Source organism: Corynebacterium pyruviciproducens ATCC BAA-1742, from assembly GCF_000411375.1.
Taxonomy (GTDB): Bacteria; Actinomycetota; Actinomycetes; order Mycobacteriales; family Mycobacteriaceae; genus Corynebacterium; species Corynebacterium pyruviciproducens.
Genome location: NZ_KE150446.1, coordinates 274,865 through 332,535, shown reverse-complemented (window position 1 = coordinate 332,535; position 57,671 = coordinate 274,865). Strand labels below are relative to the sequence as shown.

The window sequence follows — 57,671 nt, the reverse complement described above, 5'->3', positions numbered from 1 at the left end:
GGTGAGGCCTCCGGAGTGGATGAGGCATCGCAAGATGTAGTGGTTGAGGTTTTTAAAATCCTAGGGCGATGCCGCGGAGGTGTTCGAGGCGTCCGTTGATCGCTTCGACTGGCCCGTTGGAGACCCCTCGGTCGAAAAACGCGAGTATGTCACGACGCCGCTTATGAAGGCTGCGTCCTAGTTGGGCTATCTCCTTATGTGCCTTGCCTTTCATGACACGCAGTTGGTCGATCAGGTGGCTCATGGCCTTTTTGGCTTGGCATCGGTTTTTCATCTCGTAAGCGTCGATGATACGTTGATACACCAGGTAGGCCTGGTGTAGTGGCTGGTAGTCCTCATCAAAAGCCCATAGGTAATCCAGGCGTGCCTTTTGCTCTTCGGTCAATAGGCTATCCCTGGTCAGCATTGTTTTGCGGTTTTTATACAACGGATCCTCACGACGACCTCGTCTACCTGTGGTTTCTAGTTGTAGTCTTAGGCGACATTTTGTTACCTTGTCGCCTGCCAAACGCGAGCACATGGAACGGATCCATCACACGAGTTGCTTTCGGTACTGCCTCTTCAGCAGCACTGGCGTAGCCGGCACATCCATCCATGGACACAACCTCAATACGATCCCTGAAGCTTTGGTCACGCTGGTGTAACCAGGACTGTAACGCTTGTGAGGACCGCCCTTTGACCACATCCAACAACCGCGCCGGCTTGTTGGTCATGTCCACAATCACAGTGACGAACCCATCACCGTGGGCTTTGCGGTTGTGTGACCACTTGTGCTCATCAACCCCAATGACACGCACACCTGCTAGATGGTCCGGATCGTGATAGATCAACTCATGGGCTTGATCTAAGGCCAGCTGGCAACAAATCCCACCCGATATGTAACGCTTTCGCTACCGCACGCACTGACATCCGGTCTATGGCTAACCGCTGCACAATCCAGCGGGTCACCCGCCCCGTGGTTTTCTCACCATCAAAAGCACAATCCAACCCAGCCTGGAAAATCTTGCGTTCACACGCCTGATTAACATACAGGTACCGGGGCAGGCGGACTCTACGCCTCGTTGGGAAACCCACCACCGGCAGGTCTTAAAGCTCACGGATCAGATGATCACGCTTAACCCCAGGTTGCGTGCATGCCGGGCACTCGTTGATCGGATCGACAGCCACCGCATCGATAATGGTCACATCCCCGCCATCGGTGGCATTGGTGATCATCAAACCCAACTCAGCGGTGCGGCAAATGGTATCAGCGATCAGGTTTCCACTAGGATTCACGATAAGGGTCCTTGCTTGGTCAGATTTTGGATTAGACACCTAACATCTCTACCAATCAAGGACCCCCACATCTAGTGCCACGCCCAACACACCCCAACCACACCCACGCACTCCAAAACCGGAACAGCCGTCAAACCACACACTCGTGCTAGGTGACGAGTGTACGAAGAGCAGGATGTTCGTAGAGCCCGGGCGTCGACCGAGAATTTTTGTGGGGAGAACCGGGGCGCGGCACGGCGATTATTGCGCAGGCTCAAAGGCACCTCGAGTCACCCGCTGTGCACGATGTGTGTGATGCGTGGGGTGCCAGTTACCTGCTACGGACGGCGGCAGGTGACAAACCGCGGCTTGCCGGCAAAATCGGCGAGCGGACGCACATCAGTAAAACCGGCGGCGGTGAGCGCCCCGCACACGGTGGCCTGTGTAGAGTCATCGTGCTCAACGCCAAAGTACCCACCGTGGCGGAGAAGTGCGAACGCGGTGCGGGCGAGCTGAGGGATGAAGCTCATGCCGTCTTCCCCCGCGAAGACGGCCTCGTGCGGGTCCGCCCGTACCTCGGGATCCACCTCGGCGGTCTCAGGCACATACGGCGGGTTAGAAACAACCACGTCCAGCCCGCGCCCCTCCGGGTCTAGCGCGCTGACGCACACTGGGGTATCGAGCACATCCCCTACCCACAATCGGCCCACCCCGTTGAGGCGCGCATAGCGGGCAGCCTCGCGAGACTTTTCCGCGGCTACCACCCGTGCCTGTGGGCGGTAATGAGAAATGTAGGCGGCGATAGCGCCAGAACCAGTGCACAGGTCAGCGTAGCTGCCCCCGGCATTCACACTGCACTGTACGGCCCAATCAGCCAGCAGCTCGGTCTCCGGGCGAGGGATGAACACCCCCGGCCCCACGGTGAGGGTGAGCGGACCGAACGGGGCCTCACCCAAAATCCACTGGAGGGGCTCCCGCGTCGCACGGCGGTGAACGAGCTCCCAGAACCCCTCAGGAACCTCGTCGTGGAAGAACAACGTTCCCACGTCCGTGTGCAACAGGTGCGCGGCGATGAGCCGGGAATCAACAAGCGGAGACGCGCAACCGGCGGCTGACAATTCGTCAGCCGCCTGCCGCAACGCCTGGGAGAGTTTAATCCTCCGCCTCCAGGCGGGCTTGCCGGTCCGCGTCCTGAAGGGCAGTGAGAAGCGCGTCCATATCACCGTCGAGCACGCTGTCCAGGTTGTTCGCCTTGTAGCCAATGCGGTGATCGGTGATGCGGTTTTCCGGCCAGTTATAGGTACGGATGCGCTCCGAGCGGTCCATGGTGCGCACCTGCGCGTGACGCCCCTCGGCAGCCTCAGCCTCGGCCTTTTCCTCCTCCATCTGCTGGAGGCGGGCCTGCAACACCTGCATGGCACGGGCCTTGTTCTGAATCTGCGAGCGCTCCTTTTGGCACGTCACTACGATGCCCGTGGGCAGGTGGGTGAGGCGAACCGCGGAGTCGGTAGTGTTCACGCCCTGACCGCCCTTGCCGGAGGAACGGTACACATCGACGCGGATGTCTTTCTCGTCGATCTCTACCTCGCCCACCTCGTCGGGCTCGGGGTAAACGAGCACGCCGGCGGCGGATGTCTGGATGCGACCGTTGGACTCGGTGACGGGGATGCGCTGCACGCGGTGGACGCCGCCTTCGAACTTGAACACGCTCCACGCACCGTCCTGGGACGGCATCTTGGAACGGATCGACAGCGTCATGTCCTTCACGCCGCCGAGATCGGACTCGGACTCGTCAAGCACCTCGGTGATGAAACCGTGCTTTTCCGCGTAGCGCTGGTACATGCGCACAAGCTCGCCGGCGAAAAGCGCTGCTTCCTCGCCACCAGCACCGGCCTTGATCTCCATGACCATGTCATCGGGATCGTGGGGGTCGCGCGGCGCGAGCATGTCCGCGAGCTTCTCCTCCAGCTCCACTACCTTGGGCTCGAGTCGCCCGACCTCGCTGGCGAAGGCGGAATCCTCGTACGCGAGTTCTTTCGCGTCCGCCAGGTCAGCCCTCGCCTGCTCAAGTTCGGTGTTGAGTTTCACGATGGGCTGCAGCTGGCTGTACCGCTTGCCGGCCTTGCGCACGTTATCCGGGTCGTTGGCAAACTCGGGGTCCGCCATCTGGGCCTCGAGGCCCTGGTATTCAGCAAGGATGTCATCTACTGCAGAGACGTGGCTCGCCATTTAGATGTAATCCTCCTCCGTCTCACCCGCAACCATCGGTGCAGAGGTCGCCAGGGTACGCATGAACTCGCGGTTCGACTTCGTCTTCTTCAGCTGCTTGATCAGCAGGTCAATAGCAGCCTGGGAGTCGAGGGCACTCATGATGCGGCGCAGCTTGTGCACCAGCTTGGCCTCCTCCGGCGCCAGCAGGAGATCATCCTTGCGGGTTCCTGACGGGTTGATGTCCACAGCCGGGAACACGCGGCGCTCGGCGATCTTGCGGTCGAGCTTGAGCTCGGCGTTGCCGGTGCCCTTGAACTCCTCAAAGATCACGGTGTCGCCTGCGGAGCCCGTCTCCACCATCGCGGTGGCGATGATGGTGAGCGAGCCACCGTTTTCGATGTTGCGTGCAGCACCCAGGAACCGCTTCGGCGGGTAGAGAGCGTTGGAGTCCACACCACCGGAGAGGATGCGACCGGAGGCTGGCGAGGAGTTGTTGTACGCACGGCCGAGGCGAGTAATGGAGTCAAGCAAAACGACAACATCGCTGCCCAGCTCCACCAGACGCTTCGCACGCTCGATGGCGAGCTCCGCCACGGCGGTGTGCTCTGACGGCGGACGGTCAAAGGTCGAGGCGATAACCTCACCGTTGACGCTGCGCTGCATATCCGTAACTTCCTCGGGCCGCTCGTCCACGAGCACAACCATGAGGTGGCACTCCGGGTTGTTGGTGGAAATGGCGTTGGCCACGGTTTTGAGCACCGTCGTCTTACCGGCCTTCGGTGGGGAGACGATGAGGGCACGTTGCCCCTTACCAATTGGCATCACCAGGTCGATGACGCGTGTGGTGAGAATGTTCGGTTCCGTCTCGAGGCGCAGGCGCTGGTTCGGGTACAGCGGGGTGAGCTTGGAAAATTCGGGACGCTGCTTAGCGTTTTCTGGCGGCAACATGTTGATGGAATCCACGCGCTGAAGCGCGTTGTTCTTCTGGCGTCCGCGGTTGTTGTTGCGACCCCGGACACGGTTATTGCCGTGGTTGTTGTCCTGGTTTCCACCCTCGTGCGGTGCGCGGATCGCGCCCTGGATGTAATCGCCGCGGCGCATGCCAAACTTGCGGATCATCTGCTGCGGGACGAACACGTCCTGGTTACCGGCCTGGTAACCGGTGGTGCGGACGAAAGCGATGTTGGAGTCAATGATGTCCAAAATGCCGGCGATCTGCTGCATCTGCTGCTGCTCTTCAGCGTTGTCACCGCGCTGATCCCCACGCTGCTCGCCACGCTCGCCGTTGCCCCGGTCTCCCCTGTCACTGCGGTCACTGCGGTCACCGCGGTCGCGACGCCCGCGTCCACCGCGACGGTTGTTGTCGCGGTCTGACCTGTCGCCACGGTCGCGTCGGTTGTTCCTCGGCTGTCGCTCGTCCTCGTGGTTATCTTCGGCACCGTCGGAACTGACGTGGTCATGCCCGCGGGACTCCGCGTCCTGGTGGTTGGCACCGTCCGAGCCATGATCATCGTTGCGGCCGCGCCGGTGGTTCATCTTCTGGCGCACGCGGCGGGCACGACGAGCCTGGGAACGTGACTGGTGACCGGACTCGTGGCCGTTATTGTCGCCACTTGCCTTGTCGTCTTGTCCGTCGGTGGCACCGCCATCGTTCGACGCTTCTTCGCGCGGCTTCTGATCGTGCTCTGCGCTCGGAATCTCCTCGGTGATAGTGGACTCGGCACCATCGGCTTGGGGTTTGCTGCGCCTTGTTGCCCGGCGCGGCTTAGAAGTTTCTCGCTGTGGAGTTGATCCCCCTGCTAGCTCTGCGGTGAGGCGCTCGACGAGCGCTTGCTTACGGAGCCCAGATACCCCTTTGATGCCTTTTTCCTGGGCGATCTGCTTGAGCTCTGAGAGCTTCAAACTCGACAGATCCTGATTGTCCGTCATAGACACATATTCCTTTCGTACCGCGTTTCGAAGGCGGTAGTGTGAGGCAATTTCTTGAAAGAAGTTCCACCGTGAGAATCCGCTGGGAAAACCACTGCGGGAACGACAAAACGTGGAATACTGCGGGAGGAAGTGAGACCCCGCATCTGTTTCGCGAACCATCTTAACTCATAAGCACATTACACAGCAACATTAGGTGACGATAGATGGCACTTTTTGTGCCGGCGAGAAGCCGTCAGAGGTGGGCGGAATAACTAAAAGGTCATTGCTGGCCCACAGTGGGTTAAAGTTTGTGCTATGCGCGCCACTATGCAAGACGTCCCGTTAAATGTCGCACGGATTCTCGAATACGGAACAACGATCCATGGGGATACCGCCGTATTTTCGTGGAACCGGGGGGAGCTCGAGCGGACGACCTTCGCCGCGCTGGGCAAGCGGGCGGCCGCCTTCGCCCATGCGCTGGAGGACGAGCTGGGCATCACTGGCGACCAGAGGGTGGGCACACTCATGTATAACTGCCCGGAGCACCTCGAGGTTCTTTTTGCTGCAGCATGCAAGGGCGCCGTTTTCCAGCCACTGAACAAGCAGTTGCAGGGCGACCAGATCGCTCACATCATTAATCACGCCGGAGATGAGGTCATCGTTGCGGACCCGCGCCTGGTTGACATCCTGATCCCCGTTCTGCCCCACTGCCCCGTGGTCCGCGCCGTGGTCGTCATCGGTGACGGGGACATCTCCGAGGTGATGGACAGCCTGCCTGCCTCCGTTACGGTATACTCCTACGAGGAGCTTATCGACGCCCGTCCGACCCACTACGACTGGCCTGTGCTGGACGAACGCACCGCGGCTGCTCTGTGCTACTCGACGGGCACCTCGGACGGCCCGCCGAAAGGCGTGGCGTATTCGCACCGCTCGATTTACCTACATTCCCTTTCGCTTCGCACCCAGGATTCGTTTGCGGTTTCTCATGGCACACCGTTTTTGTGCTGCGTTCCCATCTACCACGTGTTGAGCTGGGGTGTTCCTATCGCTGCGTTCATGTCGGGTGCGCCGCTGGTACTCCCTGGCCAAGATGTCTCTCCCGCCCGGCTGGCGGAGATCATCGCGGAGGCGCACCCCCGGGTTGCTACCGGCGTGCCCACCCTGTGGATTTCGCTCATGGTTCACTACCTCCACCATCCACCTGCCCGCATGAGCCTGACAGAGATCATCGCTGGTGGCTCCCCCGTTCCCCCCTCGTTAACCCAGATGTGGGAGGAAAAATACGGTGTGGATGTGATCCAGATGTGGGGCATGACGGAAACCTCCCCGGTAGGCACCGTCGCCCGTCCGCCATCGGGTGTCTCCGGGCAGCAGCGCTGGGCTTATCGCATTTCGCAGGGGCGCTTCCCCGCTACCGTCCAGTACCGCGTTGTCACCGACGGCGTGGAGGTTTCCCGCACCGATCGCAACCACGGCGAGATTCAGGTGCGTGGCCCGTGGGTGACCGGCTCGTACTACCACTCGAATAATGTCTTAGAGTTCCGCGGCAAACCGTTCACTGATGCGGAGGACCAGTTCACCGAAGACGGCTGGCTGCGAACCGGAGACGTAGGGAGGGTGACCAAGGACGGCTTCCTCACCATCGAGGATCGCGCACGCGATGTCATCCGCTCCGGTGGCGAGTGGATTTACTCGGTGCAGTTGGAAAACCTCGTCATGGCGCATCCGGATGTTATCGAGTGCGCGGTCATCGGCTACCCCGACAAGAAGTGGGGCGAGCGGCCCCTCGCAGTCACCGTGTTGCACCAGGGCGTGCCACCGACAAAGGAAACTGCCGAGAAGCTCCGCGCCTCCATGCGGGAGACGTTACCCAACTGGATGCTGCCTGAGTACTGGACGTTTGTGGATTCTGTGGACAAAACAAGCGTGGGCAAATTTGACAAGAAGGATCTGCGTAAGCACCGTGCGGAGAACCTCTTCACCATCATCAAGCTCAAGGGACCGGGCGAGCACTAAGTTCGCAAACATCGGCGCAAATAAGTGCTGACTCACCCCCCCCTTGAGGCTAATGGTGACTAGTACAAACCACCCCATGTCATGCCACAAAAACCCAGTCAAAGACAGCGTTGTCTACCCCGTGCCAAATTGACGGGGATTATGGGATAAAATCTTAGCCATAGTGTCGGTTGACTGGCTCACCCACGGCCCGCTTTCCGCCCGATGTACACGCAGCTCTCACCTATCGCGCCTCCGGTTAGACTGCTTCCGCTACCACGGCGTAGAAAGCCAGATCATGCCCCGCCAACGTACCCCCCCGTGCTATCGCAGCAACCGGGCTTATTGCGTTGAGCTGCCTTACGGCCTGCAGCTCACGGGACGGATCGAGCGCGGCCTCGGCCGATGCCACTAATCAGGGGCTCTTTACCGGCCGGGCGATCGCTGCGGATATTCAACCACTCGATGTGCAGGTTCACCGTGGCGGGCGCGGTGAACACGGTGAGGATTCCCAATGCGCGTTTACCCATGCTCTGGCGCTTGGCGTGGATACCCTTGGCGTGGATGTCACGCTGAGCCGGGATGGCGTCCCCATGGTGTGGCACGATCTCACCATTAAGGACAACAAGTGTGTGGATACCGGCCCCACCGTCGCCGGCGATCCACAGTTCCCCTACGTGGGAAAGCCCGTTCATGACCTCACCTACGCCCAATTGCGTACGCTTGATTGCTCACTCCCGCAGGAAAATTTCCCCCACGCACATCATGAGCACAGTTCCTTCATCCTCCAGCTGGACGAGGTTTTTGAGCTCGCCAAGCTGCGCCCCGAGGTACGTTTCAACATAGAAATTAGAACGGATCCGACTCGCCCGGATGAATCTGCCTCCACGGAGAACACCGTCAACACCGTGGTGCAGACGGTCCATGAGCACGACCTGCGCAGTCGGGTCTCCATCACGTCGCTTGATTGGCAAGCTCTGCCGATGGTGAAGAAGGCTGATAGCTCCATTCTCACCATTGCCTCGTACACCGATGGCACGTTTACTCCCGGTTCCCCGTGGTTGGGCAACATCAGCTACACTGCGGCTGCCGGCGATCCGCTGGAGGCAGCAGACGCCCTCGGCGTGGATGGGATCTCTCCCCGCTACAGCCAGTCAGCATCCACTGTCGACGGCAAAACCACGCATGTCGATGTAACACCTGATTACGTCAAGCGGGCGCATGAAAAGTACCTGCTTGTCATCCCGTGGACGATCAACGATCCAGCAGTGATGCAGCAGCTTATCTTCGCCGGGGTGGATGGGATCATCACCGATTACCCCACCCGTCTCATGGATGTCCTCGCGGGTGACACAGCGCCCATCCCCGATCGTGTTGTAAGCCCGTCCCCACTCGGCTAACCCAAGCTGGTCACCACCGGTGGTGGTCAAGCCGTCCACTCCTCCACAGGGAGAATATTCGGCGGTTGGTCGGCGTTATTAGCTACTGCAGGGTATTTCGACTAGTTTAGAGGGGACATGTCAACACAAACGTTATTGGCCGACCGCTTTGGACGCGTGGCCCGCGACCTCCGGGTCTCGCTGACCGACCGTTGCAACCTTCGGTGCACCTACTGCATGCCTGCGCAGGGCATGGAGTGGATTCCCACCGAGGAGACGCTGACCGATGACGAGACCATCCGGCTCATTCGCATCGCCGTAGAAAAACTGGGGATTCGGCAGGTCCGCTTCACCGGCGGCGAGCCGCTACTACGGAAATCTTTGCCCGAGATCATCGCCGCGACCAAAGCCCTGTCGCCCGCTCCCTCCACGGCCATCACCACCAATGGTGTGAGCCTGCACCGGCATGCGAAGAAGCTGAAGGAGGCCGGGCTGGATCGGGTGAATATTTCGCTCGACTCACTGGATAACGAGACGTATTCTCGCCTCACCCGGCGTGACAGGCTCGCTGATGTTCTCACCTCGATCCGGGTTTCCGGCGAGGTAGGGCTCACCCCGGTCAAGGTGAACACCGTGGTGATGCCAGGTGTGAACGAGGACGACATCATTCCGCTTGCCGAGTACTGCCTCAAGCACAAAGCGCAGCTTCGCTTCATTGAGCAGATGCCCCTTGGCCCGCCGGAGACATGGCACCGTGCGACGATGGTGACGGCTGAGCACATTCTCGACACCCTGCGTACACGCTTTTCGCTGGAGCCGGCCGAGGCCCCTCGAGGCTCGGCGCCGGCGGCGCTGTGGCATGCTACGGACGGCAGCCTCGACGGGTACATCGGCGTCATCGCCGCGGTCACCCATCCGTTCTGTGGTGACTGCGATCGGACCCGCCTGACAACCGACGGTGCGGTGCGCAATTGCCTGTTCGCCCGCGAGGAAACGTCCCTTCGGGATCTCATGCGAAGCGGTGCCAGCGACGATGAGCTCGCCACGGCGTGGCAGGAGTGCATGTCAGTAAAGAAGGCCGGCCACGGCATTGACAGCCCGCTGTTCATCCAGCCGGATCGAACGATGAGCGCTATTGGAGGATAAACCTGTGACTACTATTCGTTACTTTGCGGCTGCCGCCGATGCGGTGGGCTTCCCCGAGGAAAAAGTTACATCGGAGACCTTCACCACGGTCAAGGATGTGCGCGACTACGCTCTCTCCGCCCACCCCCATGCAGCTAACGTACTCGACCAGTGCGCCATCTTTGCCAATAACACACAGGTCACCGATTTTTCCATGCCTGCTGAGAAGGCTGAGTCCGTCGATTTCCTGCCGCCTTTCGCAGGCGGCTAAGCCCGTTCCTAATCATCGCAATCCCCGGAGCCCCACCCGTGCCTTTTTCAATCGACAGCAGCACGTAGGCACCTCTTCCCCCGTCATTTAGCGTCGGGACCGTCGTGAAGCGTCGGGACCGTAACTAGCAGACGGGGGCAAGGCCCGCTTGGGAAGCAGCGGAATTGAGCGCATTGCACGTGTCTCGTTGTGCGGTGGCTGCCTGCTCGGTGGCCACACGTTGCGCCTCAGCAAATTGAGCTTGCACGTTACGGGTTGCTTGATCTGCCTGTGTCGCAACCTGCTGGTGAATTCGGTCCGTTTTCCTCGACACATTGAGGAGAGCTTGCTCTGGGGATACTAGGTCAGCGCTCATGGTGGGTAACTGTGACGACTGGCTCGGCTGCGGATCGTTGTGAACAGCCGTGAGAACGTCGTCGGTGAGCGTATCTGCCGTGCCATAAGTGTGGGCTGCCACCGTGAATCCTGGTGCCAGCGAAACCGAGGCATTGATTGTGCGGTTATCTGACCACCCAAACTTGGTGCCCCACACACCGGGGAAGACGCGAGGTGCCGTAGTTCTGTGCGTACCCATCCCGTGCGATCGGTGCCGCTTCTCGCATCCCATTCATGATCGGAGTGGCCACCGGATCGTACTGAATAGCCGACGTGAACCGCGCCACGTCCTCGGTAGATGTTGTCATGCCTCCCCAATAGCCCGAATAGTGAGTCTCGTGCAGGTTCCACTCTCCGATGATCGCAGGGATGGCCTGCCTGTACTTGCGATCCAAATAGGTAGCGGTGGAATCCTCGCTGTACCGAATCATGTTTTCCACCCGCGCCTGATCTTCCGGCGCGCCGTGGTACAGCACCCAATACCCGAGGTACAGCTTCGCCAGAGACAGCGCCGGGCGGGATTCGGCGCCGTTGAGGGTAGAAAACGCCACACCCGAATCAAGCCGTACCGTAATCTGCGTTCGCGATGGAACCGCCCCGGGGTCCAGGCTTACCGCGCTCGCCGTGGGGAGGACGGAGAGCGCCATCAACGCAGTTGATGCCAGGGTGAGAAAGAATCATCGCACAGGAAAACTATAGGCACACATCCCCCGCTAAGGTGCTAGGCGCAGTTACTCCACTCGTAGGTTCCGTCCGGGAAGAACTGTTGCTTCCAAATTGGAAGGCGCGCCTTAATTTCGTCGACAAGCTCGGTGAGAGCGTCGAACGAGTCGTGACGGTGAGACGAACTGACAGCCGCACCCAGCGCAGTGTCACCGATAGCGAGGTCCCCGGTGCGGTGCTCGACGGCGATGCCGTGCAGCGCATACTTCTCCCCAATCTCCGCACAGACCTCGGCGATGATCTTCTCTGCGGAAGGATGCGCCGAGTACGTCAGCTTTGTCACCACATGCCCGTGGTCATGATTACGCACACGACCATCGAAAGTAGCAATAGCGCCGGCCTCGTCACAGGCCACCTTTCCAGCGAGCGCGGAGACATCGATGGAATCGTTACGGATGCGAGAGTAAATCATTTGGGCCAGTATAGTGGGCGATGTGTTAATCCCCATGAGCGAATACCAGTCCATCATCCACAAACTGACAAAACCACTGGATAAACGGGTAACTCTTCCAGTGTCGGAGGCAGTCGGGCTTGTCCTGGCGGACGATGTTGAGGCAAAGCTGCCCATTCCGCGCTTTACCAACTCGGCGATGGATGGATTCCTCGTACGCACAGACGACGGCACCGCCCGACGCACGGTGGTGGGAGATGTTCCGGCCGGCGCAACCGCGCTTCCTGTAGGCCCGGGCGAGGCAGTCCGCATCATGACTGGCGCACCCACCGGCGACGATGAGGGAACAGCCGTCGTGCCCGTGGAGGACACCAACCTCAAGCCCGGCCCGCAGGCTCTCCCCTCCACCATCGAGGTCTACGTTGCACCCAAGCCCCGGGCACACGTCCGCCCGAGGGCTGACGACGTGGCAGTGGGCGACGTGGTGGTCGCTGCGGGAACGATGGTGGACGCATCCGCACTGGCGGCGATCATCTCCGTCGGCGTATCCGAGGTGACGTGCTACCCCCGCCCCGTCGTGGGTGTCATCTCCTCCGGAGACGAGCTCGCAAGCATTGAGGACCTGGGCGAGGGGCAAATTCCTGACTCCAACGGGCCGATGCTCGAGGCGCTCGCCCGCGAGCAACACTGCGATGTCATCCGTGCCCACCACTCCAGTGACCGGCCCGAAGACTTCATTTCCATCCTTGATTCACTGACCGAATCGTGCGACCTCGTGGTCACCAGCGGTGGGGTCTCCGCCGGTGCTTTCGACGTGGTGAAGGAAGCCACCCAGGACTCCATCGGCTTTTACAAGGTCGCCCAGCAGCCGGGTAAGCCCCAAGGCTGCGGCCTATGGAAGGGCACGCCGATCGTGTGCCTGCCCGGCAACCCCGTCAGCGCCTGGGTGAGCTTCCACCTTTACGTGCGCGATGTCATCTGCTCACTCACAGGCCGTGACTACGCGCTGGTCAAGGTTCCCATGTCCATCGATGGCCCACTGGACCCCATCGAAGAGCGCACGCGCATGTTCCCCGTCAAGGTCCAGGGCGACAGAGTGGTTTCAAAGGGCGCAGGCTCACACAAGATCGGCTCACTTGTGGGGATGAACGGACTCGCCATCGTTCCCCCAGGACACACCGGCCACAACGCGCAGGTAATGATCCTTTAACCGGCAGGAGGCCTTCCGCCGCTCTGAGCCACCAGAAGAAAGAAGTACCACGATGAAATTGACGCACCTCAACAACGCCGGTGAGGCCTACATGGTCGATGTCACCGAAAAAAAGCCCACCGTCCGCAGCGCCACCGCGCAGGGAGAAGTGTACTGCTCCCAAGAGATCATCACCGCGCTGCGCGACGGCACCGTGCCCAAGGGCGATGTTCTCGCAGTCGCCCGCATCGCGGGAATCTCCGCGGCCAAGAAGGTCCCCCAGCTACTCCCCCTCGCCCATACCATCGGTATCCACGGCGCCGCCGTCGACCTGGAGATCCGCGATGATCACGTGTTTATTGAGGCCACTGTCCGGACGGCGGACCGTACTGGGGTGGAGATGGAGGCGCTAACGGCCGTATCCGTCACCGCGCTTGCCATCATCGACATGGTCAAGGGCGTGGACCGCTCCGCCTACATCCGCTCGTGCAAGATCACCAAGAAGTCCGGCGGCCGCTCCGGCACGTGGGTGCGCGAGGACACGAAGTGACCTCTGGGCCGACGATCCACGTGGATCCAGCGAACATCACCGTCGTTGTTCTCGCGGGTGGTCGCGCCACGCGGATGGGTGGGGTGGACAAGGCGTGCGTTGACGCGGGCGGTCACCGGCTCATCGACCGGGTACTCTCCTCCGTGGCGGGTTTCCCTGTGGTTGTAGTCAGCTCCCGCAACCCGACGATTGATGATCCGGACGTTCGCCTTGTTGCCGAGGATCCGCCTTTTTCCGGGCCCGTACCGGCGATCGCGCGCGGGGTGGCCGAGGTGGAGACGGAGTTCACCTTCATCACTACAGTTGATGCTCCCCGTGCGGCCGAATTCCTCCCCCAACTTGCACAGGCGCTTGGTGCCGGCCGAACGACTGACGATGCGGATCACAGCAGCACTCCCCCTTACGATGTGGCTGTCATCCGCTCTTCAGAGGGGTTCCTCGAGCCCCTCATCGCGCTGTGGCGCACGGCCGCTTTGCGCCTCGCCGCCCGCGGGGACGGCGCTGCTAAGCGCATCTACGATGGCGTGCACTACGCCGAGGTGGCAGGAGACGGGCGCGAGAAGGATTTTGACACGTTGGAGGCGGTTGCCTCCGAGTTTGGGAAGTAGCTTCCACCACTATCCTCGAACCGGCGCGTTTTTTTGGCAGGCCGCAGGGTGCGCTGCGACCCGGCCACTAGACCAGTGGATGGTGGCTAAGTAGCCGGAGCGCGAAATGTTAGGGACACGTAGTCTGGCCTTACCGCTGGGCGCGCTCTCGCTGGTGTGAATGGAGGACGAACGAGTCCTTAACAAACCTAATTATTCTGGTGCGCCTCGCCGTCGTACCCGTCGAGTTGCTCGATGAGGTGAGGGATCAGGGGAAGAACGACAGACAGGGCATCCTTTACGCCCCCGCGAGAACCCGGCGCGTTGATAAAAATCGCCTTTCCTCCCACGCCGACGATGCCGCGTGACAGCCCGGACAGCTCAGTTTTCTTGAGGCCCTCCAGCACGATTTGCGTCTCGATGCCGGATAACTCCTTCTCGATGAAGGGGCGGGTGGCCTCGGGGGTGACATCGCGGGCGGACACTCCCGTTCCTCCCGTGGTGAAAATGACCCGAGCCCCTTGAGAGATCGCATCGGTTAGCGCGTTGGAGACGCTTTCGATCCCGTCCGGAATGACAATTGCGTCACCGCAATCGAATCCGGCATCCCGGAACGTGTTCACCGCTACGGGGCCGGACTTATCTTCCCTTTCGCCACTGTAGCTCCGGTCACTGACCGTAATTACTACCGCTTTAATAGACATATTCCTACTTCCTACTCTCTGACTGTCACGCTGCCGGTATTGCACGATCACTGCAGTTATTCGAGGTAAACACAGACGTTCGCCTTAAAGCTTAGGCGTACCTACGTTTACGCGACCATTAAAAATGGTAATTCTCTATCGACGAATAATTTTTGTTACAGTAAGTACATACAAGGGTTGTCCGTTACTTGAAACAAAATAAGTAAACTCAGTTATACGGAATATAACGCCTTTAGTTTGTAGCTTACATCACATATTGGAAAGAAGTTTCTTCTCTCATAGCTTCAGAAACGACAGGAAACGGAAGAGTATTAACCGGGTGGGACCCAGAGAATCCAGAGAAATGGGATTCCTCCATCGCCTGGCGCACGCTCATTATCTCGACCATCTCACTCACCATCGGTTTTTGCGTGTGGTACCTGGTTTCCGCCATCGCGCCCAAACTGAATGAAATCGGTTTCAGCCTCACCGCGAGTCAGCTGTACTGGCTCGCCGCCGTGCCCGGCCTATCCGGCGGCGTCGTCCGACTCATTTACATGTTCCTTCCACCCATCATTGGCACACGCAAGATGGTCGGATTCACCTCGCTGCTCTTTGTCATCCCGATGCTCGGCTGGTTTTTCGCGGTCCAGGATCCCACCACTCCCTATTGGTGGCTCATTTGCCTCGCTCTCATGACAGGTATCGGCGGTGGCTGCTTCTCGGGATACATGCCGTCGACGGGATACTTCTTCCCCAAGTCCAAGTCTGGTACGGCACTCGGCCTCCAGGCCGGCCTCGGCAACTTCGGTGTTTCCCTCATCCAGTTCCTCGCCCCGTGGGTCATGGGTTTCAGTTTGTTCGGTCTCGGGATGATCGCACCTCAGACAACCTCTGACGGTGGCCAGCTGTGGGTCCACAACGTCGGTATCTTCTTCGCGCCGTGGGCAATCATCATCTCCATCGTCGCATTCATCTACCTCAAAGACGTTCCGGTTCAGGCCAACATTAAGCAGCAGATGGATATCTTTGGAAACGTCAACACCTGGGTGCTCACCGTGGTGTACATCATGACCTTCGGCGCTTTCGCCGGCTTTGCTGCCCAGTTCGGGCTCCTCGTCAACAACACTTTCGGCGCACAGAGCGAATTCGCCTCGTCCTACGACCCGGCCACGTTACCCAAGGGAGCGTCGTTCGCCTTCCTAGCCCCTCTCATTGGCGCAGGTGTCCGTGCATTGTGGGGCCCGTTGTGCGACAAATTCGGTGGCGCAATCTGGACGTTCATCGGCGGCGTCGGGATGACAATTTCCACCGCGGTTGCAGCGCTCTTCCTCCACCCGGATTCCCCCAAGGACTTTTGGCCGTTCCTCATCGCCATGCTCGTCATGTTCTTCTTCACGGGTCTGGGAAACGCCGGCACTTTCAAGCAAATGCCGATGGTGCTCCCCAAGCGCCAGTCCGGTGGCGTTATCGGCTGGACCTCCGCTATCGCGTCGTTTAGCCCGTTCTTCGTAGGCGTTCTTCTCACCATGATGCACCCGGCAACGTTCTTCTGGGGTTGTGTGGTGTTCTTTGCCATCGCGACCGCGCTCACGTGGGTGTTCTACGCCCGACCTAATGCCCCGTACCCGGGCTAATTGAAGCACTGAAAACAACCGCTTTGTCCTTTGCGTTTACTCACCGAGGACCAGAAACAACCAAGGATCTACGATGACTAACCCTTTGCTTCGCTTCGGCAGCTACCTGCGAGGCGGTGATACCGACGCTGACAACCACGAGATGTACCTCACGGGTGGTCGCGATGCGGACGTGTTTTACCGCGACCGCTGGTCGTACGACAAGGTCGTGCGCTCCACCCACGGGGTCAACTGCACGGGTTCATGCTCCTGGAAGGTGTACGTCAAAGATGGCGTAATCACCTGGGAATCACAGCAGACTGACTACCCCACCAGCGGGCCGAACATGCCCGAGTACGAACCCCGCGGCTGCCCTCGTGGCGCTGCTTTCAGCTGGTACACGTACTCCCCCACACGCATCCGCTACCCCTACGTCCGAGCCCAGCTCATCGATATGTACAGGGATGCAAAGAAGCGCCTGAAGGATCCGGTTCTCGCATGGCGCGATATCGTGGAGGACCCGCTCAAAGCCAAGGCCTACAAATCCGCACGCGGCAAGGGTGGCATGATCCGCGTTGATTACGAAGAAGCCCTTGAGATCGCCGCGGCTGCCCACGTCGACACCGTCCGCGAGTACGGCCCGGATAGGGTTGCCGGGTTCTCCGTTATCCCCGCGATGAGTATGATCTCCTACGGTGCGGGTGCCCGATTCCTCCAGCTCATTGGCGGCGTCAACCTTTCCTTCTACGATTGGTACGCCGATCTTCCGCCGGCATCTCCACAGATGTACGGCGACCAGACGGACGTGCCGGAATCTGGCGATTGGTATAACTCCACCTACCTCATCATGTGGGGCTCGAATATCCCGCTGACCCGTACACCAGATGCCCACTTCATGGTGGAAGCTCGCTATTCCGGGCAGAAAGTTGTCGTCGTCTCCCCTGATTTCGCCGATAACACCAAATTCGCCGACGAATGGTTGCGTGCTAACCCCGGCACCGACGGCGCCCTCGCGATGGCGATGGGACACGTCATCCTCAACGAATTCCATGTCAAGGAGCAAACCCCCTACTTCCTCGACTACATGAAGCGGTTCACCGATTCGCCGTTCCTCGTGGAATTGGATCGCTACGAGGAAGAAGCTGGTTCCTCCACCACCTTCGTGCCCGGAAAATTCCTCACCGCAGCCGAACTCAACGACGAGCAGCTCGTTAGTTCCGCGAACGCCGAACACCGTCTCCTAGTCATGGACAAGAGCGGCCACGTGGTGGATCCAGGCGGGACGGTTGCTGACCGCTGGGGTGACGAAGGCAAGGGCAAGTGGAACCTGTCCCTCGACGGCGTGGACCCGATCATGTCCGTCGGCGAGCTCGAAGGCCACGGCACAGCGGAAATCCTTCTGCCCCGGTTCGACCTTCCCAACCAGGGCAACTCTGACGGACCCATCGGTGCGGGTGTCCTCCACCGTGGCGTGCCCACCTACGAGGTCGACGGCAAACTCGTCACCACCGTGTTCGATATCCTGCTCGCCAATTACTCGGTGAACAGGCCCGAACTTGGCCTGCCGGGCCAGTGGCCAACGGGCTACGACGATCTCACGTGTTACGGAACCCCGGCGTGGCAGGAAGAACTGACCGGCGTGCCGATGGAAGGCGCGATCCGTGTCGCACGCGAATTCGCCCGCAATGCGGAGGAATCGCACGGCCGCTCCATGATCGTCATGGGCGCCGGAACCAACCACTACTTCCACTCGGACGAGATTTACCGCACGTTCCTGGCGCTTACCACCATGTGTGGCACGCAAGGTGTCAACGGCGGTGGTTGGGCTCACTACGTGGGCCAGGAGAAACTGCGCCCGCAAACCGGTTGGGCCCAGTACACATTCGCACTGGATTGGCAGCGCCCCGCCCGCCAGATGATCTCCACCGGTTTCTGGTACCTCACCACCGATCAGTGGAGGTACGACAACGCCCGGACGAACCGATTCGCTTCTCCCCTAGCAACCGACCTCGATGACCATGAGCTGACAAGCGACACCCTCGTCGAATCTATGAAGCGTGGGTGGATGCCCTGCTACCCCCAGTTCACGCGCAACACCCTCAAGCTATCGGAGGAAGCGAAAGAAAAGGGGATCGCCCCCAAGGACTACATTGCCGACGAGCTTCGCTCCGGCAGCCTAAAGTTCTCCTGCGAGGATCCGGATGCCCGCGAGGCGAGCCCGAAGATCCTCCTCAACTGGCGCACCAACCTCATGGGTTCCTCGGCCAAGGGAACGGAGTTCTTCCTTCGCCACATGCTCGGCGTTGATTCCGACGCAACAGCCACGGAACTTGCGCCCGAGGATCGCCCGCGGTCCATAGTCTGGCACGATGAGGCGCCCCAGGGGAAGCTCGATCTCATGATGACCTCGGATTTCCGCAACACCTCCACAACGCTGGTGAGTGACATCATCTTCCCGGCAGCAACGTGGTACGAAAAGCACGACATGTCCTCCACGGATATGCACCCGTTCCTGCACACCTTCAACGCGGCAATCACGCCCCCGTGGGAGGCGCGGACCGATTTCGAGCTGTTCCAAGACCTGGCCGGCAAGTTCTCGGAGTACGCCACCACCTGGCTCGGCACCCAGACCGACGTTGTCACCGTGCCCTTCGGCCACGATTCACCCGACGAGCTCGGCTCGCCACGCGGTATCGTCACGGATCTCGATTCATCACCCCTGCCCAAGATGGTCGAAATCGAGCGTGACTACTCCAAGGTGCTGGAGAAATTCAATGCCCTGGGGCCGTTGTCTGCCAAGGCCGGTATGAATACAAAGGGAGTTGCTTTCCACCCGGACAAGGAAGTGGAAGAACTCGCCCAGATGAACGGCACCGTCGAGACGTCTATCGGCCCGCGACCCTCAGTTGCGACGGACAAGAAAGCCTGCGAGGCGGTGCTTCGCCTCTCGGGCACGTCGAACGGCCGTCTGGCAACGCAGGGCTTCGCTTTCATGGATGAGCGCGTGGACTCCGATAAGCCGATGAAGGACCTCTCCATTGAAGAGGAGGGCAAGCGAATCACGTGGAAGGACATCTCGGAGAAGCCCGTCGGCGTCATTACATCGCCCGAGTGGTCGGGATCCGAGCATGGCGGACGGCGCTACACAGCCTTTGCCATCAACGTCGAGCACGACAAACCCTGGCACACCCTTTCGGGCCGTATGCATTACTACCTCGACCACGATTGGATGATTCGCTATGGCGAGGCGCTGCCCACCTTCAAACCACCGGTGGACGTGCACCAGTTGTACGGTGAAACCGCCCCCGGGACAACGACAGATGCAGAGGTGACGGTACGGTATCTCACGCCTCACAACAAGTGGGCGATCCACTCGCAGTACTTTGACAACCTCCACGTTCTTTCCTTGGCCCGAGGCGGCCAGGTGGTGTGGATGTCTAACAAGGATGCCGAGAAGATCGGCGTGAAAGACAACGATTGGATTGAGGCTAAGAACAGAAACGGCATAGTGTCCGCGCGAGCCGTGGTTTCGCATCGCATCCCTGAGGGGACGGTATTCATGCACCACGCTTCCGAGAGAACTGTGGGCACCCCGGTGAACGAGAAGACTGGGCGCCGAGGCGGAACCCACAACTCTCTCACGCGCATCATGATCAAGCCCACCCACCTCATCGGCGGGTACGGACAGTTCACTTACTCCTTTAACTACATCGGACCGACAGGAAATAACCGCGACGAAGTTACGACGATTCGTCGCCGTTCGCAGGAGGTTGAATACTAATGAAGGTCATGGCACAAATTGCTATGGTGATGAACCTGGACAAGTGCATCGGCTGTCACACGTGTTCGGTCACCTGCAAACAGGCATGGACAAACCGCGAAGGAACCGAATACATCTGGTTCAACAACGTGGAAACCAAGCCCGGCATCGGCTACCCGCGCCGGTGGGAGGACCAGGATAAGTGGAACGGTGGCTGGCAGCGAACCAGCTCAGGCAAGCTGAAGCCGAAGTCGGGTGGCCGCCTGCGCAAGCTGGCACAGATCTTCTCCAACCCGGACCTTCCGGAGATCTCCGATTACTACGAGCCGTGGACGTACGAGTACGAAAAACTGCTTTCCGCCCCCAAGGATCAGAAGACGCTGCCCACGGCCAGGCCGATCTCGCAGCTGGATGGACGGCCGCTGGACAAGGTGGAATGGTCGTCCGCGTGGGACGATGATCTGGGCGGATCAACCGAAACGATGCACTCGGACCCGATTCTCAAGCAGATGAATCTCACGGTGAAAACCGAGATTGAAGATAGTTTCATGTTCTATCTTCCGCGGATTTGCGAGCACTGCCTCAACCCGGCTTGTGTGGCTAGCTGCCCCTCCGGCGCAATGTATAAGCGCGCGGAAGATGGCATCGTCCTCGTCGATCAAGACCGCTGCCGTGGATGGCGCATGTGCGTGTCCGGCTGCCCGTACAAGAAGGTGTACTTCAACCACAAGTCGGGCAAGGCGGAGAAATGCACGCTCTGCTACCCACGTTTGGAGGCCGGGCAACCCACGGTGTGTTCGGAGACCTGCGTCGGGCGCCTTCGGTACCTCGGCGTCGTTCTCTACGATGCCGATCGAGTCCACGAGGCCGCCTCGGTGGAAAAGGAAACTGATCTGTACGAGGCACAGAGGTCCCTCCTCCTAGACCCGCACGATCCCGAGGTGATCCGTGCGGCCCGCGAGAACGGGGTTCCACGCACGTGGATCAAGGCTGCCCAGGAGTCCCCGGTGTGGGAGCTCATCGCCCGCTACGAGGTGGCGCTACCACTTCACCCGGAGTACCGCACGCTGCCCATGGTGTGGTACATCCCGCCGCTGAGCCCGATCGTCGATCAGGTGACGGCCTCGGGCAATGACGGTGAGGATCACAAGATTTTGTACACGGCGATCTCCCGCATGCGTATCCCGTTGGAGTACCTGGCCGGCTTATTGACTGCCGGTGACACGGTGCCGGTGGAAAAATCGCTCCGCAAGCTCGCGGCCATGCGTTCCTACATGCGTGATGTGACGCTCGGCAACGAGCCACAGGAGGACATCGCCCAGGCTGTGGGCATGACCGGCACAGATATCGTCAGCATGCATCGCCTGCTATCCATCGCGAAGTACGATGACCGCTACGTCATTCCCACAACTTCGTCGGAGATCCCGCGCGGGATTTCCCAGCTGGGATTTACCCGCGAGGATGTGGCACAGCAACTGGATTGCGCGGTATCTCCCGGTTCCACCGATGCGGACGGCAACGTCGCAGGCGGTGGCGCAGGTGGTCCGGTGAGCCTCAAGAGTTGGCCCACGGGCAGCACGCCACGGGATATGTTCCCGCCACGGCAGCGTAGCTCGGCATCCGTTGGCAGCACCGATCGGGGCGGTCGACCGTGAAAAAGGCAACGTTTAACGGACCGGCAACGTTCACGCCATCGCCCCATGTGGAGGTGACAGAAGAGCAGTTAGCTCTTGTCTCCATGGCGTGCTCGATCCTGCTGGATTATCCCGGTGAGGATTTTCTCGATCGGCTCACCGCCGTGGAAACTGTGCTCGATCGCGTGCCCGGTGAAGTGGCGGAGGAAATCTCGGCGTTTGCGCGTACCGCACGCAGGGAAGGCGTCCGCGGCCTGGATACACATTATGTGGACATCTTCGATCAGAGGCGTCGCTGCTCGCTTTACCTGAGCTACTACGCTGTCGGGGATACTCGCCAGCGAGGCACAGCTATCTTGGCGTTTGGTGATGCCCTGCGGGCCTGCGGGTTCAACCTGGCCCGGCGCGAGCTGCCTGACCACCTGTGCGTGGTTTTGGAGGCCGTCGCAACCGCGGCGGATCCGACGCTCCTCGTCGAGCTGCTTTCCGCGCACCGCGACGGAATCGAAGTGCTGCGCACCGCGCTCGAATCGGCAGAATCGCCGTACTACCACCTGATCCGCGCCATCGCCATGGTGCTGCCACTCATGGACGAAGAGACAACCGACCGCTACTTGGCCCTAGTGCGGAAGGGCCCTCCTGCAGAACTTGTGGGAATATCTGACATCGCATCCCCGCTCCCGCTCTCCGAGGTGACTAAACCGTGACAAACCTTTCACTTTTTTTCTGGACAGTCCTTCCCTGGATTTCCGCCGTCGTGTTCGTCGTGGGACTGGTGTGGCGGTGGCGTTACGACCAGTACGGGTGGACGACCAAATCCTCCCAGGTGTACGAATCCCGCATGCTGCGGTGGTCGTCTCCCCTTTTCCACTACGGTATGTTGGGCGTCATCGTCGGGCACATAGCCGGCCTGTGTGTCCCTAAGGCGTGGACTGAGGCGGCGGGAATTCCGGAGCACCTCTATCACCTTATGGCCGTGGTCCTCGGATCGATTTTTGGGGCTGCTGCCATCGTTGGTCTCCTCGGCCTGTTGTACAGGAGGTTCGTGGTCAAGTCGGTGCGTTTTTCCACCACACCCAACGACATTGTCATGTACGTCCTGCTCTCGGCCGCGATGCTGCTGGGAGGATGGGCGACGGTGTCTACCCAAATTCTGCAGGGTTCCAACGGCTATGACTACCGTGAGACCATCTCACCGTGGATCCGGGGTGTATTTAGTTTCAACCCCCAACCTGAGCTCATGGCCAATGTCCCGGTAGAATTTAAACTGCACATTATCGCCGGGCTGATTCTCCTCTTAGTGTGGCCATTTACGAAGCTGGTCCATGTAGTTTCGGCTCCGGTAGGATATATGACACGACCCTATATCGTGTACTGGTCGCGTGAAGCAACAACATCTGATCACGCACGCCGGGGATGGTCCCCGGTGAATAACGTTCACCAAGAACAAAAAGAAGATAAGGAAGCAATGTCTCGTGGCGCATAAAGGAACTAAGTTTGTGGCAGCAACGATGATGGCGGCTCTGGCCGTCGCCGGCTGCTCGCAGAGTGCAGAGACGGCATCATCCACGGCAAGCAGCTCGGCTGAGGCATCGGGCACGCAGAACCAGGAGCAGATCCTCATCATGGGTGCTGCTTCCACCCGCGTTCTCAACGACGCAATCTCCGCCGAATTCCCGGTTGAGTTCAATAACGCCGGCAGCTCCACCCTCATCTCCCAGCTGGAAGATGGTGCCCCCGGAGACCTGCTCATCACCGCTGACCGCAAGGCAATGGATCAAGCTGTGGAGAAGGGCCTCGTAGAGGATCCGACGGTGTTCGCCACCAACGAGCTCGTCCTGGTCACCACCAACCCGGAGATCACCGACATCGATTCTCTCGTTGCTAAGGCTAACGAGGGTGCAGCAGTTGTCGCCTGCGACCCGCAGGTGCCGTGTGGCCGCGTGACCGAGGCGCTCGTGGGCGATAAGAACATCCCGTTCGCCTCCCTCGAGCACTCGGTCACGGATACCCTGGGCAAGGTCACCTCAGGCGAGGCTGACGCTGGCTTCGTGTACTCCACCGATGCCATCGCCGCCGGCGACAAGGTCACCACCATCGCCATCCCCGGCGCGGAGAACGAGAAGAACGAGTACCCCGTTGCCGTCACCAAGAACGCCACTCACCCCGAGCAGGCGAAGAAGGTAATGGACTACCTCACCAGCGACAAGTTCGCGGAGGTTCTGGAAGAGCATGGGTTCAGCCCGGTTCGTTAAGCCGCTCGCAATCGTGGGCCTGATCATTTTGATCGGGCCCATTGTTGCATTGGCTATCCGTGTTCCCTGGCTCCGCTTCCCGGAGGTTATTGCCCGCCCCGAAACTCTGGAGATGGTGTCCATCACCCTTTCCTCTGCCGCATGGTCGACCGTCATCACCACCGGTTTGGGCGTGCCCATCGCGCTTGCCCTGCGGGGTAGGAAACTGGTGCGCATCTTTGTGCTTTTGCCTTTGGCGATGCCACCGGTGGTCGGGGGTCTGGCGTTGACGGCTCTCATCGGCCGTCGCGGTATCACTGCCCCGCTTCTCGACGCCCTGGGCTTACAGTTTGCTTTCGCTTACCCGGGTGTCATCGCATCGCACGTGTTTGTCTCCCTGCCTTTCGTGGTGGTCGCCGTGGACGGTGCACTACAGACGATGGACCGTGAGATTGAGCGCTCGGCGTACCGGCTTGGACTCAGCCGCTCGACGGTGCTCAACCGCATCACGCTGCCGGCTATTGCCGCGCCGCTGGCCACCGGCGCGGGCCTGGCGTTTGCTCGCTCGCTCGGCGAGTTCGGCACGACGATCACGTTCGCAGGCTCGCTGCCCGGCCGCACGAGGACTCTTCCGCTCGGCATTTACCTGGAGCGAGAAATCGATTCCGATGGCGCGCTAGCGATGGCGGCGCTGCTTATCGGCATCGCGCTGATCGTGTTGGTTCTCGCCACGGTGCCGACGTTGTTGCAAAAATCCTACAAGCCGACGGTGCGCACGATCGGGACCATCGACGCGGACCGCGTGCGCGAGCTGTCCCGGCCGGAGTCTGCCCACCATGCTGGCGAGTTCATCGCCATCATCGGGCCGAACGGAGCCGGCAAGACAACGTACATGCGCAGGCTCGACGGCGTGCTGCTCACACAAAACCCGGGGCTCCCCCGCACGTGCACGGTGCGGAAGGCTCTCGAAATGGTCACCGACAACGTGGACGAGTGGGTGGACGCCGCGGGGCTCACCGATCTCGCCGATGTTCCGGTCCCCGCCCTCTCCGGCGGCCAGGCGGCCCACGTCGCCCTCGTCCGTGCGCTCGCCACGCGTCCGGCTCGGTTGCTTCTCGACGAGCCCCTGGCGGCCATCGATATCGCCCGCGCGTCGGCGTGGCGTACGGTTCTCCACGCGGTGAGCAAGGACCGGCAGATCATGCTTGTCACCCACAACCCCACGGATATTTACGCGCTCGCCACCTCGGTTCTCGTCATCGAACAGGGCGAGGTTGTTGCGGAGGAGAGCGTGGAGGAGATTCTTCGTGTTCCGCCCACGCAATTCGTCGCGGATCTCGCGGGTCTCAACCGGATTACGGGCATGGTCACCGCAGTGGATGACGGCGTGGTCACCATGGGCACGGTATCCGGTGTGTGCGGACCCGACGTCCAGCCTGATGAGCTTCGCCCCGGTGTCCCCGCAGTGGCGGTGTTCGCCCCGGAGAGCGCCATCCTCAGGATGTACTCCTACTCCAGTAATCCCGGCGAATCCGCCCGCAACCACTGGTCGGGCGTGGTGTCCGGTATCGCCCATTCCGGCGGAAAGATCAACATCACGGCCACCATCGCTGGGGACAACGAGGTCACCGTGCCCATCACCCCGGCAAGTTTTGCAGAGTTGGGGATCGACTATGGCGATCGCATTGTAGTGGTAACCAAGGCGCTGCAGGTCAACATCTATCCCCACGCAGTGAAGAAGGTTCCCGCCGCGGGCTCTTAACCGAGTCTCTTTGAGGCATCACATATCGCTGCACAGGACACAAACGAGCGCACCGCCAGTGCGGTGCGCTCGTTTTTTACTTCTTGGCGGGCCTTGTCAGCCAGGAGCCTTAGGCCACCGTCGTAACTTCGACGGGGCCTGCGACCTTCAATTCCTCCACCCTCAGCCCGTCCTCGCGGGCCGAATCAAGGATCGCCGGGCTGATCGGCTCGGTGTGCAGCACCATGACGGTGGGGCCGGCACCGGAAAGGTAGGCGGCGTAACCGCGGTTGCGCAGGCGATTGACCCACTCAGCAGGAACGGGCAGCACGTCCGCACGGTACGGCTGGTGGAGGCGATCTCGGGTGGCCTCCCACAGGTACTCGGGATGGTTTTGCAGTGCGACGGTGAGAAGCGCTGCGCGCGACACGTTGAAGCGCGCGTCCTGGTGCGTAACATCGCTCGGCAGTACCTTGCGCACCGCATTCGTAGACGCGTGGAAGCTCGGGATGAAAGCCGTGGCACGAATCGACTCGTGTGCGTGGATACCGACCGCGTTGTACTGTGGCAACGTCTGGCCATCAACAGGGACATCCGTCCAGCTCACCACGGCATCGCCAAGCACCGAGGCGGAGGCGTTGTCAGGGTGACCCTCAAAACCGCTGGCGAGCTGGACCAGCTGGGCGCTAGAAAGCGAATTGCCCACCAGCCCGTTGGCGGCAGCCACTCCGGCCACCGCGGCGGCAGCGGAGGAACCGAGGCCACGCGACTGCGGGATCGTGTTGTAGCACGTCACCTTGAGCCCGGGAGCCGTCGCATCGGCGGCCGTCAGCCCCGCGCGAATCGCACGCACCACGAGGTGAGAACCGTCACGGGGAAGCGTTTGCGCACCCTCGCCGTGGATCTCGATTTCCAGGCCGGATGGGATGACCTCCACGTCGACTTCGTCGTACATGGTCAAAGCGATGCCCAGGGTATCGAACCCGGGGCCGAGGTTCGCCGACGACGCGGGAACACGAACATGGACCTTGGTTCCCTGGGGGATTTCCACAGACACGTAACTACTCCTCCAAACGGATCACAGACTCGATGCCACGAACGGCCTCGAGCTGCTTGAGCTCTTCCACAACATCCTCGAGATCCTTCTCCCGCGCCGAATGGGTCACCAGGATCAGGCGAGCGTGATCCTCGCCCTGGTGCTGGCGCACGGTGCGAAGCGAAATCCCGTGGTTAGTGAAGATCTTAGCGATCTCCGCCAACACACCGATGCGGTCCTCCACCGACATATCAACGTGGTACCGGGTGTACACCTCACCGAAGTCAGCAATCGGCAGGTTAGCGTAGGTGGACTGGCCCGGCGCGCGGCCACCGTGCACCTTGTTGCGGGCGGCACCAACGATATCGCCAAGGACGGCGGAGGCGGTGGGAGCGCCACCGGCACCGTTGCCGTAGAACATGAGGCGACCGGCAGCTTCCGCTTCCACAAAGATGGCGTTGAACGATTTGCTCACGCTAGCCAGCGGGTGGCTTCGCGGAACGAGCGTGGGGTGAACTCGTGCTGCAACCACTTCCTGTCCTTCCTCATTGTTGAAACGCTCGCAAATGGCGAGCAACTTGATCACGTAGCCTGCAGCCCGGGCGGCCTTGATATCTTCCGGGCTGATGTTGGTAATGCCTTCGCGGTGCACGTCGCTGGCGTACACGGGGGTGTGGAACGCGATGGAGGCGAGGATGGCGGCCTTGCTTGCCGCGTCGTAGCCCTCGACATCAGCGGTGGGGTCGGCCTCCGCGTAGCCGAGGCGGGTGGCCTCGGCGAGCATCTCGTCGTAATCGGCGCCGGTGGAATCCATCCCGTCGAGGATGAAGTTCGTGGTTCCGTTGACAATGCCCATGACGGATTTGATGCGGTCGCCGGCGAGCGACCGGCGCAGCGGGCCCACGACGGGGATGGCGGCGGCGACTGCGGCCTCGAAGTAGAGGTCGACGTTGGACTCGTCGGAGGCATCGCCGAGTTCCTGGTAGTGGGCGGCAACGAGCGCCTTGTTGGCGGTGACAACGGACTTACCGGCCTTGAGTGCCGCGAGCACTAGTTCACGCGGGTAATCGATGCCGCCGATGACCTCCACCACGATATCGACATCGTCGCGGTTGATGAGGCCGAACGCGTCGTCGGTGAGGAGCTCTGCGGGCACGCTGTCGCGGTGTTTCTCCATGTTTCGCACGGCTACGCCCTTCACCTCGAGGGGGCCACCAATCCTGTGCTCGAGTTCGTCGGAGTACTCCTGCATGAGACGCAGAACCTGGGCGCCGACGGTCCCGTGGCCGAGGAGGGCGATTCCTACCGGGGATCCTTCCCCCTTGCCGGGATTGTACTGAGGCGACGATGGCTTACCGTGGTCTGTCATTCCTGTCTCACTTTCTAGTGTTCAATCTTTGTTCCAACTATAGACTAAGCGGTCTAACTTTGCGAGGGGTATTACCAAAGAATCGCTATAGTTCCAGTTCATGAGCGTGGTTTTACCAGATCCTCCGCGTCACATTGCTGTCGCGCGCCGCGCAACGGACTCCGCAATGGTGCACACATACAAAGGTGGTACCCCACCGCCAAGCGGCAAGAATTCTACTAATGGAGAACACCCCGCTCTCACGGGCGATGGCAGATGCGGCGAATCACCGCCACACCATCTCATGCAAGAGTTTTTATATTTGAAACAATCCTCTAGAATATTCCAACAACTCATTCATTTTGCTTTCAAGGAGTTCCCATGAAACGTTCATTCTCCCGTACCCTCGTCGCCACCGCGACCGCCGTCGCCGTCACATTTTCGGCACTCCCCGCAGCTCAAGCACAGGGTCTCGATGGCCTCACCGACAAGATCGTAGACGGCCTCGCCGGCGATCTTGCCAACCAGGTCAAACCGAAGGATGACAAGATGGCCAAGATCCTCACCGCGCTGAGTTCCGACGGCAAGGAGAAGCCGGTTGCCGGCCAGGTCCTGGACATCCTGAGTTCCGAGGACCCCACCAAGGAAGGCACCAAAGGCGAGAAGCCGGAAAGCGACCCCAACCTCACCTCCTCTGAGAACATTGCCTACGGCATCTTCAAGAAGGGGTTCTCCGATACCACCGACGAGGCTGCCAAGTCCCTCGCCATCCTCCTCGACGCTGGCCTTGCCCTCGGCATTATCGGTGCCCTCCTCGTACTCATCAACACTGCAGCATCCCTCGTCACCATTGGACAGGCACTGCCCAGCTTCGGGCTGTAAAAAGGCGTAAGCCCCACCACACTGACAGCCCCTCCGTCCCCGGTAGGGCAGGAAGCTCAAGGAAACCCGGACCTCAGCTGGTCAGACCTTATTCCTTGCGCTTCACCCTTTTTCACAAACACGCACCTCACCTCGGCATGAGCCGACTGGGGTGCGTGTTTTTGCGCTGCCACACCCCGTTACCCCGCCGCACACAAGGCACCCCACACTTACAAAGGCCGATAAGTGACCCAGTCACGATACACACAGATTCCCCAGCTCGCCTCGATAATCGAGCTGCTTCACGGGGACGTGCTGTAGTGCCAGCGCCGGACTTCTCGCCCACCGCATGGGGTTCACCCCCGTAATTCCCCGGCACCAACGTGGCGTGGTTGCATTCTACGTGCTCTTAGCACTGCAGACCAAACGATTGAACTCCCTCACTTACCCCCATCCCGGTTACCCCCACCCCTACCCCGGCTCTTTTTGTTAGCAAATCTTTATATTCCTGTGAATGCAGGACAATCCTGCAGCTTATTAATTTTTTCACCGCACGTTTCATAAACTCTACCTGCCCCATACCCTGTTTTTAACTGTCAAAGGCCTGTATTTTGCCGTAACCCTTTGTATTCTCAAGATTGTCAAATAACAACGACCGAAAGGAACCTTCATGAGCCTGAAACGATCCGCCATTGCTTCGGCCATGTGCACGGCACTCGTACTAGGTGCAGTTCCGGCCACCGCAGATGAGCTCCCCCCTGCTGACACCGAGGTCCGCCAGGCTGTCGGCTCACAGACCGGACAGGCTGTTGGCGATAGCGCCCTCGCCGTCGTCTACTCCGGTGTCTCCATTTTCGTAGGCGCCCTCAGCGCCGGTGGCTTCTGGGGCATCATCTACAACGCCCTCGTCAGCCGCGGTATCATCCCCGGAACCATCGAACCCAACCTGCCAGTTCTGTAACAGCGCAGTAGGAAAGGAAAAGAAGACCATGCGTTCATCACTTACCCGCAGCTTCCTGGCAGCAGCCACCGTGTGCGCGGTTGCAGTTTCTGGCACCGCAGTCGCAGGCGCAAAAGATTCCGTGACCACCGTGCCGGAGACGGCCGTGCGCCAAGCAGCAGATGCTGATGGCTCCGCAGCTGGCACCGTGTACACCGCCGTTGGCTGGACGCTGTCCGCCCTCGGCATCGCTGCATGGATCGCCGAGATCGCCTACGCGTACAACTTCCTCGTGCGCCACGGCACGATCCAGGGCAACCTCATCCCCGGTCTGCCGTCTGCTTCGTCTGACTTCATGTAAGGCAGTATCAACCTAAGTCCTGCACCCACGTCGCTCGTTGGAGTTGACACGGATAACAGCAGGCAACCGAGGTAGGGCTCCAGCACATGCGTGCTGGAGCCCTACTTTTGTTCGTTTCCAACGATGCAGTGCACCACGTTGCACTTCGCATCGGCAACATGCACACATGCACTTGCCTGAGAAGCTCGTTCGCACCGAAAGTTTTCAGCAGCACATCCCCTTGCGGGTTGGTTGTTAAGCAGTACCTCGGGCTCAGGCGTGCTGCGCGGGCGTCCCGCGCAGCACCATGCCCAAAAGCCACCGCTTTTACAGCTGCTTGCCCAGAACGTCCTCGATGGTTTCCCGTTGCACCATCACCTTCGCCTGCCCATCCTTAACAGATACCACCGCGGGGCGGAGCATCATGTTGTAGCGGGAACTCATGGCGTAGCAGTACGCGCCCGTTGCGGCAGTTGCCACCAGGTCACCCGTGGCGATGTCATCGGGGTAGGACTCGTTGGTGATGAGAATATCGCCAGACTCGCAGTGCGATCCCACAACACGCGTCGCAGTGGGGTTGCCCGTAGCGTTTCGGTTCACCATGCGAAGATCGTATTCCGCCTGGTACAGGGCGGGCCGCACGTTGTCGCTCATGCCACCATCGACGGCGACGTAGCGGCGAGTCTGCGTATCGGTGACATGGACATCCTTCACCTGCCCTACCCGGTACACGGTGACGGTGGTGGGGCCCGCGATGGAGCGTCCCGGCTCCACCATGATCCGCGGCCGCTCAATGCTTAGCTTCTCGCAGCGACGGTCGACGCGGTGAATGAGGTCCTCGGCAACGGAAGTCACATCGAGTGCACGGGAGGACGCCGTGTAGGCGATGCCAAATCCGCCACCGAGATCGAGCGTGGACAGGCGCACGCCTCGATCCTCGTAGAGCTGCACGAAAAGCTGGAGCACGCGTTCGGCGGCCTGGGAAAAGCCCTCGGCGTCAAACACCTGGCTACCCACGTGGCAGTGCAGTCCGACTAGATCGAGGTTTCCTGCTTCGATAGCGGCCTCGCAGGCAGCCCGGGCAGAACCGGAGGCCAGCGAAAAGCCGAACTTTTGGTCCTCGTGCGCCGTCGCAATCATCTCATGCGTGTGAGCTTCAATACCGGGTTTGACGCGCACCATGACGGACTGGGTAACGCCAGCTTGCTCGGCGCACTCGTTGAGAAGCGTGATCTCACCGGGGGCATCGAGGACCACAACTCCCACGCCCGCGGTAACGATCTGCTCGAGGTAATCCTGGGTTTTGTTATTCCCATGCGCGGTAATCCTCTCGGCGGGGAAACTGGCGGCTAGTGCCACTTGCAGCTCTCCGAGGCTGGCCACGTCGAGGTGGAGCCCCTCACTGTTGACCCACCGGGCGATCTCTTTAGTGAGGAACGCCTTTGCCGCATAGTGCACATTCTCCGCGCCGAAGGCCGCAGCCATCGCACGACAGCGGGAGCGGAAATCGTCCTCATCCACCACGAAAAGTGGCGTGCCGTACGTATCCGCGAGCTCCGCCAGGCTACACCCGGCAATGTCGACGGCCCCGTTCGAGGTCCGCGTGGCGTTCTTTGGCCACACGTGCGCGGGGAGCTCATTGAACTCTTCCACGCTGCGAGGTGTGGGCTGCTGAAAGCCGCGGTCATAGGTCTCCGGGATGAGCCTGGAATCAACCACGCGCTACATCCTCTCCGGTGCGGTCACTCCGACGAGGCGGAGGGCGTTGGCGAGCGTCTGGCGGGTGGCCATCGCCAGTGCGAAGCGGGCCTTGTGAATGGGCTGAGCCTCCTCGTCCTGGCCCGGCAGCACGTGGCACGTGTCGTAGAAGCGGTGGAACGTGGCAGCCAGCTGCTCGGCGTAGCGCGCGATGCGGTGCGGTTCACGCAGCTCTGCGGCGGAGGCGACCACGGCGGGGAACTCGCCGAGGGTGCGGATGAGGTCACCCTCGCGCTCGTGGGTGAGAAGCGACAGGTCCGCGCTCGCGGTATCCGTCACCTCGCCCCCGACGTTTTCCGCCTTCCTGGCCAGCGAGCACAGGCGTGCGTGGCCGTACTGCACGTAGTAAACGGGATTGTCGGATGACTGGGCTGCCCACAGATCCAGGTCAATGTCGAGGGTGGAGTCCACGCTCGAGCGGATGAGCGAATAACGAGCAGCGTCGATGCCGATGGCCTCGACGAGGTCATCCAGGGTGATGACGGTGCCGGCACGCTTACTCATCTTCACTGCGTGGCCGTCACGCAGAAGGTTGACCATCTGGCCGATCATGACCTCAACGCGATCGGCATCGTAGCCGAGCGCCGCCGCGGCCGCTTTGAGGCGGGCGATGTAGCCGTGGTGATCCGCACCGAGCATGTAAATAGCTAGATCATGACCGCGGTCAAACTTGTTTGCCACGTAGGCGATGTCGCCGGCAATGTAGGCCGCGTTGCCGTCGGACTTGATCACCACGCGGTCCTTATCGTCACCGTAATCGGTGGACTTGAGCCACCACGCACCCTCGGCTTGGTAGAGCTCACCGCTTTCCTTTAGCTTTTCGACGGCCTTGTCGACGGCCCCGGATTCGAACAGGGAGTTCTCGTGGAAGAACACGTCGAAGTGCGTGCCGAACTCTTCCAGCGACTTCTTGATGTGGTCGAACATCATCTCCACGCCGTGGGCGCGGAACGTCTCCTGGACTTCCTCGTCGCTACCCTCCAGCGCCGTGGGCACCTCCTTGAGGACTGCCTTGGCGATGTCCTGGATGTAATCTCCGCCGTAGCCGTCCTCCGGGGTCGGCTCGCCCTTGGCGGCGGCAACCAGTGAACGGGCAAAACGGTCGATCTGTCCACCGTGATCGTTGAAGTAGTACTCGCGGGTCACCTCGGCACCGGAGAACTCCAGCACACGGCCGAGGCTATCTCCTACCGCGGCCCACCGAGTGCCACCGAGGTGGATGGGGCCCGTGGGGTTAGCGGACACGAATTCCAGGTTGATCTTGGTGCCCCTGAGGCTCTCGGAGGAGCCGAAAAATTCCTTCTGCTCCAAAATTTTGGCCACGATTTCCCCCTGCGCTGCGGAGTTGAGCCGTAGGTTGATGAAGCCGGGACCGGCGATCTCCGCGCTTTCGATGGCGGGGTCGTTAGCGAGGGCATCGGCAAGCTTCTGCCCAAGCTCGCGAGGGTTCATTCCAGCCTTCTTAGCCACCTGGAGGGCGAGGTTGGTGGCATAATCGCCGTGCTCGGGGTTGCGTGGGCGCTCGACGGTTACCTCGTCAGGCAGCACGCTCGGATCCGGGAGAATCGATTCTGCAGTTTTCTTCACTAAAGTTGCAAGATCAGCTGGTGTCATGGGTAGTGATCATACCGCGCAACTGGCAAAACAACGATTTGGGGCCGAGGCGCCTCCCCTCCAGGCACACAATTCGGGCCCGCTGCGCTTTCCCAGCGAGCGGAACCGCTTTTCTCCCCGCAGTAACAAGTCGCTTACCTCACGAGCCACAGCGCAAGCTCGGCCACCCTTCCGGCTTTTAGCACAGTGCCTGGTCACCCCACCGATTCTGACCAAGCACGATATCAACGGCCATCATCTTCTTTTTCTGCGTCGTCGCTCCTCGTATCCACTGCTTTTCCCAGCAGCTGCAACGTGAAGGACAAAATTTAGCCTGCACGTTAGCCCGCCCGCCGGGAGAATACCAGGAAAGCCCTTTTTTGGGCGGCAACTTGAAGGTTAAAAATTAGCCTTCGATGTTTCTGCCCTATTCACCCAGGTTGTCGCGAGTGTCGCGGGCGTCGTCAACGTCGCGGGCGTCGTTAACGTCGCGGGCATCGTTACCGCTGCGGGCGTCATATGACACCGCGAGTGACGAGTGCAGAATGGTGCGGAAGGAGGACGTCGAAAAGCAAAAAACCCACCCGAGGGTGGGTTTTCGAGGCTGCGGTGAGTCTAGACCAGCGAGAAAAGGAAGACAACGATGCAGACGTATACGAGGAGACCCATCGAGTACGGGAACACCTTGCGCATAATCTTGGACTCGCCGTTTTCCATATGAACTGCGGTAGCCGCGATGGTGAGGGTCTGCGGCGAGAACATCTTGCCGATGACAGCACCACCAGAGTTGGCTGCGGTGAGCAGCACGGGGTTGGCACCGATTTCGTTTGCAGCAGTTGCCTGCATCTTGGCAAACAGGGCGTTGGAGCTCGTTGCGGAGCCCGTGACCGCCGTGCCGACCCAGCCAAGGATCGGAGAGATAAGCGGGAACACGGTCCCGGCGGTCGCAAGTGCGGCACCGATAGCGGCGGTCTGGCCGGAGTAGTTCATCACGTACGCCAGGCCCATCACGGAGGCGATGGTGAGAGCGGAGAAACGCATCTTGTATGCACCCTTACCCAGATCGCCGAAGCCCTGGCCGAAGCTCATGGGGAACGCCTTGGTGGCGTAAGCAGAGTACACAGCGACGGTGATGAGACCGGAAATGAAGAGCAGCGTGCCGGGGTTCGATAGCCAGTTGAAGTTGTACAAGGTACCGGTGACTTCCGAACCATCCGGGTTCAGGAGATTGCCGCCAATGACCGGCCACTGGAACTTCACGTCCGTGGAGGCCAGCGCCTTGGGGATGTTGATACCGAGAGTCCATAGCTTGGCGATGGCAAACACGACAACAACGAGGAGGTACGGGAACAGCGCGAGGAATGTGCGCTTGCCGTCCATCTCGTTGGCGCGGGAAGTATCCACCTGGCTGGCCTGATCCTCAGGCGTGGTGGGCTTCCACACACGGAGGAAAGCGATGCCGATAGCGAGGGACAAAAGGCAGGCGACCACGTCGGTGAGCTCGTAGGAGAAGAAGTTGGAAGCCAGGTACTGGCCGCCACCGAAGCTGATGCCCAGCACGAGGGCCATCGGCCACACCTGCTTGAAGCCGCGCACACCATCCATGATGAAAGTGAGGATGAACGGGACAACAACGGCGATGGCCATCATGAGCAGGCCGGTCATGCCGGCAACCTCACGCTGATCAAGGCCCGTGAGAAGCGCGGCGGTGGTCACCGGAATCGCCATTGCACCGAACGCCACGGGGGCGGTGTTTGCAACGAGCGTGGTGGTTATTGCCTTCATCGGCTTCATACCTAGCGACAGGAGCATCGCCGCCACGATGGCGACGGGAGCGCCGAAGCCTGCGAGGGCCTCGAGGAGACCACCAAAGGAGAACCCGATGAGCATGGCCTGCACGCGCATATCGCCGCGGCCAATCTTGGAGAAGATCAGGCGCAGATCCTCGAATCGGTTGGACGAGACCGTAAGGTCATAGAGCCACACAGCCATCCAAATGATGAAGACCACGGGGAACAAACCGAAGGCCACGCCTTGTGCCAGCGAAGCCAGGGAGTAGCTCACCGGCATGCCAAAAACGAAGATTGCGAGCGCCAGGGAAACAATCACGGCACCGATAGCGGAGGTGTGTGCCTTCCACTTCAGAGTCATGAGGAAGATAAAAAAGGCAACAAGCGGCAGTGTGCCAACCAACGCGGTAAGCCACGTGTTGTTTGCCACACTCAGGGTGTCAGCCTGGAACGTCTGTGCAAAGTAGTGCACAGACTCCCCCACTGCTAAGAGGGTATGCTGCATTTCACGCTCCTTGTATCAAAAATCGATAGGTACTTGTGTACTTCGCGTCCGTGCTGGTCAAGAGCGGGGACCGGCGAGTACGGGGGGACGAGAAATGAACATCAGACAAATTATTCTCTCCTTTTTGTCCCATAATCCCAACTCTTATTTAACATCACACCAATGTAAGACGAAAGTCTTAAGGCACAGATTGAGACATTTTTCACATTTTGGTCTGACCATTTTATCTTTGGACATACCTTTCAAAAATGAAAAGCACGCCCCGACCTGCACAGCCAACAATTACGCAACTATTTAGTTTCTTAATTAGCGCAGGTGAGAGCGGTTTCCGAGATGATTTTTTGCCACATTTCCCACTAGACTTTGTTGTGACATCCACTGCGCCAGGTCATCAGACCTACCCCTGAAGAGTTGGTTGAGGCCACCGGCGGCAGTTTCGACAGAAAGAGAAGGAGCTGCAATTGCGCGTCGCTCTATTTAACACGTGCATCGGGGACGCCATGTTCCCGGATGTGCTAAAAGCCACGGCAGTTATCTTGTCCCGCCTCGGCTGCGAGGTCGTCGTTCCTGAAGAACAGACCTGCTGTGGCCAGATGCACTTCAACACCGGTTATCAGAAAGAAGTTGTCCCCATGGTGGAAAACTATGTGGACGCCTTCAGCGACCCCTCGATCGATTACGTCGTCGCCCCCAGTGGTTCCTGCATCCACTCTGTACGCGGCCAGCACCCCCAGGTCGCCGAAAAGTACGGCAACGCTGCCCTGCGGGACGGCGTGAGCAAGGTGACCAAGAAGAGCCTCGACCTCTCGGAGTTCATCATCGACGTGATGCAGACCGACGAGCTAGGCGCATTCTTCCCCCACCGCGTAACCTACCACCCCAGCTGCCACGGAAAGCGCTTGCTGAACCTTGGTGATCGCCCCCTGCGCCTCCTTCGCAACGTGGAATCCATCGACCTCGTCGAGCTCCCCAACGCTGAGGAATGCTGCGGATTCGGCGGCACCTTCTCCATCAAGGCCCCGGAAATCTCCGCCGCCATGGTCAACGATAAGACCCGCCACATCCGTGAGACCGGTGCCGAGTATGTCACCGGCGGAGACCAGAGCTGCCTGTGGAACATCGGAGGCACCCTGTCCCGCCAGCATGCTGGCATCCGCGCTGTGCATCTGGCCGAGATCCTCGCCTCCACAAAGGAGCACCCGTGGACCCCGACTTCCGCCGTGTACGACAAGGAGAAAATGCTGTGACCACTTTCCTTGGTAAACCCAAGATGCCGCCCTTCGCTCCGGACAAGAACGGCGCGCTGCGTGGCGACCACAACTTCCTGGAGAACGCACACAAGGACCTGTACAAGGTAACCCAGAGGCGCAACCTCCACAACGCCACCACGACGATCCGCAATAAGCGCCAGCGCGTGGTGGACGAGCTCGATGACTGGCAGCAGCTGCGCGATGCCGGCTCCGCCACCAAGCGCGACGTGGGAACCCGCATGGCAGAGCTCCTCGAGCAGTTCGAGGCCTCCGTCACCGCCAACGGCGGCCACGTTCACTGGGCCCGTAACGCCGACGAGGCCAACGAGATCATCACCGGCCTTGTTAAGGACACCGGTGCCAAGAAGGTGGTCAAGATCAAGTCCATGGCCACCATGGAAATCGGCATGAACGATGCTCTGAAGAAAGCCGGCATCGCCGCACGCGAGACCGACCTCGCAGAGCTCATCGTTCAGCTCGGCCACGACAAGCCGTCCCACATCGTGGTTCCGGCGATCCACCGTAACCGCGCTGAAATTCGCGACATCTTCGTCCGCGAGATGCCCACCACCGACGAGTCACTGTCCAGCGACCCGCCGGAGCTCGCCGAGGCCAGCCGTTTGTTCCTGCGCAAGCAGTTCATGGAGGCCGAGGTAGCCATCTCGGGCGCCAACTTCGGTATCGCAGAAACGGGCCACGTCACCATCGTGGAATCCGAGGGCAACGGCCGTATGTGTCTCACCCTCCCCAAGACGCTCATCTCCGTCATGGGTATTGAGAAGATCCTCCCGAAGTTCCAAGACCTCGAGGTCTTCCTCCAGCTTCTCCCCCGCTCCTCCACCGGTGAGCGCATGAACCCCTACACTTCGCTGTGGAGTGGTGTCACCGAGGGCGACGGCCCGGAGAACTACCACATCGTGCTCATCGATAACGGCCGCACCGCGGTGCTGTCCAACGAGACCGGGCGCGAGGCACTCAAGTGCATCCGCTGCTCTGCGTGCCTCAACGTGTGCCCGGTGTACGAGCGCATCGGTGGACACGCCTACGGCTCCATTTACCCCGGCCCCATCGGCGCGATTCTTTCCCCACAGCTCACGGGTATCAAGGATCACAACGATCCCAACGCGTTCCTTCCGTACGCCTCCAGCCTCTGCGGACGCTGCAACGAGGTCTGCCCCGTGCGCATCCCGATCGTGGAGACACTGCTGGATCTGCGCAACAAGAAGGTGGAAAAGGACGCTCCTCCGATCGAGAACGTCCTCATGCAGATGATGAAGCTCGTCTGGGGCAAACCGCAGCTTTGGAACACCGTCACCGGCCTCGTGTCCTTCGGACGCATCCTCGGCGGGTTCGACGGCACCATCAAGCACCTGCCCAGCTTCCTTTCCGGATGGACCGATATGCGTGACAGCGCTGTTCCGCCGAAGAAGTCCTTCCGCGACTGGTTCGACACCGACGAGGCGCAGGAATTGCTCCGTAACGAACGGGAGCACAGCTCAAAGGAGGAGTCCAAGTAATGCAACGCCACCTTGATGCCGCCAAGAATGCGGAGGCGAAGGCTGAGATCCTGAGCCGTATCCACAACGCCAACAAGCTCGCCGGCAAGGCCGAAGAGGCCTACCCCATCCCCCGCGAATACCACCGCGAATGGGACAAGCCGGTGGACGAGCTGCGCGATATTCTCATCGGTCGCCTGGAGGATTACAAGGCAACCGTGCACGAGGTAGCTGAAAAGGACCTCGCCAGCGAGATTGCCAAGGTGCTCAACGAGCGCAAAGCGAAGGACGTGCGCTACGCGCCAGGTCTCGATGCCTCGCTCTTTGAGGGCTTTAACGGCACCGCTACCCCGGATTCCAAGGACACCGATTCCCGCCTGCTCAACGAGGTTGATGCAGTGGTGACCGATTCCAAGGTCTCTGCCGCCCAGACCGGCACAATCTGCCTCGAGTCCGGTGAGATGTGTGGCCGCCGCGCCCTCACCCTCGTGCCCGATGTTCACCTGTGCATAGTCCGCCCGGATTCTGTGGTCTATTCGGTTCCGGAGATGATCGCTCGCCTCGACCGTCGTACGCCGATCACCATGGTGTCCGGCCCGTCGGCCACAAGCGATATCGAGTTGTCTCGTGTCGAGGGTGTCCACGGTCCCCGTACGCTCATCGTCTTCGTAGTGAAGTAGACGGTCGCCACCGATTGATGGCTTGATTCAAGCTCCTCCCCGCTCCTGGCGCGGAGGAGCTTTTTCGTTCTCCTTTTCCGCAGGTAATTCAGGATTTTCGGAGCTTAACGTCCGGCGGGACCACGCTGTGGGCTGTAGGATAGGGCCATCGCCATTGTTACCGATCACGGAAAGGACCTTTTGTGCTTCGCAGATTGGTCGCAGGTATTGCAAGCGCCGCCGCAGCGATGTCACTGGCTACTCCGATAGCCTCCGCCTCCCCTGTTACTTGGGAACAGTGCCCCGCTAGCGTCATCCGGGACGAGGCACGATGCGGTAGAGTGACTGCTCCCATGCACCGTGAGGACCCTGCCGGAGAGCAAATTTCAGTGGGCTTCATTACCCTCCCCGCGCGCGGAGCAAAGAAGGGCACAATTTTCTACAATCCCGGCGGCCCCGGCGGTTCAAACTATGCCACGATGGGTGGCCCGGTTTTTGAATTCCCACGCGAATTGAGAGAAAACTACGACATCGTGGGAGTCGAGCCGCGGGGTTTGGAAGGATCGACGCCGGTTGACTGCGATGTGGAGGCTGCCGCGAACGCCCCCGTCACCGAGCAGCTGAGCTCCGGTGGTGCTCTGACGCGGCGGGTATGCGACCCTGCTTACGCGACGAGCCTCACCACCGACAACAACGCATCAGATTGGGATGCAGTGCGCGTGGGCTTGGGGCTCCCATCCATCGACATCATTGGCTTGAGCTACGGCACGGTGCTGGGGAGCAGGTACGCGACGCTCTACCCGGAGCACACCGGCAAGGTGGTCCTTGATTCCGGCCTCCCGCCGGAGCAATTCTGGGGCAGTATCCTCGTCGAGCAGGTGCCCCGTTACCTCAGCAATCTCTACACGTTCTTTGGCTGGGCAGCCAGCAATGACGATACGTACCACCTCGGCGACACACCGCTCAAGGTGTACAACGCGTGGGCGCAGAAGATTTTTGCGGAATCCGGGACCACGCCCACGGTGGCTCCGCCTCCCGCGCAGCCTGGAGACATGGATCCTGCTTTCATCCCGCTCAATAACGCCGTGGCACCGCATAAGGCCCTGGCTGACAACTTCTTTAACCAGGCCGTCCATGGTGGAAACCAGTCCACCTCCCCCACTCTCGGCCTCTCCCGTATCCTCATGCCGCAATCCTGGGCGTGGGCCTACTTGGCGTCCATGCTGAGTGGCTACACGCCGACGCCAGGCATAGAGGAGCTCCAGGGCCCGGACGAGGCCCAGAAGCTCGCCATGCAGTCCCAGCTCATGCAGGGGCTCATGATTTGCAACGAGAACCTGTCTGGAACGGATCCATCGCGCATTCCAGCGTTCTACTGGAATAGCTTTGTCAGCGGCGATATTTTCTGGCTCGCTGCTAACTCCGTGGCCTCCGGGGTCAGCTGCAATGGGGCGCAACCCGTCGTTGACGCGATTCCACTCGATGGCTCTCGTCTCGCCTATCGTCCGCTGGAAATTCAGGGCACCGATGATCCCCAGACCCCGTACCATCTCTACGGCCCGCTTGCGAAACGGATGAACTCTCAGGTAGTAACCGTGGACGGCTACAACCACGGGTGGATCGGGTTTGGTTACCCGGCGATTGACAAGCTCGTGGTTGACTACTTCCGCACCGGACAGGCCACAACCGATCACATCACCATCGGGCTTCCCACCGCGGTCCTGGCACACAACAGCGTGGAGTCCCTTGCCGCACAACGTGGCTAGTTTCCGCCACCACGCCAGCAGCCGGCGTAGCTGCCGTGGCTTTTCGCACAGTGTTCCGGTGCGCCTCGAGGCGGGTGTCCTCTCCGGACGTGGGGATTTTGCGAGGTGGCTGCGGGCGACTAGACTCTCATAGCGTTGCCCTCGTAGCTCAGGGGATAGAGCGTCGGTTTCCGGTACCGAAGGTCGCACGTTCGATTCGTGTCGGGGGCACAACAAAAATGCACCTCTTTCGAGGTGCATTTTTTTCGTCTGTCACAGGCTAGCGCTTGTAAGAATCCCGGACGCGGGTAAAAAAGTGCGTCAAGACCTCGACGTCTGCCGGATCGATGTTGTCAAAAATCACCTTGCGCACGCTCTCCACGTGGTCCGGCGCGGCAGCCTCGAGCCTCTTCATACCACTTTCAGTGAGCTTGACCAGCACGCCCCTCGCGTCCCCCTCGCACTTGCACTTTTCCACCAGGCCCCGTCGCTCCATGCGCGTCACTTGATGGGAGGTACGGCTCCTGTCCCAGCGCAGCTGGAAGCATAAATCGCGCAGGCGAAGGCTGCGCTCCTCTGCCTCGGAAAGGGTAACCAATACGGAAAATTCCGGCGTGGTTATCTGGTGTCCAGACTGGAGGGTCTCTTCGATGCAGCGACTTGCTGCACGTTCGGCATCCAGAAGCAAGCGCCACAGGCGCTGTTCATCATCTGTTAGCCAATGGGGTTCAGTCATACCACACACCTTAAGGTCAACAGGGTCGAAAGCAAAAATTCTACCTGCCCGAAGAGACTCCTTGAGGAGAGTTTTTCTTTTTTGTTGACCCATCACCTATTCCGTGCATGATGGGAACCCCGCACCGAGCGAGGCACCAAGAAAGGCCTTTCACAGTGAGGGTTACTCTGACGGCCTCGTGCCGGTACGAAAAAGGAAAACGAACACACATCCCACACATACCAAGGAGACTTTCTCATGACTAACCTCACCGGTTCCTACACCATCGATCCCGTTCACTCCAACGTTGGTTTCACCGTCCGCCACGCGATGGTGACCAAGGTCCACGGCACCTTCAACGATTTCGAGTCCAGCTTCACCGTCGACGGAGACAAGGTTGAGGGCACGGCAACCATTAAGACGGATTCCATCGATACTGCCAACGAGCAGCGCGATGGCCATGTGAAGAGCGCCGACTTCTTCGATGTGGAAAATTACCCGGAGATGACTTTCACCATCACTGGCGCCGAGGTTGGCGACGGCACGGAGGGCACCGTCACGGGCGACCTCACCATTAAGGGCGTCACCAAGTCCGTTAGCTTGAACGTTGAGGTCCTCGGCGTACAGGAGGACCAGAACGGCGATACCCGCCTCGGTTTCGAGGCATCTACCAAGGTCAACCGCAAGGACTTTGGCATTGACTTCCAGGCCCCGCTGAACGGCGGCGGCGTCCTCGTGGGCGAGAAGATCGACATCGTCATCGAGGGTTCTGCAATCAAGAACGCGTAACCTACTCGTCGCCCTTAGCGGGCACAACGAAAACAGGGGCTTCCCGTAAACACGGGAAGCCCCTGTTTTTCTTTACCCGGTTAGTTCATCGATGCGGTAGCTGTGGGCGTTGGCCACGCCGGCAAAGCGGGACGGGAAACAGGTGAGGATAAAGATCTGGTGCCGCGCGGAAATCATGTTGATGAGGGCCGCCATATCGTCGATCCTCCCCTGGTCGGAGTGCCCCAAGAAGTCATCGATGAAGATGGGAACCTGTGCCCCGCTCTTCGCCGCGACCTCTGCGAGCGCCAGGCGAACGATGAGAGTGAGCTGTTCTTTGGCACCGCCGGAAAGCTGCTCAACATCAATGGCGATGCCATCTTCTATCCGCTGTGAGAGCTTGAGATCCTCATTGAGGCTGAAGTGGACGCGTGGCCCAAAGATGACCCGCGCCAAATCGTTGATCGCCTGCGTCAGCGGCGCAGCGTAGGCATCGAAGGCCTCTTTCTTGTGCTTTTCCAGGACGGAGAGGAGCCGTGCGTACACGTCAGCGCGGCGGACGAGGCGCGTTGACCTCTCTGCGGCCTCTTTCGCCTCAGCCTCCGCGGCATCGCGTTCCTCCGCCAGTCCCCTGGCACCGTCGATCATGCTCGATTTACTGGCGAGCTGGAGCCGGGCCTCCTGGCAGGAGTTGATGTTGCTTTCCACCTTGGTTCGCGCCACCTGCAACCGGCTGTCAATGAGGTCCGGCTGCTCTTCTGCAAGCTCCGCCGCCTTCTTCGTGGCAAATTGTTCGGCCTCGTAGGCGGTAGAGGCGGCCGCGGCAGCCTGCTTTTTAAGCTCCTCCAGGGGCTGGGCCTCCTCAGCTTCCCGAACACGGGCGGAACTGCGTTCGCAGTCAGCCTTCGCCTTTTCTACAACGCTCGCCTGCACCTTCACATCGACGAGGACGGTGGAGCCCTGGAGCGCGGTCGCCTCGCTGGCGGCAACCTCCGCTGAGCGCTGCGCCTCGTCGGCGTTCTCCCGCAGCTCCTCCAGCCTTACTTCCTCCGTCTCCGCGCTAGCCACATTGGTGGCATCAGCGAATTCCTCGTCCGGCGGGAACTCGTCGAGCGCGCGCTCAATCTCCGCCACGCGCTCTGTGCGTTCCTCCAGGGTGTGGGTTCCCAGAAGTTCGTCGCGGCGCAGCTCGAGCTTCTCAATGTCCCGCTTAGTTTCCGTGTCCCGGTCATGCACCTCACGTGCAGCTGTAACCGAATCGCACCCCACGTCTTCGAGCAGTTGCTCCAACGTGCTCACGGCCTTATCTACATCGCCGTTGAGCTTATCGGCACCCTGCGCGGGGGTGATGGTGGCCAACAAACCGCGGTACCCGATCGTGCGCGTTGAGGCGACGAGAAGGGGCACATCGGTTGCGTCAAGCTCGATATCGTCGTCATCCACCCGAACGGTGAGAACCTCGGACGTGTCCTTGTGCAGTGTCACCGTGGCAACGGCGGCCTCCCGCGTCGCGCGAGCCACCTCCACATCTTTCTCCGCCTTCTCCAGCTTCCTCAGCACGGCGGTGGTGACCTCAGTGGTGGAGAGCGTTGCTCGCTTGGAGGCGATCTCTTCTTTGAGGGCGAGCGCCTTCTCAATCACCTGGCCGTATTCTTCCTTCTCCTTCACCAGGCGTTGGCGCTCTTGACGCCGCTCGGCAGCCCGGAGCGTGGCGCGTGCGGCCTTCGCCAGTTCTAGGGTCTCCGTTTTCCGCTTTTCTGCCTCCTCAATCCGCTTTTCTATTTCACGGGCTTTGCTCGTCAGTTCCTGCTGGAGCTTCTCCTCGCCTGCAAGGTCGTGTTTGCGCTCCTCTGCCTCCGCGATCTCTCGCTTGCGGCGTTCCAGTGTCTGCTTCAAAACATCGGATTCGCGGCGTGCCACCTCCGCACCGGCTCGGGCTTCGTTGACGGCACCCTGGAGATCAGCGAGCTTCTCCTTGCGTTCCTCCCATGTTGCGAGATCTTCCTTCAAAGCGGGGAGTGCTGCGTTCAATTCCTCGATTGTCTTGCGCAGGCGACTGATCGAGGCGACGGTCGCATCCATCTCAGAGATCTTCTTCTCCACAGCCGCGAGGCGTTCCTTTGCTGCGTTCGTGGTATCGACGGCGTCGTTGATAAATTTCTTCCGTGCACCGGAGGTAGTGAGGAATTCCTTGGCCTCGTTGCGAACTTTCTCCACAAGGTCGCTTTCCCCAGTACCCGGCTGGTTATCGGTGCCCCCGAGTGCCTGCTGAACTGCGGGGATAGATAGCGCATCCACCTGTGTGTCGATTGTTCCCTGCTCGATGAACAGCTCGCGAGCGAGGTTGGTATCAACACTGCTGGACAGGAGCTGGTTCAGCTCGTTTTCGGCCTCATCACCGCTTAGGCTTGCGCGCGCGGAGCCGGGGAAAGAGAGCTGCGTTCGGACCTGCTTGAGGTAGTTCTTCTCCACCACCGTGTCCACCCCGTCGAGGTGGAGCCCCAGGCGGATGCCAATGGGTTCGCTCAGCCCCGCGGTGGCCAGAGCCTTTACCCAGCCCTTCTTTGCGCTGCTCTTCTCAGTCAGGGCCATTTTCACCGCCTGCATGATGGACGATTTCCCCTGCTCGTTGTCACCGTGGATGATGGTGACACCGGTGGGTGGCACCTCGGAAAAGCTCATAGATTGAAGGGGCCCGAGGTGGGAAACGGAAAGTGATGTGATGTGCATGGGAGGCCCTTACCGCGAAGCCGTGAGACGGAAGAGAATTTTCAGAGCTTGCGAATCTATCTCGTCGCCAGCACGTGCCCCTTGCCGGAGCTCGTCAAACGCGTCCTGCGCGTACCCCCGCAAGTCGACGTGGTCCAGGTCCTCCTCAGACGGCTCCACCCCGAGGTTGTGGAGGCGCTCTCGCTCAAACAAACCTGCAAATTGGGGCCGCAATCTATCCAGGGCGTGAGCCAGCATCGTGTGATCCATCAACGAGGCCGCACCGGTCAGGGCGTACTTGATAGCGGTGTGTGGCTTATCCTCGTATTCTTCGAGCTCCTCGATGAAGCTCGCGATGTCCTCGGTCCCCTCAACGTGCCGGGTGATCGCTTCAAATGTCCACTCCCCTACGGGGATTGTCTCCACGCCCACGGTCACCTCGTTCACCGTGGCGCCGTCAGGCGCATCGACGGTGACGAGAAGGACATTGCCACTTGCGTTCTCACCCCCGCCACCTGGTATTTCCTTGAAATCCGTGGGCTCAGGGGAACCGGAAAACCACACTCTCCCGCGCTCGTCGAGCTTTGTAGTGGAGTGTGTATCTCCAAATGCCACGTAATCCACCAACCGGTTGTCTACGGCCCTTGCAATCTTGTCCAAATCAATCAGCCCCGCCGCGTGGTCATTAGTTCTCGCCTCCACCTGGCCGTGAGCGACGAGGATGCGTGAGCGGCAGGAGCTCCCCTCACTTCCCACGGGCTGCAGCCCAGCACACGCCTCCTCCGCCAGGTCCGTCACCGGCTTCTTGGATTTCAGGGGCGCGCCAACAACTTCCACCCCGGGGATCACCTCTACTGGCCCAAACGAATCGAGCACAATGATGGCGGAGGAACCGTCGTCACTGGAGTCCTGAAACTTGGCGAGGATAGCGTCGGGTGACATCGGGTCGTGGTTACCAGGCAATAGTACGAGTGGCACCCCAAGATTCTTCACCACCGCCTCCGAACGCCTAAAGGTGATATCCGAGACAAGGTTGGAATCGAAGTTGTCCCCCGCCGCCACGATGAAGTCACACCCCTGTTCGCGGGCGAGCGTACCGATCCTTTGGATCACGTCAATGCGCGCCTGGTTGTAGCGGGCATCTCCCTCTACACCCAGAAACCAGCGCCCCATTCCCAACTGCCAATCTGAGGTGTGGATGAATGAATACCTCATGGAGCTGTCCTTTCCTCGCCTGCCCAGGCCTCATGCACGCCGCTGTTGACGCGCCACAACGCGGATCCAACCTATTATGACCGGTGCAACGGCGGTTCAGAGGCCACTCATTATCAGTCGTGCTTCCACAATACTGGCACCAGCCACGCTTCCGCAGGAAAATTCGAACACATTCGAACAGTTTGGGAAACCCGGCCATCACGCAGGGTGCCAATTGGTGGTTAGACAGGCTTTGTGGTTCCGGTCTTCCGGCCTCGGGCGAGCCGAACCCGAGTGAAGCACTTCGCGCAGAGGTTTCCTGTTCACCGTGTCCCACAGAAGCCGGCTCAATGTCGGCTAGGGCTCGCCTCGTTGCGATAGCCGTTGGTGCTTCTCGTAGGCGCTACTGAGTGTCGTCGCCGCTGTCGCCCAGCGCGTAGTAGAGATCCTCCAGGTCGCTGACGGCCCGCATCTCATCGATGGCGGAGTAGGAAATCTCTCTAAACGCCTGATGGAGGTAGGTGTCATCGCCGTCTTGGATAGCGAGAGCCTTGCGTGGGGTGGGCAGATCGGGCAACGGACCACCCTCCCAGAACCGCTCCGAGCTCTCCACGGCGCGCCGCTTGGACAGCTGCGCCACGGAGGAGGACACCGCCCGCTCGAGCTCAGTCAGATCGATACCACGAATTTCAAAAATCTTGTTCGGGTCCGCGTCGAGGATGAGTGCGAGCTGATGCGCGACGGCAACCACATGCTTGCACGCGTTAAAGAAGTCCGGGCAGGTGCAGGAATACCTCATGTCATACGTCTCGTACGCCGCGACGATGCCGAGGATTTCACCGTCAATGGTGCCCTCGTGGAGGAGCATCGGACGGGCGGCCAGGATCTCTATGAGCTGGGCGATCTCATCGGGTGAGCGGCGCGGGAAAATGATCGTTGTCTCAAACGGCTCGTTTTGCGACCCCGTGACATAGGCGTGCACCGCGGAGTTATCAAAGCGGAGGGAGGGAAGAACGTGACCGGTTCTCGAGTAATCCATGCCCCGCACGAACCGTCCGGGGTCCGCCTCCTGTTCCACAGCCTCCATCACGAACTTTGCCAACGGCTGGTGAAGCTCATCCACCGGAGAGGCAGCCTTCGCCGCCGCCATGCCTGCCAGGAAGTTCTTGGCGTTGTTCATCTTCCTGCTGCCACGGAAATTGGCGTAGATCACGTTGCCTTTCGTGCGCCGCCTCTTCTTGGAATCGGGCAGGCCCGACGAGGGCTCAGAATCTTTGGACATCCTGTGCAGTCCTTTCTGCCTCGCTGCGGTAGCTCATCAGCTCGCTGAGTTGCTGCGGGTTGAGCTCGGTGATCCAGCCTTCGCCCGTGCCCACTACGGCCCCGGCGAGCTCCGTTTTTGATTCCAGTACCCGCTGGATCTGTTCCTCCAACGTACCCGCTGCAACCATCTTGTACACGTGCACATCGCTTCGCTGGCCGATGCGGTAGGCCCGGTCGGTCGCCTGGTTCTCCACCGCCGGGTTCCACCACCGGTCCATGTGGACCACCTCCGTGGCGGCGGTCAGATTGAGTCCCGTTCCGCCCGCCTTCAACGAAAGAATGAAGATCGGCGGGCCGCCTTCGGATTGGAACGCCTGCACCATCTGGTCGCGCTTCTTTTGCGGCACACCACCGTGGAGGAACGGGATATCATGGCCTGTTCTTTCCGCGAGGTACTCCTGCAGCATGGTGCCAAAAACACGGTATTGGGTGAAGATGAGCACCCGCCGCCCGGACACGAGCGCGTTATCCACTATCTCCATGAGCTTTTCCACCTTGCCCGAGCGGTGCCTGCCACGGTGCGTCATGGGCGAGCCGTCGCCCAGGAAGTGGGCCGGGTGGTTGCAAATCTGCTTGATCTTGGTCAGCGATGCCAGCACAATCCCCTTGTACTCGATGCCGCCCATCTTTTGTTCCTCCAACTTACGCTGCACGTCGTTGACGTACCCCTGGTACAGCGCGGCCTGCTCCTTGGTCAGCTTCACGGTTATGACCTGCTCGAACTTTTCTGGCAGCTCGTCAATAACGGCCGGATCCGTTTTCAGCCGCCTGAGGATGAACGGCGCGGTGAGCGCCCGGAAGCGCTCGGCCAGCGAGCCGTCATCTTCGCGTTCGATCGGCTTGGCAAAGTGGTTGCGGAAGAAAGTGGCCGACCCCAAGATCCCGGGGTTACAAAAGTCAAGGATCGCGCGCATCTCTGAGAGCCTGTTCTCCACGGGGGTGCCGGTCAACGCGATGCGCTGCCGGGCGTGGATGGACCGCACGGCCTTGTGGGTCACCGTCGCGGTGTTCTTAATCGCTTGGGCCTCGTCGGCTACCACGTGATCCCACTGCAGTCGGGCGAGATCCATGAAATCCTTAGCCACGGTGCCGTACGAGGTAACGAGGACATCGAGCTTGTCCACCTGCTCGCGCAGCTCGTCGCCTGACTTCCGCTTGGCCCCGTGGTGGAGAGCAACGCGAAGCGAGGGGACAAACTTGGCGGCCTCCGCCTTCCAGTTGCTGATCACGCTCGTGGGGGCAATGACGAGCGTCGGCGGACGCTCCGGATCCCGGTCTAATTCTATGGCCAGGAGCGTAAGAATCTGGAGGGTCTTGCCCAGCCCCATGTCGTCGGCAAGCACAGCCCCGAGGTTCATCTGCGACATCCAGTGCAACCAATCCACCCCGCGGCTCTGGTAGGGCCGCAACGTTGCCGTGACCGTAGGGGGGATTGCCACGGGTTCCGGTGCTACGTGGACCCCGGAACCAAGCAGCGAGGCCGTCCAGGAGTTACCCGTAAACTCTAGGTCTTTGTTGTTCGCCTCCTGGAGCGCGAGCGCGCGCATTCTTTCCAGGGAGCTCTCGCCCTGAACGTTGTCAGCCGACAGGGCCCGCTCGAGTTCTTCCCGCGCAGCGTCCAGCTTGCGGCGGACCTCCTCCACCACACTCGGATCAGAATCGGGGTCGAGCTCCAACTCAAAGAGCCTATCGGCCAGTTTCTCAACCTCAGCGTTTAATGAATCGAGGTCAAAGCCCGCGAGCTCCGCCATGTACTCGCGCACCTTTTTCAACGAGGTGCCCTCGACGTTGACCCACGTCCCGCGGATCTTCACCAGGCCGGTGCTGGTGTGGATGAGCTCACGCATTTCCTCGTCGGAAAGCTCGGTGTCCCCCACCGAGAGGTGCCAATCGTAGGCCACGAGGTTGTCCAGGCCGAAGTTGGCGCGACCGCGGACTTCCGCCTCGTCCGAGGCACGTGTCTTGAGTTTCGCGGTGACCTTCCCCGCCGTCCACGCCCGGGGAAACAGCACCTCGAAACCGGCCGCCTTGAGCAGGTCAACGTCAGAATTAACAAACTCAACCAGTTCCTCGGTGGAAAGCTCCACATCCCAATCGCCATCGTCCAGCGTGCGAGCAAGCCCCCTGCCGTGGCGGGTGGGATCGATGAGCGAGGAAAGTCTACACGCCTTGTCCAGCAAGGCGTGCAGGCGCTGCTTGGTACCGCTATCGTATTGGCCCACCCGCACCGGCGACCAACCAGATTCCCCCTCCCGCACGCGGTTGCGGATCACCCAGCGGGCCTCGTCCGCGTTGTCCGCATCGCCTTCATCCACCATAAACACCATGGAAACGGACGTGGAGCGGAGGCTGTCTTTCCACTTGTTGAGGGCTGAGACCACCCGTGGCGTGAACCGGGCCAGTGGCGTGCTCCCCAACAGCGCCCGGATGAATGGGTGATAGTCATACGGGCGAGGTTTGTTGGCCTCCTCCTCAAGCACCGCGTTGGTGATCCAGTGCACCCACCTGTTAGCCACCACCTCGGCGAGATCATTGGGACCGTTAAAAATGAGTACTCCCGGCGCGGAGGCCTGCATGGCAGACAGCCACGTGCGCACCTCCACCGAGCGCGTGAGCTCCCACTCCGGCCACCACGCGTCCTCGTCCCACGAGCAGCGGATGACCACGCGCCCGGCTTCGACGAACCTCCTCAGCCCCACGACCATGAGCGCCAGCCACCACAGGTCAGGCGCGAGGGAGTCCTTCTGGTCCTTCGTGTTTCCCCTACTTATCCCAGCGGCGTAGACCTCCTCTAAAAACGGGACGGCTTCCTTGGGTGCCAGTGCCGCGGTGGGGATGAGGAGTGAGGCCTGATTTTCCTTTGGTGTGAGGAGAACTACCTTGGCCCCTCGGTTAAAGGTGTGACGGTTGACCAAATTCTCAATGGCGGGGGGAAATGTCTGCTCAGGAACCTTTTCCGGGGTCACCACCTTGTGGCCCGCCTCCCGTTCAATCCAGAGACGCAGCCCGGCATCGGAGCTGAAGAGTCCGTGTAATTTGAAGGCGGTCATAGACATATTTGTACCAGGTTGGGGTCACGTTGCTCACCCGGTAGGCAAACATATGTGCCAAAAGTTGGTTTTCACACCCTCCTGCTGTGATACATTGCTCAACAAATGTTCTTCCTTTATAACGAAACCTATACTTTGTAAAAATCCCCGTTTTAGCCGTATCACCGCACCAAGGGGCACAGTACGATCGCTTGACTTCAGCAGCGTTTCTACAGGCCTGGTTCACCGCGCGCTTCGGAGCGCCGGAGGTGGAGAGGAAAACTGAAAGGTTGTGCCCATGAGCGTCACGATGACAGACCACACCTGGTTCATTGTCGCCATCATTTTGTACATGCTCCTCATGCTCGCTATTGGCTATTGGAGCTACCGGCAAACTGATCGTTACGACGAGTACATGCTCGCTGGCCGTTCGCTGGGGCCGGTGGTTGCCGCCCTGTCGGCCGGTGCCGCGGATATGAGTGGTTGGCTTCTCATGGGGCTGCCCGGCGCGCTGTTTGTCACGGGGCTGTCAGAATCGTGGATCGCCGTGGGCCTGTGCATCGGCGCGGCGATCAACTGGCGCCTTGTCGCCCCGCGGCTGCGCGCCTACACGGAGGTGGCCGGCAACTCGATCACGATCCCCAGCTTCTTGGAAAACCGCCTCCACGATTCTTCCCACGTCCTGCGCATCATCGCTTCCCTGGTGATTCTGGTGTTCTTCACCTTCTATGTCTCCAGTGGCATGGTTTCCGGCGGCAAGTACTTCGAGTCCACCTTCGGCGGTTCGTACCTGGATGGCATGCTTATCATTGCGATTGTCACCGTCGCCTACACGTTCATCGGTGGCTTCCTGGCGGTCAGCTACACGGACGCGGTGCAGGGAATCATCATGTTTGGGGCTCTGGTCATCGTCCCGGTGGGTGCCTACATCGTGGTCCATGGCGATTACGATGTCTTCAGCTACGCCACCTCCAATGTGTACGGCCCGCACCCGAACGGCAACCCCACCTACTTCTCCCTGTTCAGCGGGATTTCCGCGGCTGCGATCATCGGCAACCTGGCGTGGGGGTTGGGGTATTTCGGCCAGCCACACATCATCGTGCGCTTCATGGCACTGCGCTCTCCCAAAGAGGCACGCGCCGGCATGTTTGTCACCGTGTTCTGGATGGTCATTTGCGCACTGGGGCTGCCGCTACGGCGCTTATGGGCACGGTGTACTTCGGTGCTTACCCGGAGCGTTCCATCACCGACCAGACCTCCTACGAGACGATCTTCTTGGACATGGGGCGGATGTTGTTCCACCCGCTGATCGGCGGTCTTGTCCTGACGGCGGTGCTTGCGGCGATCATGTCCACCATGGCTTCTCAGCTGCTCGTGGTGTCCTCCGCGCTCATTGAGGATTTGTACAAGATCATCACCAAGAAGCAGCTGTCCGACGGGGTGCTCATGAACTTGTCGCGCACCGCCGTGGTGGTGGTTGCGGTGATTGCCGCGCTCCTTGCGGTCTCCCCGCGGGATTCAATCCTCAGCCTTGTGGCCTTCGCCTGGGCCGGTTTCGGCTCGGCCTTCGGGCCGGTCATTCTCGCCTCGTTGTTCTGGCGTCGCCTGACGGCGCCGGGGGCGATCGCCGCCATGGTTTCTGGCACGGTCATCGTGTTCGCCTGGGGCAACTCGCCTCTGGGGGATTGGTTGTACGAGATGGTTCCTGGTTTCCTCGGCGCGACGATCGTTCTCATTGTTGTGTCGCTTTTAACCAAGGCTCCCTCGGCCCGGCTTGTGGAGGAGTTTGACCAAGCCCAGCACCTCGCTGTCACCGGTGAGTACGCCCACACGACCAAGTAGCCCCCAACCGGATTCCCCCGACCTGAGCAGCCCACGCCAGGGTACCCTCCCCCACGGCGCAAACCTGGGACCGTCGTAAACGTCGGGACCGTCGTCGCCGTCGGGAACCTCTGGGCTGGGTCGGTCAGTCTAATTGGGTGTGATAGCTTTTCGACGCCTCCTTGTCGCGCTCACCCTCATTCTTACGGTGGTTGCAACAGCCCCCACGGCGGTTCTCCACGCACCGCACCTCAATCTCCAGATCGTCCACCGCACGCCAGCATTGCAGCGGCTTTCCGCTGCACAAACGCCTCCGGCGGTGGGCGCTTCTTTGCGGCACGTGCCCGTCGGTCCGCCCAGGCGCCACGTCCTCGGCTACGAACGCGCGGAATTTGGTGAGGGCTGGGGCCCGCTCGGCACATGTACCGTGCGCGATTACCTCGAGGCGGCATCGATCCCAGGGGCCCAGCTCTCCTCTACCACGTGCGACATCACCGGAGGGCACGGAGTGGACCCGTATTCGGGCGATCCGATTACGTCCACCAGCGCGTTGGAACTCGACCACGTCATTCCCCTATCGGCGGCGTGGGATCTAGGGGCGTACCTGTGGCCCGAGGACAAACGTCTGGCGTTTGCTAACGATCCCCTCAACCTCGTCATCGTCACCCGCGCACAAAACCAAGCGAAGTCCGATCAGCTGCCCAGTCAGTGGTTGCCGCCACACTCGTGGAGCAGATGTTGGTACGCCAGACGCGTCGCACTCGTCGCACGGGAGTATCAACTCCCGCTCCCGCAGCAGGAGCGAAGGGTCCTCCGCCGCCAGTGCATCATTCGAGATTTCCTACCTTAGCCACTAAAGTGGTGTCCTCGAGGTGCCACCACAACATGGCGGTCAGGAGCACTGAATCGTCGCTGGGAAAACGAGCCTTGGTGGCATGACGCAAATCAAACGAAAGGCATGAAACCCATGACAACTGTTTTTACTGTTCTCCACGTACTTGCTGCAATTCTTTTCCTCGGTCCGGTGACCGTGGCAGTGTCAACCTTCCACAAGTACGCCCTGGAGGCCGACAACGGCTCGGATCGCGCCAAGGGCACCACCCGGCTGCTGCACTCCATCACGCGGACCTACGGCATCGGCTCCCTTCTTGTCCCGCTCATGGGCTTCGCCGTGATGGTCAGTGACTGGGCCACGTACAAGTCTTACTACCTCATCCACACCGGGATTGTCCTATCCATCATCGCCTGGGCTGTCCTCTTCTTCCTCATTCTGCCGCTTCAAACTAAATGCATCCATCAGCTGGGGCTCGCAGAAGCCGGCTCTGACCCTGTCGACCTGTCCGGTTTCCACTTGCGTGCGGCAGCCAAGCGACTGCCGATGCTGGGCGGAATCTTCTGCGCACTGTGGTTTGTAACGGCAATCCTCATGTTCTTCTAGTAACTCGTCCATTGGACGCCCGCTCCCGCCGTCCTCCCCGAGTTTGCGCGGCACGTCGCAGGATTTCCTGCACGTGCCCGTTTTATATTCTCAGCTACTTTTTCTTGCTCCAGGAGATCCTTTCCATCTCCCGGAGCTCTTTCTCGTCTCCCGGAGCTCCTCTCTCAAGAGCTCATGTCTTTCTCCCGGAGATCCTCTCCATTCCGAAGAGTTCCTCTCTATCTCCCGGACAGCTCCTCGCGCCCATCTGCACACGCAAACGGGAACGCGCGCACGACAACACCACACTCCTTAGGTACTCTGATGACGTATCCGTCTGTCGGCTCTCCACGCCACAGTTTGCGTTCACGCGCGCGGACCGTCGCGTTGATAGATTCACCATTTACGTGGACAATGAGCAGGCAGACCACTTGAACAACAGAAAGGAATGCGGTGCCTTTTCGCCTCGTCGCTTTGGACATGGACGGCACACTGTTGACCCCCGAGGGTGCCATCCCCGCCGATTTTCCTGAGCTCGCCCACGAGCTCATCGGGAAAGGAGTGACCATCGTCCCCGCATCCGGACGTCAGCTCGCCACCCTCCGCGCACAATTCGAGGGAATCACCGATTCCTTCATCGCGGAGAACGGCGCCGTCGTCGCTGTTCGTGGACGCATCATCGCCACCCACACCATTCCCGTGGAGTACACCACCCGCCTGCTGCGCGCGGTGGAGCAGATCGATGATCCCAACTTCGGGCTTGTACTGTGCCACCCGGACACGGCGTATGTCACACGCAGCGACGAAGAATTCTTGGCCGAGTGCTCCAAGTACTACCGTTCTCTGGAGCTCGCGCCCGAGCTTGATCGCTACGCCACAGAGAAAGTGATCAAGATTGCTGTCTATGACTTTTCCTCCGCCGAGGACAACACCACACCCCTCATGTCCGAGATTCTCCCGGAACTCACCGTGGTCACCTCCGGCCAACACTGGACAGACATCATGACCCCTGGCGTGCACAAGGGAATCGCTATCTCCGATCTGTGCGACAGCCTCAAAATCAACAGGGATTCCGTCCTCGCATTTGGGGACTATCTCAACGATTACGAGCTCCTCGCTGCGGCGGGAACGTCCTACGCCATGGAAAACGCACACCAGGATGTCAAGGACATCGCCGCGCACATCGCCCCGTCCAATGCGGACAATGGCGTTGTCACGGTGTTACGGCAGCTCATAGACGAGGGTGAACTGTGAAACTCCTCGCCTGCGACATGGATGGGACTCTCCTCACCCCGGAGGGGCACCTTCCCCAAGGGTTTTGGCAGCTCATGGACGACATCGAGGCGGAGAATTCCCGCCGCGCCGACGATGAGTCCATTATCTTCCTTCCGGCCTCTGGTCGCTCCCTCCCCACCCTCGAGGGGCTGTTTACCCGTGGGAGCGAAACACCAGAGCTGGACTATTTCCTTGCCGGCAACGGGTGTGTGGTGAGCCTCCACGGTGACGTGAAAACGGTCGATCACCTTGGCGCGGACACCGTTTACTCCATCCTTGCGGCGGCCGATGAGTTCGACGAACCATTGTGGAAGATCTTTCACTTCCCAGAGGAGACGGTCGCCCCTCGTGACCCCGAATTCCTCCACTTCCTCGAGCATTACACCGTTCACTTGAGCGTGGTGCCGGACCTGGAAAGCGCAGTCACCGACGATGTGGTGAACATGTCCGTGTACCGGCCCCACGGCCCCGCCACAGACGTGTGGCGGTACTTCTCCGACCGGTTTCCGCAGCTTTCTGTGCTGGAATCATCGGGAAACTGGTGCGACATCATGCCCCGCGGAGTGGACAAAGGAACGGGGCTGGAGTTCATTCAGCGCGAGCTCGGCATCACGCGTGCGGACACGTTCTGCTTCGTCGACTACTTCAACGATGTCGGTCTCATCGCTCCTTCGGGCACATCATTTGCCATGTCCAACTCCCACCCGGAAGTTGCCGCCATGTGTTCTCACACGATCGGCTCCAACGCCGAGGGCGCCGTCGTTTCCACCATCCGAGAGGGTCTTTCCTCCGGTTGGCTCTAAGGTGGGAGCGCCTTGAGCCGGCCCGGCGCGATATCGGGCCCGTGATTCTCTCGGGGCTGTGATTCTCTCGGGACGGCGATGCTATACGGTGCCCGAGCGCTTTCTGCGCCCAGCAGGGCTTGCGGGGCTCCGCGATTACTCCGGGTGGGACTCATCCTTCGAGCTGGTGCGTTTGAGCTCGCGGGCCTGCTGCTCGAGGGTGCACTGATTGTGCACATACTTGCGGGCGGCCACGGTCGCCCGCGACGGTGCCTGAATATGCCGCTCGGAATTGTAGCCCACCTGTAGCTCCTTCGCCCGCAGTACTTCGGCATCCAGCTTCACCCCCACCACCAGGATGATGTTCATCACCCAGCAGGCGATGATCACCGCGATCAGGGTCCCGATGGCACCGTAGGCACTCGCGCCGGCAAAGTAGCGAAGGTACATGCCCAGCAGCCACCACGTGATGCCGACACAGCACACGGCAACCGCCGACCCGAGCGTCAGCCAGCGGAAACGCCGGGGGCGCACATTGGGGGCAAAGTAATACAGCACCGCCACCAGTGTCAACGCAATGACGAGGATGACAGGCACTCTGATCCACCGCCAAATGGGGAGGAAAATGCTGGTGAGGAAGTTCAATTCGTCGACAAGCCCGAGAGGATGAGCGATGGGTTCAAAAACCGCAAGGACCACCGACTCCCGCAACAAGGAAGCCCCGATGATAGTGACGGCACCGACAACCATGACCACCGTGATCCCCCACATCGTCACCCACGTGGACAGGATACTGCGCCCTTCCACTCGCCCGTAGATGAAATTCGCACTGCGCGAAAAGGCGCGCACCCACGCAGACGATGAAAACAAGCCAATCACCACGGCCAGGATCAACGCCCTCGTGCCACCCGCGGCGGAGCCAACAATGACCTCGACTACGCTGCGCACCTCGTCTGCAATCTCCCCCGGCACGTACTTGCCAATCGCCTCCTGGGTAAGATCGGTCACCTGCTCCCGGTTGCGGGCGAAGATCAACGTGGCGATGGAGTACGCGGCAAGGACGGTAGGAGCGGCCGTAAGAAACATGAAGAAAGCGAGTACAGCGGCCCGATCCATGAGCGCATCCGAGATGAAATCATTCCAACTCCTGCGCAAGACGAGCTTCCAACTCGCACGGCGCAGACGGTTGCGCCGATCCAACGGGTGACGCATCCCGCTTGCCGAGGGCACCAGGTGGATGGAGCTCCCACCAGTGGGAACCACGTAATCTAGCCGGGTCGAGGTGGATTCACCCCGGGACTCGTCCGCGCCACCGGTGACACGCGCGCCTGTGTTCTCACCGCCTGCATTCATAGCCAAAAGCCTAGCCCACATGCACGAATTGGGTGCTCTCCAGGCCTACCGAATCCCTGGACGGCACGAGCCAACGATACGGGGAGTAGGTGGTGTAGCGCGAGTGGTGGATTTGCCAGGCACCCGCTACCACCTGTTTTTCCTTCTTTGGTGCAAAGCCACCGGCGGTAGAAATGCAAACAACCCGCGGGGTGAGAATTGAAAAATCCTCACCCACACGAGTTGAAATGGAGTTGTAGCTGCAGCTACTTAAGGCCGACGAGGTTCTTAGTCGCGTTCGCCGACCTGTGACACCGGGGTTGGCCTAGTAGCGGTCACGGCCACGGCCATAACCA

General features: G+C 60.4%; 45 protein-coding genes, 1 tRNA gene and 2 pseudogenes (2 of these 48 running past the window's edge). 28 read left to right on the top strand and 20 right to left on the bottom strand.

Features of this window, described 5'->3' with window-relative positions; genetic code table 11:
- The 4 genes and pseudogenes from HMPREF1219_RS12405 to rho form a co-directional block, all read right to left on the bottom strand.
- A pseudogene (locus HMPREF1219_RS12405) lies at positions 1-1,275 on the bottom strand (ISL3 family transposase); it reaches 21 nt to the left of the window's first position.
- Positions 1,276-1,592: 317 nt separating this feature from the next.
- The gene (locus tag HMPREF1219_RS01545; protein ID WP_040427071.1) at positions 1,593-2,411 is read right to left on the bottom strand and encodes a N5-glutamine methyltransferase family protein; all 819 of its coding nucleotides are present in this window, start codon (positions 2,409-2,411) and stop codon (positions 1,593-1,595) included.
- Positions 2,407-3,483 carry a peptide chain release factor 1 gene (gene prfA / locus HMPREF1219_RS01540; RefSeq protein ID WP_016457249.1) on the bottom strand — a complete coding sequence of 359 codons (1,077 nt, stop codon included), beginning with the start codon at positions 3,481-3,483 and terminating at the stop codon, positions 2,407-2,409. Before prfA ends, HMPREF1219_RS01545 begins: the two co-directional genes overlap by 5 nt.
- Entirely contained in the window at positions 3,484-5,394 is a 1,911-nt protein-coding gene (gene rho / locus HMPREF1219_RS01535; protein WP_016457248.1) for a transcription termination factor Rho, read from the bottom strand.
- A gap of 297 nt (positions 5,395-5,691) precedes the next feature.
- On the opposite strand from rho, the gene HMPREF1219_RS01530 reads away from it, so the two are divergent.
- The 4 genes from HMPREF1219_RS01530 (at position 5,692) to HMPREF1219_RS01515 (ending at position 10,146) form a co-directional block, all read left to right on the top strand.
- On the top strand, positions 5,692-7,392 hold the full coding sequence (locus HMPREF1219_RS01530) for a long-chain fatty-acid--CoA ligase (protein ID WP_016457247.1): 1,701 nt from the start codon (positions 5,692-5,694) through the stop codon (positions 7,390-7,392).
- A gap of 329 nt (positions 7,393-7,721) precedes the next feature.
- Positions 7,722-8,771 carry a glycerophosphodiester phosphodiesterase family protein gene (locus tag HMPREF1219_RS01525; protein WP_169455879.1) on the top strand — a complete coding sequence of 350 codons (1,050 nt, stop codon included), beginning with the start codon at positions 7,722-7,724 and terminating at the stop codon, positions 8,769-8,771.
- Positions 8,772-8,888: 117 nt separating this feature from the next.
- Positions 8,889-9,896 carry a GTP 3',8-cyclase MoaA gene (gene moaA / locus HMPREF1219_RS01520; protein WP_016457245.1) on the top strand — a complete coding sequence of 336 codons (1,008 nt, stop codon included), beginning with the start codon at positions 8,889-8,891 and terminating at the stop codon, positions 9,894-9,896.
- A gap of 4 nt (positions 9,897-9,900) precedes the next feature.
- Positions 9,901-10,146: a MoaD/ThiS family protein gene (locus tag HMPREF1219_RS01515; protein WP_016457244.1), complete on the top strand. Its 246-nt coding sequence runs from the start codon at positions 9,901-9,903 to the stop codon at positions 10,144-10,146.
- 124 nt (positions 10,147-10,270) lie between these two features.
- Here the strand turns inward: HMPREF1219_RS01515 and HMPREF1219_RS13135 are convergent, their stop codons facing one another.
- The 3 genes from HMPREF1219_RS13135 to HMPREF1219_RS01505 all read right to left on the bottom strand — a co-directional run bounded on the left by HMPREF1219_RS13135 (position 10,271) and on the right by HMPREF1219_RS01505 (position 11,656).
- Positions 10,271-10,603 (bottom strand): hypothetical protein, encoded by a 333-nt coding sequence (locus HMPREF1219_RS13135; protein WP_016457243.1) that lies wholly within the window; start codon positions 10,601-10,603, stop codon positions 10,271-10,273.
- Positions 10,604-10,646: 43 nt separating this feature from the next.
- Entirely contained in the window at positions 10,647-11,168 is a 522-nt protein-coding gene (locus tag HMPREF1219_RS13130) for a hypothetical protein (protein WP_016457242.1), read from the bottom strand.
- A gap of 74 nt (positions 11,169-11,242) precedes the next feature.
- Complete coding sequence (locus tag HMPREF1219_RS01505) at positions 11,243-11,656, bottom strand: molybdenum cofactor biosynthesis protein MoaE (protein ID WP_016457241.1); 414 nt, start codon at positions 11,654-11,656, stop codon at positions 11,243-11,245.
- A 22-nt stretch (positions 11,657-11,678) separates the two neighbouring features.
- Between HMPREF1219_RS01505 and HMPREF1219_RS01500 the strand changes: the two genes are divergently transcribed.
- From HMPREF1219_RS01500 to mobA, 3 genes are read left to right on the top strand one after another with little or no spacing between them, the layout of a single operon-like run.
- Positions 11,679-12,845, top strand: coding sequence for a molybdopterin molybdotransferase MoeA (locus HMPREF1219_RS01500; RefSeq protein WP_245554367.1), 1,167 nt, complete (start codon positions 11,679-11,681; stop codon positions 12,843-12,845).
- Between the two features lie 52 nt (positions 12,846-12,897).
- Positions 12,898-13,374, top strand: a complete 477-nt coding sequence (moaC, locus tag HMPREF1219_RS01495) for a cyclic pyranopterin monophosphate synthase MoaC (RefSeq protein WP_016457239.1) — start codon at positions 12,898-12,900, stop codon at positions 13,372-13,374.
- Entirely contained in the window at positions 13,371-13,982 is a 612-nt protein-coding gene (gene mobA / locus HMPREF1219_RS01490) for a molybdenum cofactor guanylyltransferase (RefSeq protein ID WP_016457238.1), read from the top strand. The genes moaC and mobA overlap by 4 nt, the downstream gene beginning before the upstream one ends.
- A 188-nt stretch (positions 13,983-14,170) precedes the next feature.
- Here mobA and HMPREF1219_RS01485 read toward each other — a convergent pair whose 3' ends face one another.
- Positions 14,171-14,665, bottom strand: coding sequence for a MogA/MoaB family molybdenum cofactor biosynthesis protein (locus HMPREF1219_RS01485; protein ID WP_016457237.1), 495 nt, complete (start codon positions 14,663-14,665; stop codon positions 14,171-14,173).
- Between the two features lie 278 nt (positions 14,666-14,943).
- Here HMPREF1219_RS01485 and HMPREF1219_RS01480 point away from each other — a divergent pair, with 278 nt between their 5' ends.
- The 7 genes from HMPREF1219_RS01480 (at position 14,944) to HMPREF1219_RS01450 (ending at position 25,650) form a co-directional block, all read left to right on the top strand.
- Positions 14,944-16,281 (top strand): nitrate/nitrite transporter, encoded by a 1,338-nt coding sequence (locus HMPREF1219_RS01480; protein WP_040426733.1) that lies wholly within the window; start codon positions 14,944-14,946, stop codon positions 16,279-16,281.
- A 73-nt stretch (positions 16,282-16,354) separates the two neighbouring features.
- On the top strand, positions 16,355-20,041 hold the full coding sequence (locus HMPREF1219_RS01475) for a nitrate reductase subunit alpha (RefSeq protein ID WP_016457235.1): 3,687 nt from the start codon (positions 16,355-16,357) through the stop codon (positions 20,039-20,041).
- Positions 20,041-21,675: a nitrate reductase subunit beta gene (gene narH, locus HMPREF1219_RS01470; protein WP_016457234.1), complete on the top strand. Its 1,635-nt coding sequence runs from the start codon at positions 20,041-20,043 to the stop codon at positions 21,673-21,675. The genes HMPREF1219_RS01475 and narH overlap by 1 nt, the downstream gene beginning before the upstream one ends.
- Positions 21,672-22,361, top strand: coding sequence for a nitrate reductase molybdenum cofactor assembly chaperone (gene narJ, locus HMPREF1219_RS01465; protein ID WP_016457233.1), 690 nt, complete (start codon positions 21,672-21,674; stop codon positions 22,359-22,361). Before narH ends, narJ begins: the two co-directional genes overlap by 4 nt.
- On the top strand, positions 22,358-23,140 hold the full coding sequence (gene narI / locus HMPREF1219_RS01460) for a respiratory nitrate reductase subunit gamma (protein ID WP_016457232.1): 783 nt from the start codon (positions 22,358-22,360) through the stop codon (positions 23,138-23,140). Before narJ ends, narI begins: the two co-directional genes overlap by 4 nt.
- A gap of 13 nt (positions 23,141-23,153) precedes the next feature.
- Positions 23,154-23,909, top strand: a complete 756-nt coding sequence (gene modA, locus HMPREF1219_RS01455; protein ID WP_016457231.1) for a molybdate ABC transporter substrate-binding protein — start codon at positions 23,154-23,156, stop codon at positions 23,907-23,909.
- Entirely contained in the window at positions 23,887-25,650 is a 1,764-nt protein-coding gene (locus HMPREF1219_RS01450) for an ATP-binding cassette domain-containing protein (RefSeq protein ID WP_016457230.1), read from the top strand. The genes modA and HMPREF1219_RS01450 overlap by 23 nt, the downstream gene beginning before the upstream one ends.
- Positions 25,651-25,759: 109 nt before the next feature.
- Here the strand turns inward: HMPREF1219_RS01450 and thrB are convergent, their stop codons facing one another.
- A complete protein-coding gene (gene thrB, locus HMPREF1219_RS01445) occupies positions 25,760-26,686 on the bottom strand; it encodes a homoserine kinase (RefSeq protein WP_016457229.1) in 927 nt (308 codons plus the stop codon).
- 4 nt (positions 26,687-26,690) lie between these two features.
- Entirely contained in the window at positions 26,691-28,034 is a 1,344-nt protein-coding gene (locus HMPREF1219_RS01440) for a homoserine dehydrogenase (RefSeq protein ID WP_016457228.1), read from the bottom strand.
- A gap of 360 nt (positions 28,035-28,394) precedes the next feature.
- Here HMPREF1219_RS01440 and HMPREF1219_RS01435 point away from each other — a divergent pair, with 360 nt between their 5' ends.
- The 3 genes from HMPREF1219_RS01435 (at position 28,395) to HMPREF1219_RS01425 (ending at position 30,175) form a co-directional block, all read left to right on the top strand.
- Entirely contained in the window at positions 28,395-28,895 is a 501-nt protein-coding gene (locus HMPREF1219_RS01435; RefSeq protein ID WP_016457227.1) for a hypothetical protein, read from the top strand.
- 649 nt (positions 28,896-29,544) lie between these two features.
- A complete protein-coding gene (locus tag HMPREF1219_RS01430; protein ID WP_016457226.1) occupies positions 29,545-29,835 on the top strand; it encodes a hypothetical protein in 291 nt (96 codons plus the stop codon).
- Positions 29,836-29,863: 28 nt separating this feature from the next.
- Positions 29,864-30,175 carry a hypothetical protein gene (locus tag HMPREF1219_RS01425; protein ID WP_016457225.1) on the top strand — a complete coding sequence of 104 codons (312 nt, stop codon included), beginning with the start codon at positions 29,864-29,866 and terminating at the stop codon, positions 30,173-30,175.
- Positions 30,176-30,481: 306 nt separating this feature from the next.
- Here HMPREF1219_RS01425 and lysA read toward each other — a convergent pair whose 3' ends face one another.
- The 3 genes from lysA to HMPREF1219_RS01410 form a co-directional block, all read right to left on the bottom strand.
- Positions 30,482-31,807, bottom strand: coding sequence for a diaminopimelate decarboxylase (gene lysA, locus HMPREF1219_RS01420; RefSeq protein WP_040427062.1), 1,326 nt, complete (start codon positions 31,805-31,807; stop codon positions 30,482-30,484).
- 69 nt (positions 31,808-31,876) lie between these two features.
- The gene (argS, locus tag HMPREF1219_RS01415) at positions 31,877-33,526 is read right to left on the bottom strand and encodes an arginine--tRNA ligase (RefSeq protein WP_016457223.1); all 1,650 of its coding nucleotides are present in this window, start codon (positions 33,524-33,526) and stop codon (positions 31,877-31,879) included.
- A gap of 594 nt (positions 33,527-34,120) precedes the next feature.
- Positions 34,121-35,800, bottom strand: coding sequence for an L-lactate permease (locus tag HMPREF1219_RS01410; RefSeq protein ID WP_016457222.1), 1,680 nt, complete (start codon positions 35,798-35,800; stop codon positions 34,121-34,123).
- 461 nt (positions 35,801-36,261) lie between these two features.
- On the opposite strand from HMPREF1219_RS01410, the gene HMPREF1219_RS01405 reads away from it, so the two are divergent.
- The 5 genes from HMPREF1219_RS01405 to HMPREF1219_RS01385 all read left to right on the top strand — a co-directional run bounded on the left by HMPREF1219_RS01405 (position 36,262) and on the right by HMPREF1219_RS01385 (position 41,181).
- Positions 36,262-37,047, top strand: a complete 786-nt coding sequence (locus HMPREF1219_RS01405; RefSeq protein ID WP_016457221.1) for a (Fe-S)-binding protein — start codon at positions 36,262-36,264, stop codon at positions 37,045-37,047.
- Complete coding sequence (locus tag HMPREF1219_RS01400) at positions 37,044-38,567, top strand: LutB/LldF family L-lactate oxidation iron-sulfur protein (protein WP_016457220.1); 1,524 nt, start codon at positions 37,044-37,046, stop codon at positions 38,565-38,567. Before HMPREF1219_RS01405 ends, HMPREF1219_RS01400 begins: the two co-directional genes overlap by 4 nt.
- The gene (locus HMPREF1219_RS01395) at positions 38,567-39,226 is read left to right on the top strand and encodes a LutC/YkgG family protein (RefSeq protein WP_016457219.1); all 660 of its coding nucleotides are present in this window, start codon (positions 38,567-38,569) and stop codon (positions 39,224-39,226) included. Before HMPREF1219_RS01400 ends, HMPREF1219_RS01395 begins: the two co-directional genes overlap by 1 nt.
- Before the next feature lie 320 nt (positions 39,227-39,546).
- Positions 39,547-40,971: an alpha/beta fold hydrolase gene (locus HMPREF1219_RS01390; protein WP_245554366.1), complete on the top strand. Its 1,425-nt coding sequence runs from the start codon at positions 39,547-39,549 to the stop codon at positions 40,969-40,971.
- Positions 40,972-41,108: 137 nt separating this feature from the next.
- Positions 41,109-41,181: transfer RNA gene (locus HMPREF1219_RS01385), tRNA-Arg, on the top strand.
- Between the two features lie 49 nt (positions 41,182-41,230).
- On the opposite strand, the gene HMPREF1219_RS01380 is transcribed toward HMPREF1219_RS01385, so the two are convergent.
- Entirely contained in the window at positions 41,231-41,686 is a 456-nt protein-coding gene (locus tag HMPREF1219_RS01380; protein ID WP_016457217.1) for a MarR family winged helix-turn-helix transcriptional regulator, read from the bottom strand.
- A gap of 237 nt (positions 41,687-41,923) precedes the next feature.
- On the opposite strand from HMPREF1219_RS01380, the gene HMPREF1219_RS01375 reads away from it, so the two are divergent.
- A complete protein-coding gene (locus HMPREF1219_RS01375) occupies positions 41,924-42,454 on the top strand; it encodes a YceI family protein (protein WP_016457216.1) in 531 nt (176 codons plus the stop codon).
- Positions 42,455-42,526: 72 nt separating this feature from the next.
- On the opposite strand, the gene HMPREF1219_RS01370 is transcribed toward HMPREF1219_RS01375, so the two are convergent.
- From HMPREF1219_RS01370 to HMPREF1219_RS01355, 4 genes are all read right to left on the bottom strand, one after another.
- Positions 42,527-45,115 (bottom strand): SMC family ATPase, encoded by a 2,589-nt coding sequence (locus tag HMPREF1219_RS01370; protein WP_245554365.1) that lies wholly within the window; start codon positions 45,113-45,115, stop codon positions 42,527-42,529.
- Positions 45,116-45,172: 57 nt separating this feature from the next.
- A complete protein-coding gene (locus HMPREF1219_RS01365) occupies positions 45,173-46,357 on the bottom strand; it encodes a metallophosphoesterase family protein (protein WP_016457214.1) in 1,185 nt (394 codons plus the stop codon).
- A gap of 382 nt (positions 46,358-46,739) precedes the next feature.
- Positions 46,740-47,618, bottom strand: a complete 879-nt coding sequence (locus tag HMPREF1219_RS01360; RefSeq protein ID WP_016457213.1) for an SWIM zinc finger family protein — start codon at positions 47,616-47,618, stop codon at positions 46,740-46,742.
- Positions 47,602-50,709, bottom strand: coding sequence for a DEAD/DEAH box helicase (locus HMPREF1219_RS01355; RefSeq protein WP_016457212.1), 3,108 nt, complete (start codon positions 50,707-50,709; stop codon positions 47,602-47,604). Before HMPREF1219_RS01355 ends, HMPREF1219_RS01360 begins: the two co-directional genes overlap by 17 nt.
- Positions 50,710-50,986: 277 nt before the next feature.
- On the opposite strand from HMPREF1219_RS01355, the pseudogene putP reads away from it, so the two are divergent.
- From putP to HMPREF1219_RS01330, 5 genes and pseudogenes are all read left to right on the top strand, one after another.
- Positions 50,987-52,530: pseudogene (gene putP / locus HMPREF1219_RS01350) on the top strand (sodium/proline symporter PutP).
- A gap of 139 nt (positions 52,531-52,669) precedes the next feature.
- A complete protein-coding gene (locus tag HMPREF1219_RS01345) occupies positions 52,670-53,359 on the top strand; it encodes an HNH endonuclease family protein (protein WP_245554364.1) in 690 nt (229 codons plus the stop codon).
- 117 nt (positions 53,360-53,476) lie between these two features.
- Positions 53,477-53,947: a hypothetical protein gene (locus tag HMPREF1219_RS01340; RefSeq protein WP_016457208.1), complete on the top strand. Its 471-nt coding sequence runs from the start codon at positions 53,477-53,479 to the stop codon at positions 53,945-53,947.
- Positions 53,948-54,379: 432 nt separating this feature from the next.
- A complete protein-coding gene (locus HMPREF1219_RS01335) occupies positions 54,380-55,180 on the top strand; it encodes a Cof-type HAD-IIB family hydrolase (protein ID WP_016457207.1) in 801 nt (266 codons plus the stop codon).
- Entirely contained in the window at positions 55,177-56,004 is an 828-nt protein-coding gene (locus HMPREF1219_RS01330; RefSeq protein WP_016457206.1) for an HAD family hydrolase, read from the top strand. Before HMPREF1219_RS01335 ends, HMPREF1219_RS01330 begins: the two co-directional genes overlap by 4 nt.
- Positions 56,005-56,139: 135 nt before the next feature.
- Here HMPREF1219_RS01330 and HMPREF1219_RS01325 read toward each other — a convergent pair whose 3' ends face one another.
- Together HMPREF1219_RS01325 and HMPREF1219_RS01315 are read right to left on the bottom strand one after the other, a co-directional pair.
- Positions 56,140-57,336, bottom strand: a complete 1,197-nt coding sequence (locus tag HMPREF1219_RS01325) for a YihY/virulence factor BrkB family protein (protein ID WP_016457205.1) — start codon at positions 57,334-57,336, stop codon at positions 56,140-56,142.
- A gap of 304 nt (positions 57,337-57,640) precedes the next feature.
- On the bottom strand, positions 57,641-57,671 hold the end of the coding sequence (locus tag HMPREF1219_RS01315) for a DEAD/DEAH box helicase (RefSeq protein WP_016457204.1). The gene runs 2,045 nt beyond the window's last position; 31 of the gene's 2,076 nt are visible here — the last part of the coding sequence; its start codon lies beyond the right edge, outside the window; it ends in the stop codon at positions 57,641-57,643.

Excerpts from the sequence above, each read along its gene's own strand:
- prfA (WP_016457249.1), bottom strand. The coding sequence starts at position 3,483 with ATGGCGAGCCACGTCTCTGCAGTAGATGACATCCTTGCTGAATACCAG.
- rho (WP_016457248.1), bottom strand. The coding sequence starts at position 5,394 with ATGACGGACAATCAGGATCTGTCGAGTTTGAAGCTCTCAGAGCTCAAG.
- HMPREF1219_RS01530 (WP_016457247.1), top strand. The coding sequence starts at position 5,692 with ATGCGCGCCACTATGCAAGACGTCCCGTTAAATGTCGCACGGATTCTC.
- moaA (WP_016457245.1), top strand. The coding sequence starts at position 8,889 with ATGTCAACACAAACGTTATTGGCCGACCGCTTTGGACGCGTGGCCCGC.
- HMPREF1219_RS13130 (WP_016457242.1), bottom strand. The coding sequence starts at position 11,168 with ATGGCGCTCTCCGTCCTCCCCACGGCGAGCGCGGTAAGCCTGGACCCC.
- HMPREF1219_RS01505 (WP_016457241.1), bottom strand. The coding sequence starts at position 11,656 with ATGATTTACTCTCGCATCCGTAACGATTCCATCGATGTCTCCGCGCTC.
- moaC (WP_016457239.1), top strand. The coding sequence starts at position 12,898 with ATGAAATTGACGCACCTCAACAACGCCGGTGAGGCCTACATGGTCGAT.
- HMPREF1219_RS01485 (WP_016457237.1), bottom strand. The coding sequence starts at position 14,665 with ATGTCTATTAAAGCGGTAGTAATTACGGTCAGTGACCGGAGCTACAGT.
- HMPREF1219_RS01475 (WP_016457235.1), top strand. The coding sequence starts at position 16,355 with ATGACTAACCCTTTGCTTCGCTTCGGCAGCTACCTGCGAGGCGGTGAT.
- narH (WP_016457234.1), top strand. The coding sequence starts at position 20,041 with ATGAAGGTCATGGCACAAATTGCTATGGTGATGAACCTGGACAAGTGC.
- HMPREF1219_RS01450 (WP_016457230.1), top strand. The coding sequence starts at position 23,887 with ATGGGTTCAGCCCGGTTCGTTAAGCCGCTCGCAATCGTGGGCCTGATC.
- HMPREF1219_RS01440 (WP_016457228.1), bottom strand. The coding sequence starts at position 28,034 with ATGACAGACCACGGTAAGCCATCGTCGCCTCAGTACAATCCCGGCAAG.
- HMPREF1219_RS01435 (WP_016457227.1), top strand. The coding sequence starts at position 28,395 with ATGAAACGTTCATTCTCCCGTACCCTCGTCGCCACCGCGACCGCCGTC.
- HMPREF1219_RS01430 (WP_016457226.1), top strand. The coding sequence starts at position 29,545 with ATGAGCCTGAAACGATCCGCCATTGCTTCGGCCATGTGCACGGCACTC.
- HMPREF1219_RS01425 (WP_016457225.1), top strand. The coding sequence starts at position 29,864 with ATGCGTTCATCACTTACCCGCAGCTTCCTGGCAGCAGCCACCGTGTGC.
- argS (WP_016457223.1), bottom strand. The coding sequence starts at position 33,526 with ATGACACCAGCTGATCTTGCAACTTTAGTGAAGAAAACTGCAGAATCG.
- HMPREF1219_RS01410 (WP_016457222.1), bottom strand. The coding sequence starts at position 35,800 with ATGCAGCATACCCTCTTAGCAGTGGGGGAGTCTGTGCACTACTTTGCA.
- HMPREF1219_RS01395 (WP_016457219.1), top strand. The coding sequence starts at position 38,567 with ATGCAACGCCACCTTGATGCCGCCAAGAATGCGGAGGCGAAGGCTGAG.
- HMPREF1219_RS01380 (WP_016457217.1), bottom strand. The coding sequence starts at position 41,686 with ATGACTGAACCCCATTGGCTAACAGATGATGAACAGCGCCTGTGGCGC.
- HMPREF1219_RS01375 (WP_016457216.1), top strand. The coding sequence starts at position 41,924 with ATGACTAACCTCACCGGTTCCTACACCATCGATCCCGTTCACTCCAAC.
- HMPREF1219_RS01370 (WP_245554365.1), bottom strand. The coding sequence starts at position 45,115 with ATGAGCTTTTCCGAGGTGCCACCCACCGGTGTCACCATCATCCACGGT.
- HMPREF1219_RS01365 (WP_016457214.1), bottom strand. The coding sequence starts at position 46,357 with ATGAGGTATTCATTCATCCACACCTCAGATTGGCAGTTGGGAATGGGG.
- HMPREF1219_RS01360 (WP_016457213.1), bottom strand. The coding sequence starts at position 47,618 with ATGTCCAAAGATTCTGAGCCCTCGTCGGGCCTGCCCGATTCCAAGAAG.
- HMPREF1219_RS01355 (WP_016457212.1), bottom strand. The coding sequence starts at position 50,709 with ATGACCGCCTTCAAATTACACGGACTCTTCAGCTCCGATGCCGGGCTG.
- HMPREF1219_RS01340 (WP_016457208.1), top strand. The coding sequence starts at position 53,477 with ATGACAACTGTTTTTACTGTTCTCCACGTACTTGCTGCAATTCTTTTC.
- HMPREF1219_RS01325 (WP_016457205.1), bottom strand. The coding sequence starts at position 57,336 with ATGAATGCAGGCGGTGAGAACACAGGCGCGCGTGTCACCGGTGGCGCG.